The sequence below is a fragment of the Clostridium ragsdalei P11 genome (genome assembly GCF_001675165.1).
Classification (GTDB): domain Bacteria; phylum Bacillota; class Clostridia; order Clostridiales; family Clostridiaceae; genus Clostridium_B; species Clostridium_B ragsdalei.
Window position 1 is genome coordinate 1 of record NZ_LROS01000016.1, and the last position, 57,671, is coordinate 57,671.

Consider the following 57,671-nt stretch of genomic DNA (forward strand, 5'->3'; position numbering starts at 1 on the left):
TTGCACAATCAATTCATAATTACAGCAGCAGAGTAGATGGGCCATTTGTAGCTTTAAATTGTGGGGCTATTCCTAAACAACTTATAGAGTCAGAGCTTTTTGGATATGAAGAAGGAGCTTTTACAGGAGCTAAAAAGGGTGGCAATCTTGGAAAATTTGAGTTAGCAGATGGCGGAACTATAATGCTGGATGAAATTGGAGAAATGCCTCTTGATATGCAGACAAAGCTTCTAAGAGTTGTACAGGAAGGCGTAATAACGAGAATTGGAAGCTCAAAGTCTATACCTGTAGATGTAAGAATTATAGCTGTCACAAACAGAGATTTAAAAAAAGAAGTAGAAGCTGGAAGATTTAGAAAGGATCTATATTATAGGCTAAATGTGCTGCCTTTATTCTTACCTCCACTTAGAGAAAGAAAAAAGGATATACCTCTTCTTATTCAATATTTTGTTAAGAATATAGCACAAAAGTTAAATAAAAAAGAGCCGGTTATATCAGAAGAATACTTGAAGAAAATGATTAACTATAATTGGCCTGGAAATATAAGAGAATTAGAAAATTTGGTTGAGCTAATTGTAAATACAGGATCTATACCAGCAGGCTACTTTACAGAAGAAAACTGTGATAATGAGGTACTTGTGGACATTAGTGATGATTGTTTAAAGCTAGATTATATGGAAAAGGAACATGTAACTAAAGTATTGAAGAAGTTTAAGGGGAATATAACTCATTCGGCAGAAGCACTTGGTATAAGGAGAAATACTTTATACAGCAAGATAAAAAAGTATAATATACAAATGTAATATTTTTCATTAAAAAAAGAAAAAGAGAGGGTTACCTACAAATATATTGTTGGTAACCCTCTAATTATATTTTAAAAAGAAAGTTTAAAGAAAACGTAGGTGAGTTCAACATTTTGAATATTGATATTAATTATTGCTCATAATAATATTGAAATTAATGTTTCTTCTAATAATATAAAATTAAGGAGGTACAATATGTTAAAAAAGAGTTTAATTATTAATGGAGTTAAAAGGACTGTTATAGCAGATCCTGAGGCATTTTTAGCAGATGTTTTGAGAAAACAATTACATCTGGTTGGAACAAAAGTTGGATGTAGAAAAGGAGAATGTGGTGCCTGCTCTATAATTTTGGATGGAAAGGTTGTAAGAGCTTGTATAACCAAAATTAAAAGAGTTCCTGATGAAGCAAATATTATAACTATAGAAGGAGTTGGCACTAATGAGCATCTTCATCCACTGCAGTTAGCATGGATGGTTCATGGTGCTGCACAGTGTGGATTCTGTACTCCTGGATTTATAGTTTCTGCAAAGGCACTTTTAGATGAAAATATAAATCCGACTAGGGAAGAAGTAAGAGATTGGTTCCAAAAACATAGAAATGTATGTAGATGTACGGGATACAAACCAATAGTTGATTCTGTAATGGAAGCAGCAAAACTTATGCGTGGAGAAATAAGAAAAGAAGATATATGGGCTAAACTTCCTAAAGATGGAACTTTACTTGGTTCAAGTGTAGTACGTCCATCTGCCCTTGCAAAAGTAACAGGATCATGGGAATTTGGAGCAGATCTTGGACTAGAACTTCCACCAGGAACATTGCACATTAAATTAGTTCAGGCAACGGTATCCCATGCGAATATAAAATCTATAGATACTTCAGAAGCAGAAAAAATGCCTGGAGTATATAGAGTATTAACATATAAAGATGTACCAGGCACTAATAGAATAAATGGTTTGGCTTTCCCATCTAATAAAGGTGATGGACTTGAAAGACCTATATTAAATGATAAAAAGGTTTTTCAATTTGGAGATGCTATAGCTATGGTTTTGGCAGAAAATCCAGCAGTAGCTGAAGCAGCAGTGGAAAAAGTTAAAGTAGAGTTAGAAGAGTTACCAGCTTATATGAGTGCACCAGCTGCTATGGCAGAGGATGCTATAGAAATTCATCCAGGAACTCCTAATATTTATTTTGAGTGTGGTACTAAGAAAGGTGGAGATACGGCACCTTTAATGGATTCTCTTCCTTACGTTGTTGAAGATGATTTTTATGTTGGAAGACAACCACATTTACCACTTGAACCAGACGTTGGATTTGCATATTTTGATGATGATGGGGACTTGATGGTACATTCAAAGAGTGTTGGTATACACATACATGCAGCAATGGTTGCAGATGGGATAGGAATACCACTGGAAAAACTTAAAATAGTTCAAAATCCTACAGGAGGTACATTTGGTTACAAATTTAGTCCAACAATGGAAGGTCTTCTTGGAGTAGCTGCTATGGTAACTAAAAGACCTGTATACCTTGAATTCAATATGTATCAGCAAATAACTTATACAGGAAAGAGATCTCCATTCTTCATGCATGTTAAATATGGTGCAGATAAAGATGGAAAGATAAAGGCAATGGAATCAGACTGGAGTGTAGATCACGGCCCATATTCTGAATTTGGAGACCTTTTGACAATGAGAGGAACTCAATTTATAGGTGCTGGATATAATGTCCCAAATATAAGAGGTGCAGGTCGTACCGTAGCTACAAACCATGCTTGGGGTTCTGCATTTAGAGGATATGGATCTCCTCAAGCCCTATTTGCATCAGAAGTAGCAGTTGATGAGTTAGCTGAGAAGGTTGGAATGGATCCTCTAGAATTTAGATATAAGAATGTTTATAGAGAAGGAGATACGACCCCAAATGGATGTCCTCCAGATGTAATTTGTCTGCCTCAGGCAATAGATAAATTAAGACCATTTTATAATGAAGCAAAAAAGAGAGTTAAGGATAAAAATAATGCTAGTTCTGGAGATAAAAAATATGGTGTGGGAGTTTCACTTCTCATATATGGATGCGGCCTAGACGGTCCAGATACATCAAGAGCTTGGGCTGAAATTACTCCAGAAGGTGTTACTGTAGCAAACTCCTGGGAAGATCACGGCCAAGGTGCTGATATGGGAACACTCACAATTGCTCATGAAACTTTAAAACCTTTAGGAATAAAACCTGAACAAATTAAGCTTGTTATGAATGATATGAAATTTACACCAGATAGTGGTCCTGCAGGTGGAAGCCGTTCTAACGTTTTAACTGGTAATGCTACAAGAGTTGCCTGTGAAAACTTAGTAAACGCTTTGAAAAAAGAAGATGGGACTTATAGAACTTATGATGAGATGGTAGCTCAAGGTCTTCCAGTAAAATATGATGGAGAGTGGACTGCACCATGTACCGCTTGTGATGTAGAAACAGGCCAAGGAAATCCATTCCCTGTATATATGTATGGTGTACTTATGGCAGAAGTAGAAGTCGATGTTAATACAGGAAAGACTAAAGTTGAAAATCTTACTATGGTTTCAGATTGCGGTACTATAGTAAATAAAATAGTAATTGAAGGACAGCTTTATGGTGGATTAGTTCAAGGTATAGGACTCGCTTTAAGTGAAGATTTTGAAGATTTAAAGAAACATGTTACACTTACAGCTTGTGGAATACCTCAAATAAAAGATGTTCCAGACAATATAACACTTATTCATCAGGAAACACCAAGACCAAATGGCCCTTACGGAGCAGCAGGAGCTGGAGAAATGCCGCTTTCAGCACCACATGCAGCAATAATTAATGCAATATATAATGCTTGTGGAGCTCGTATTACTAAATTACCAGCTTTGCCTGAAAAAGTTTTAGCAGCACTTAAGAAATAAGAGATAACGTATATTAGGTATATCTCTATAAAGGAATCAGAAGCAGACAATTTCTACATTTTATTTTTATATTAAAGTGTTTTTTTAAAGTTTCTGATTCCCTTTTGTTATAGATAATTAACTCAACTTTTGCAGTTTAAAAACTTTGCGAAGCAAAGCTTTTTGAGTTGAGAGTTGACAGAGGACAATGAAGGTAAGTTTTCCTCCTTACGTCAGAAAACTAATTTATTTTTAAGTGATGTTTTGCTTTAGCAAAACATCACTTAAGTAGGTATCTAAAATCTATGATTTTTAGATAATTGCTTACTAAAAGAGTACCCATGAAAAACAAAAGAACATAAATTTCTTTTAAATTGAAGATTTTTCGTAGTGCAGCGGAGAAAAGTCCTTCTTCACTGTCCACTGTCAATTGTCCTCTGTCCTCTCAAAAATATTGCGATGCAATATTTTTATATTAGGTCACAATTTTATTTGTGCAAAAGTTGAGTTAATAATCGATAAAGGAAGGTGAGAAGTTCTATGGATTTAAATAAACTACTGAATAGAAGAGAGTCATGTATTGGAGACAAACCTTCAGCCTGTATAGCAGGGTGTCCTTTACACATGGATGTGAAAGCTTTTATTGAAGAAATACAAAAGGGAGACTTTAAAAAAGCTTATAAAATTATGTCTAAGAAAGTTCCTTTTGCAAGAATAGTAGGAAGCATATGTGATGAGCCTTGCAAGGGCGTATGTCCTAGAAATAAATTAGGTGGAGGCATAAATATACATGAGCTTGAAAGGGCAGCAATAGAGTTAGGTTTTTCTTCCCCCAAAAGGTCTATTCCTATACCTAAAAATGGGAAAAAGGTTGCAGTAATAGGTGCAGGTATAAGTGGTATTGTTGCTGCTTTCGACTTGGATAGAAAAGGATACCAAATTACTGTCTACGAAAAAAGTGATAAAATAGGTGGCAGATTATGGGACTTTGAGGGGGAACAACTTTCAAAGCAAATAATAGAAGAAGAACTAGAAATAATGAATAAAGACGATATAACAATTAAGTTCAATGAATTTGTAGATGAAAAAAAATTGGAGGATATACTCAATACCTATGATGCAGTTTATATGGGGACAGGAACTTGGAAAAAAGATTTAAAAGTAAATCCACAAACTTTCCAGGTGAAGGATAGTTCTTTGTTTGCAGGGGGAAGAGTTGTAAACAAAAACGATTCAGTTATACTTTCCACAAGCTCTGGAAGAAGGGCAGCTACATCCATTGACAGATACCTTCAAAAAACTTCTCTTACAGCAGCTAGAGAAAATGAAGGTGCTTATGATACTCCTTTAAAACTTGAATTAGATGATATAGAAACTGTAGAACCTATTAAAAGGACTTCTTCTGTATATAATGAAAAGGAGGCAATAGAAGAAGCACAAAGATGTTTGAAATGTGAATGTTCACAATGTGCTAGAAATTGTCCACATTTAAGAAGGTATAATACTGAACCTAGAAAATATATAAGGCAGATAAATCACAATGAAAACATAGTACTAGGAGATCATTATGCAAATGAAATGATTAATTCATGTACTCTTTGCGGACTTTGTGGTGAAGTTTGTCCTTCCAATTTGGATATGAAAGATGTAATACAAGAGACCCGTGAAAGTATGGTAGAAAGAGGGAAAATGCCTGTGTCAGCTCATGATTTTGGACTTAGAGATATGGAATTTAGCAATAGTAAGCATTTTTCTATGGTAAAAAATCAGCCGGGATATGAAAAGGTGAAGTATATGTTTTACCCGGGATGTCAGCTGCCTGCTTCTTCTCCTGAATATATACCTGAGGTATATAAATATCTCATGGACAATATTAAAGATGGAGTTGGTATAATGCTAGGCTGCTGCGGTGCACCAGCAGATTGGGCTGGAAGGCAGGATTTAGTGAAGAAGAATATGGAGGATATGAAAGACAAGTGGGAGAAAGCAGGAAAGCCAACTTTTATTTTAGCCTGCTCAAGTTGTTATAGAACCTTTAAAAAGTATATACCGGATATTAAACTTATTTCTCTGTGGGAAGTTATGGATAAATATGGTGTTCCAGCAAACAATAGAACAGATGAAAAAAAAGTGTTAGCTGTACAAGATGCATGTTCAACTAGGCATAATAAAGAGATTCATGAAAGTATAAGAAATATAGCAGATAAATTGGGATATAAAATAAAAGAACTCAAGTTTTCAAAAGAAAAAACTAAGTGTTGTGGTTATGGTGGGTTAGTATACTTCGCAAATAGAGAGCAGTCCAGGCAATTTGCAAAAGATAGGATAGGTGAAAGTAATCTGGATTATTTAGTTTACTGTGCAATGTGCAAGGATCTATTTATAGATGAAGGTAAAAAAACTTTTCATATCTTAGATTTAATTTATAGCAGTAATTTAGAAGAAGCTGGACTGAGAAAAGTTCCGAGTCTTTCAAAGCGGCATGAAAATAGGGCACTTGTTAAAAAGAAACTTTTAAAAGAAATATGGAATGAGGAAATAAATGATTTTAAGAAGGATTATGGATTTAAATTAAATATACCAGACAATGTCCAAAATCAAATGGAAGAAAGACTGATTTTGGTTGAAGATATAGAAAAAGCAGTAGATAATGCACAAAAAAATAAAGAGAGATTTTTTAATCCTAAAAATTCTCATTATTTATGCAGACTTAGGATTGGAAGTGTTACCTATTGGGTAGAATATGAAAAAAGTGAAAATGAAATTTTTGTTAAAGATGTTTACAGCCATAGGATGGAAGTGGTGGAGGAATAGCTATGAATATTGATAAGGAAGAGAAAACTCCATGGATTTGTGACAAATGTAATAAAGAATTAGAACTTAGACAGGTAAAGGTACTATATCTTGGAGGAAATTTTGAAGTTGAACTCATGCAGTGTCCTAAGTGTAAAATGGTAATTATAGATGAGAAACTTGCATTAGGAAAAATGAAGGAAGTAGAAAAGGGACTGGAAGATAAATGATGAAGTGCTGTAATGGTTATGAATTTGGAAATAGGGATGATTAGTAAAATTAACAGTTGGGATAAAATATTGTACAATATAAATAGCTATTCTTTTAGTATATCTACCATGGCTTTTCAAGATATTTGAAATGCGGATTTACAGAAATTGTAAAATTAAAGGGGAGAGGGCAAAATGAAGCTGACACCACTTGAATCATGGATAGTGGATAAAACGGAGATAAAGGAAAAAAGTAGGGAATCTTTAGAAAATTATCAGTTAAATAAAATAAGAAAAATTATAGACTATGGGAAAAAATATAGTAAATTTTATAAGGAATATTTGAAAAATGTTGAGGAAAATGATATAAAGTCCCTTGAAGATTTTGAAAAAATTCCTTTTACGCTGCCAGAACATATAAAAGAAAACTCAAATAATTTTTTATGTGTACCTCAAAGAGATATTGTGAGGATAGTAACGTTAAGAACTTCGGGAACAAGTGGAGAAGAAAAAAGAATATATTTTACGGAAAAGGACTTAGATCTTACTGTAGAATTTTTTAAATATGGTATGCAGTGTATTGTAAATAAAAATGACAGGGTATTGGTGCTTTTACCAGGAAATAGTCATGGCAGTATAGGAGATTTGCTAAAAAAAGCGTTAAAGGATATAGACATAACATGTTATGTTCAAGGTGTACTTGTAAATCCTAAGGATACTGCAGAATTTATAAAGGAAAAAGGTATAGATTGTATAGTAGGGATTCCACTGCAGGTACTGTATTTTTCCAGAGTGGAATCTGAAACATTTAAAGCCAACATAAAAAAAATTCTTCTGAGTGCTGATTATGTGCCAGAAACATTAATAAGAGAAATCACACATAAATTTAGCTGTAAAGTTTTTACACACTATGGTATGACGGAAATGGGGTATGGAGGAGGAGTAGAATGTGAGGCTTTAAGTGGTTACCATATGAGAGAAAATGATCTGTATTTTGAAGTAATAAATCCACGTACAGGCAAGGTAGTAAAAGATGGAGAGTATGGTGAGATAGTATTTACAACTCTTACAAGAGAAGGAATGCCTTTAATAAGATATAAAACAGGTGATATAGGGTGTTTTAAAGCAGGTTTGTGCGCCTGTGGTACTTTTTTAAAGACTATGGAAAGAGTTCATGGAAGGATGGAAAATAAAATTGTAATAGGTAAAAATAAATTCCTATCTATGAGAGATTTGGATGAAATAATCTTGTCTTTTGAAGAGGTAATAAATTATAATGTTTATATTGAAAAGAAAAATATTCTCTATATAGATATTGCTGTAAAAAAGGAGGAGGATTTTTGTAAAATAAGAGGCCATATTAAAAATAGCATAGAAAAAATTCCATCAGTAAGGGAAGCATTAATTGATGGAACTTTAGAAATTGTATTAAAGTATATGAAAAAAAGTATAGAAGTAAAAAATAGTATGGTAAAGCGAAAAATATATGATTATAGATGGAGGGGATAAATGTGGAAGATATATATGAGGTGATAAATAATCTTCTAGATAAAAAAGAAGATTTTGTTTTGGCCACTATTCTAGAAAAGTCTGGATCTGCACCTAGAGAAGAGGGGACCAAGATGATTATAAAAAGGGATTTTTCTATTATAGGAACTATAGGTGGAGGTATATTTGAGGCATTGGCCATAAAATTATCTTCAAGGATATTTGAAAATGGGGCTTATATAATTAAAAATTGTTCACTTACAAATGAAGGTGCAGAGGCTTTAGGTGCTGCCTGCGGTGGAGATCTTAAATTGCTTCTGGAATATGTAGATTATAAAGACAGTGACATGGTGGAAATGTATAAAAATGTGCAGAAGCTGAAGAGAAAAGGTGATAATTTTGCTATTATAACTAGAATACCTGAAGAAGGAAAAAGCATAAAAGGCACAGATAAATGGATTTGTAGTGAAGCATCATTTTATGGAAAAGAAGATGAAAAGATTCAGTACATAATTAGAAAGATAAAAGAAAATTTTAAAAATGTTACTATGCAGTATACTGATCTGAAAGAGGAACATTATTTAATAGAGCCTGTTTTAAATACTCAAACCATATATGTAATAGGTGCAGGACATGTAGCACAAAAAATTGCAGAAGTGGCTAAAAGTCTGGATTTTAACATTGTTGTTATAGATGATAGACAGGAATTTGCAAATAAAGAAAGGTTTAAAGATGTAGAAGAAGTAAAAGCAATTCCTTCTTTTGAAAATATTCTTAAATATATAAAAGTAGATAGTAATAGTTATATAGTAATAGTTACAAGAGGCCATGCTTATGACAAGGAAGTATTAGGACAGATGCTTAAGACTAATGCAAAGTATATAGGGATGATAGGAAGCAAGGTCAAAAGGAAGTTGGTTTATGAGAGTCTTTTGGATGAAGGATATACAGAGGAAGATTTAAAAAGGGTACATAGTCCTATAGGTGTTTCTATATATGCACAAACTCCTGAAGAAATAGCAATAAGTATTGTGGCAGAACTAATAAAAGTAAAAAGGGAGACTTTTAATGGAAAAAGATAAATTAGGGGCCATTATTATTTCAGCAGGATATTCCTCGAGGATGGGAGACTTTAAACCACTTTTGAAATTTGGAGAATGTACTGCAGTGGAAATGATAATAAATACTTTTAAGGCTTCAAAAATTGATGATATTGTAGTAATAGTAGGCCACAGACAAAATGAAGTAATAGATGTAATTAAAAATTTAGGAGTTAAGTGGATAAAAAATGAAGATTATTCAAAGGGCATGTTTTCTTCTATAGTAAAGGGCATGGAAGTATTGCAAGAGGATGTAAAGGGCTTTTTTATGAATCCTGTAGATATACCTCTCATAAAAACACATACTGTAAATATGTTAAAAGATAAATATATGGAGTGTGGTAAGGGTATTATATATCCCAAGTTTAATGGAAAATCAGGGCATCCTCCCTTTATAGATTGTAAGTATAGATCAGAAATAATGAAAAGTGATGGTGAAGGGGGACTAAAGAGAATACTTCAAAAGTTTGACAATGATGCTATAAGAATTTCGGTTCCAGACCAAGGCATATTGATGGATATGGATATTAAAGAAGACTATAAAAAATTACTTGAATATTTTTATTTAGGAGCACCTAATGTGGAAGAATGTTATTGCATTTTAAACTTATATGGTGTACCTTGTAATATAAGGAGACATAGTGATAAAGTATCAGAAATAGCTCTAAATATTTTAAATAAATTAAATAGTAAAGAATATAATTTCAATAAAGATATAATGTTAGCTGCAGGACTTTTGCATGATTTGGCTAGAAAAGAAAAAAATCATGCTAAAGAAGGGGAGAAAATATTAAGTGGCTTGGGTTACCCAAATGTAGGAAAAATAATAGCAACTCATATGGATATAGAGGTAAATGAAGAAGATAATATTACAGAAGGAGAACTACTGTATTTGGCAGATAAAGTTGTTCAGGAAGATGAATTAGTAGGATTAGAAAAAAGATTTTCTGAATATTCTTCAAAATTTTCAAATAATCCTGAAGCATTAAACAAAGTGAGGAAGAGGTTTGGGGAAGCCAGAAAAATTGAAAAAAAGATAAAAAGTGTATTGGGGAAAGATTTTAGTTATGAGTAGAAAAATATATTTAATAAGACATGGTAAAATAAATGTAGGCAGTGAGAAACGTTACATAGGAATTACAGATATATCTTTAAATGAAGAAGGTACTGTACAAGTACTAAAGCTAAAAAAGTTTTTTGAAAAAATAGACATAGAGAAAGTATATTTAAGTCCCCTAAAAAGATGTGTTGAGACAGCACATATAATTTTAGAAGGTAGAAATATAGAAAAGATTATAGTAAATGAATTAATGGAAATAAATATGGGGGAATGGGAAGGAAAAACTTTTAGTTTTATTAAGAGTTCTTTACCGGAGCAGTTTAAAAGTAGAGGAGAAGATATAGGAGGTTTTGTACCAACAGGGGGAGAAAGCTTTAAAAATCTTGAGAAAAGAGTTATCCCTGTTTTTAAATCTATTATAAACAGTAGTAGTGGTAATATAATTATAATTGCCCATGCAGGAGTTAATAGAGTCATACTAAAGAATATTTTATCAATATCTATGCAGGACATATTTAAAATAAATCAACCCTATGGGTGTATAAACGAGCTTTCCTTTAATAATGGGAAGTGGAATTGGAAATTGTTATTATAATGGGGGGGATTGTAGTGAACACAGTTACTTCTAAATTAGATAATGAAGCTGTATATAAAACGGATGTAGAACTTTCGCATGAAAGATGTAAAAAGTTTGGTATTGATTCACACCAGGTTTTTAGTAAAAAAATATTATATGATAATGAATTACAGAAAAAATTTGCAGCTAACAGAAATTTAATATTGACCGCGGCACCTTATATGGAGCAGCTAATTAATTTTGTAAAGGGTTTCGATTTCTTTGTATTACTTACTGATGGAGAAGGATGTATATTAAATGCATTGGGAGACGAAAAAATACTTTCGAAAGCTTTTTCTTTAAAAATGGTACCAGGGGCTTTTATGAATGAAGAAAACATTGGAACTAACTCTATGAGTATGGTTATAAGCACTAAAATGCCAGTTCAAATTTCTGGAGATGATCATTTCATTAGAGCATACCACAAATGGACGTGTTCTGCAGCACCTATAAAAGATAGTAAAGGAAGACTTATAGGTGTATTGAATCTTACTGGGTATGCTGAATTTGTACATTCTCATACCCTTGGGATGGTTATAGCAGCGTCAAATGCCATAGAAGAAATGCTTAAAGTAAAAGAATGCAATAAGATTCAAAATATGAATTACAAGCATATAAAAAATATATTTAATTCTAGCCCTGTTGCTATAATAACTTCTGATATAAATGGTAAAATAAAAATTTGCAACAAAAAAGCACAAGATATGTTTGGGATAAGAAGTAACAAGTTAGAAGCAGATAAGATGGAAGATATTATAGAAAACTGGAATGATATAAAGACATCTATATATTTAGGCCAAAGTACGTCAAAAGAAACAAACATAGTGGCTGTGAGAAACAAAACTCAATATCAACTAACTACCAGTTCTATATATAACTGTGAAGATGATAACATTGAGATAGTATATGTTTTTGAAAAAATCAAAATGGCAAAGAAAAGAAATGACGGACAGGCTTACTATACTTTTGATAAAATAATTGGTCAAGATGAAAGCTTTATGAGAATAATAGAATATGCAAAAAAGATTTCAGATAGTAAATCAACTATACTTATAATGGGAGAAAGCGGTACAGGAAAAGAGGTATTTGCACAATCCATTCATAATTACAGTAGTAGAGTAGATGGGCCTTTCATAGCTTTAAATTGCGGTGCTATTCCTAAACAACTTATAGAGTCAGAGCTTTTTGGATACGAAGAAGGAGCTTTTACAGGAGCTAAAAAAGGTGGGAACATTGGAAAATTTGAATTGGCAGATGGTGGAACTATAATGCTGGATGAAATTGGAGAAATGCCTCTTGATATGCAGACAAAGCTTCTAAGAGTTGTACAGGAAGGCGTAATAACGAGAATTGGAAGTTCAAAATGTATACCTGTAGATGTAAGAATTATAGCTGTCACGAACAGAGATTTAAAAAAAGAAGTGGAGCGTGGAAGGTTTAGAAAGGATTTATATTACAGGCTAAATGTACTGCCTTTATATTTGCCTCCACTTAAAGAAAGAAAAAAGGATATACCTCTTCTTATTCAATATTTTATTGAAACTATATCAAAAAAGTTAAATAAAAAAGAACCAGTTATACCAGAAGAATATTTACAAAAAATGATTAACTACAGCTGGCATGGAAACATAAGGGAGTTAGAAAATGTAGTGGAGTTAATTATAAATACTGAATCTGTACCTGCAGGTTATTTTTCAGAAGAAAGTTGTAATAATGAAGTACTTGTGAATATTAACGAAGACTGCTTAAAGTTGGATTATGTGGAAAGGGAACATTTAGTAAAGGTGTTGAAAAAATTTAAAGGAAATATAACCCATTCAGCAGAAGCACTTGGAATAAGGAGAAATACTTTATACAGCAAAATTAGAAAATATAAAATAGAAATGTAAAAGAAATATAAGGCTATCAAGTGATTCTTAGGTTTAGGTGTAGTTTGCTTATAAGGAATACATTTTCTACATCTGAACCTTAGAAGAACTTATCCAGGTGCGTAGCAGTGCTTATCCCCCCACTTTGAAGAAAAGCAGATATCCCAAATCTTTGATTTGGTGATAGTCGCTTTCACAGAGTGCGATGGGGGTGTTAGCAATGGTAAGCAATCGGATAAAGCAAAAAATAAACTTATACTCCGAATATTTTTACAACCTTCAGCCCGGTTAAATATTTTGATAAGTTCAAAATATTTAAATGGGCTTCATCATTGTAAAAAATTTCTGCGTATAAGTTTATTTTTGATATAGAAGACCATATAACTTTTACTTAATCTTATAATATATTATTACAAAATTAATATATATTGACAGAAGTATAATTCAGAATTATAATAAAAGTGGACTAACTAGTTAGTATAAACAAAAACAATACTATACAATCACATATTATAGTGCATGCTATATCAAATTAACTTATTTGAGCATAGATTATATCATATTTAACTCTTCAGTATTCTAATTTACAATCATTTTTAATAATAATGTATTAACACATTAGTTAAATTTCTATTTCTAATCTTTAAATGCAAAAATTACAATAACTTAAAAGGGGGCAGCTTAATGGAAGGCATATATATTGTTAAGGGTAATATTATCTTTACTAAAACTTTTGGAAAATTTGAAGTATTTGAAAATGGGTATATTGTAGTTGAAGGTAAGTGCGTTAAAGGTGTATATAAAAATCTTCCTGAAAAGTTTAGTAAGATAAGAGTTATAGACTATGGAGATGCAATTATAATACCAGGATTTGTTGATTTGCATTTACATGCATCACAATATGGAAACTTGGGATTAGGACTTGACAAAGAACTTATGCCATGGCTTCAAGAGTATACTTTTCCTGAGGAAGCAAAATATGCAGACACTAACTATGCAAAAAAGGTGTACTCAGCTTTAATAAGAGATTTGTGGAGATTTGGTACCACAAGGTCATGTGTTTTTGCAACCATTCATAAAGATTCAACAAAACTTTTAATGGATTTATTTGCGAAGTCAGGACTATCAGCATATGTGGGAAAAGTAAATATGAACAGAAATTCACCAGAATATTTGGTAGAAAATACAGAAGATTCAATTTATGATACGGAAGAAATATTGAAGGAATATTGTACAAAATATGAACTTGTAAAGCCTATAATTACACCTAGATTTGTTCCAAGCTGTAGTATGAAGTTATTGAAAAGCTTAGGAAACTTAGCTAAAAAGTACAATGTCCCAGTACAATCACATTTATGTGAAAATAATGATGAAGTCAAATTTGTTAAGGAGTTACATCCAGATTGTAAAAATTACGCTAGAGTATATGACAGAGCAGGACTATTGGGTGATGTACCTACTATTATGGCTCATTGTATTTTAGTAGATGAAGATGAAATTGAATTAATGAATGGAAAGAATGTATTTATTGCTCACAATCCTAGCTCAAATTGTAATTTATCAAGTGGAATTGCACCTATTAGAAGGTTTGTAACAAGAGGTATTCCTGTAGGGCTTGGAAGTGATATATCTGCAGGACATAGTTTGTCAATGACAAATGTAATTGTAAATAGTGGTCAGGCATCAAATTTAAAATGGCTTCAAAGCAGTAAAGTAGATAAGCCTTTTAGTACTGCGGAATTATTTTATCTGGCAACAAAAGGTGGAGGAAAGTTTTTTGGTAAAGTAGGAAGCTTTGAAAATGGATATGACTTTGATGCTCTTGTTATTGATGATAGCAGTTTATCTATATTTAAACAATTGTCAATAGAAGAAAGGCTGCAAAAGTTTATTTATACTGGAGATGACAGAAATATTAAGGAGAGATATGTAGCGGGCAAAAAAATAGAGGAGCCTAAGTGTTATTAAAAATAAAGTTCTTTAACTTAACAGGTTTTGGAACTTTAAATAATTTTATAATGGGGGTTAATTTATGGAAAGTGGAGTTAATGGACAGAAAAATTCGTTTCTAGAATCATACTTTAAGTTGAAAGACAATAACACAAATGTAAAGACAGAAATTCTCGCTGGATTCACTACTTTTATTACTATGGCCTATATAATATTTGTTAATCCAAGTGTCCTTAGGATAGCAGGTATGAATTCAGCAGGTGTAGTTGGAGATGCGGCTTCAAAGTTTAATGTAGGCTCTGATCCTATTGTGTCAGCGGTATTTGTTGCTACTTGTCTAGCTGCTGCTGTTGGAACATTTATAATGGGGTTCTATGCAAATTTGCCTTTTGCTCAAGCTCCAGGTATGGGTCTTAACGCATTCTTTACTTACACAGTATGTTTGACATTAGGTTTTAATTGGCACCAAGCTCTTACTGCAGTACTGACTTCAGGTATTTTGTTTATAATTATTACAGTTACATCCATACGAGAAAAAATTGTTGATGCTATACCTCAAAATTTAAAATATGCTATGTCTGGTGGTATAGGACTTTTTATTGCACTTATTGGTTTGAAAAGTGGTGGAATAATAGTTTCAAATAAATCAACACTTGTTGGGTTTGGAAATTTTGCACAACCAGGAACATTGCTTACCATAATAGGAGTTTTAATAATTGGTGTACTTATGGCAAGAAATGTTACAGGATCCATTCTTATAGGTATTGTTTTAACTACACTTATAGGTATACCACTTAAAGTTACTTCTCTTGCAAATTTACACATCTTTAGTGCACCACCTTCTCTTGCACCTACTTTTGCAGCTTTTGATTTTTCTGGCCTTTTTTCAAAAGGAGGTACTTCTATAGCAGGAGCAATTTTGAGTTTTGTTATGGTTGTTATAACAATTTGTTTGGTTGATCTTTTTGATACTATTGGAACACTTGTTGGAACTGCTACAAAGGCAGGGATGGTAGATGAAAACGGTAAAGTTTTAAGACTTAAGAAAGCTCTTATCTGTGATGCAGTAGCAACAACTGCAGGATCATTTTTCGGAACAAGTACTATTAATACCTATGTTGAATCAACATCTGGTGTTACAGCAGGAGGAAGAACCGGTCTCACAGCAGTAACCGTAGGTATATTATTTATTCTTTCATTATTCTTCTCAGGACTTGTTGGAGTAGTTCCTTCACAGGCTACAGCACCAGCACTTATTATAGTAGGTGCTTTAATGATGGGAGTAATCAAAAATATAGATTTTGGTGATTTTACAGAAGCATTACCATGTTTCTTCGCTATTTCATTAATGGCTTTTAGTTATAGTATAGCAAATGGTATTGCAGTTGCAATGATCATTTATCCTATAGTAAAAATAGCTACTGGTAGAGGTAAAGAACTTAGCCCAATAGTGTATGTTCTTGCCGTATTATTTGTGTTAAGGTATTTACTACTTCCGTTTGAGTAGAGTAATATATATTATATATTCAACTTTTACACATATGAGATTTTGACTTAATATAAAAACATTGTGAAGCAACTTTTTTAGTTAATAGTTAAGAGTGAAGAATTAATAGTTAATGTGGATTTTTTGCAATAGCTAAAAATCATCCTTCACTATTAATTTTTCATTATTAATTCTTAACTTGCGAAGCTTTGCTTCGCAATATTTTTAAACTGCGGAAGTAAGATCATAATAGGGCATTTTAATAGATTGGAGAAGTGAGTAGATGAATGAATTGACAAATAAAATCGATGCTGCTATGGGCAGGATAAAAGCAGAACTTGTACTGAAAGATGCTTTTATAATAAATGTATTTACTCAGACTGTTGAAAAAAAGGATATTGCAATAAATGATGGGATAATTGTAGGAATGGGTAAATATGAGGGAAACCATGAAATTGATTGTAATGGTTTTTTTGTAGCACCAGGGTTTATAGATTCTCACGTTCATATAGAATCTTCCATGGTAACTCCGGAAATATTTTCTGATTTAGTTATTAAAAAAGGTGTTACTACAATTATTGCAGATCCTCACGAGATAGCAAACGTTTTAGGAGAAAAAGGTATAGAATTTATGCTGGAAAACAGCAAAAAAGGGGATGGAGATATATTTTTTATGCTTCCGTCTTGTGTTCCGGCAGTAGATTTTGAAGATAATGGTGCAGTGCTTGAAGCAGATAATTTAGAAAAGTTTATTGAAGATCCTCAAGTTTTAGGACTTGGAGAAGTAATGGATGTTAATGCAGTTACTTCAGGAAATAAAGGGATGCTGAAAAAAATTTTAATGGTAAACAAGTATGGAAAAAGTTTAGATGGACACTGTCCTAAAATTAATGATAAAGAACTTAATGCTTATTTATGTGCCAACATTAGAACAGATCATGAATGTACCAATTATGAAGAAGCTTTAGAAAAAGTGAGAAATGGGATGTATGTAATGCTTAGGGAAGGATCTGCAGCTAGAGATCTGAAAAAAATATTACCTGCAGTAAATGACAAAAATTATAGCAGATTTTTGTTTTGTACTGATGACAGACATATTGAGGATTTAGTAGATGAGGGAAGTATAGATAATTGTATACGAACTGCTATAGCTGAAGGATTAGATGCTATAAAAGCATATACGATAGCATCATTTAATGCAGCTAATTGTTATAACTTAAGGGATAGAGGTGCTATTTCACCTGGTATGAAGGCTGATCTGGTAATATTTGAAGATATGAAAAAATTGAAGATTAAAAATGTAATTAAGGATGGTAAAATATATAAAGATAATCATATGTTTAAAGATATTTTTGCTAAGCCTTCAGTAAATGTAGATTATATAAAAGAAGAATTATTTAAGATTAAGGCTAAAGGCAAATTTGTAAATGTAATAAATGTGCAGCCAGGAGGACTAGTTACTAAAAAAGAAAAGAGAGAAGTTAAAATAAATGAAGGATTAGTTGAATGTGTTGAAAGTAAGGGAGAAGTTGTAAATAAGATAGCTGTGATAGAGAGGCACAAAAACAGTGGAAAACATTCTGTTGGGTTCATAGAAGGTCTAGGACTCAAAAAAGCGGCTATAGCTCAGACAATTGCCCATGATTCTCATAATATAATTGTATTAGGTGACAATGATAAAGATATGGAGATAGCAGTAAATAGCATTATATGCAATAATGGAGGTATAGTATTTGTATCTGAAGGTAAATTGTTAGAGTATTTAAAATTACCAATAGGTGGACTTATGACATCTGAGAATCCATCTTTGGTAGTAGATAAAATTATAAAATTAAATTCATTAGCAGTAAAGTTTGGAATTAAAAAAGAAGTTGATCCATTTATAACACTTGGGTTTATGGCACTTCCCGTAATTCCAGAGATAAAAATAACTTCAAGGGGATTATTTGATTATTCTAAATTTAGTTTTATAGATTTATTTACAGATATTTAAGTATAACATATGGAGTTTCTATACAAATTTTGCGTAAAATTTAAACTTAGAGTATAATTTTATAGTAGATTATAATTGTTACGAGAAAGAGGTTATACTATGCCAAAAGATGCAAAAAAAGAGATATTAAATGCTGCTATGAAAGTAATTGCAAGGGAAAAAATAAGCGGTACCCGTATGCATATGATTGCAAAAGAAACTGAGAGAAGTCAGGCTAATTTGCATTATTACTTTCCAACTAAAAATGATATAATGATAGCCCTTTTAGATGATATACAAAAGCAATTTTCAGAGAACCGTAAGAAATATATAGATTTAGAAAATAAAAGTGTTTTAGAAAATATAAGAGGATTTTTTGAACAAAAGGAAGATGACATTTTAAATAATAAAGAATTAGATTATGTACAACTTGATTATTGGGTTCAAGGTACAGTAAATGAGGAAATAAGGAAAAAGTTTCAAAAAACTTTTAATATATGGCGCAGCGGCATTAGTAAAGTTTTAAATAAAGGGAAATTTAAAGACAGTGTAGATAATGAATATAAAGATATGCTAACATATATAATGCTATCATTAATGTTAGGAGCATCACTACAGTATCTTATTGATGAAGGCAAGTTTGATTTGAAAAAGTATTTTGATGTAGCCGAAGGGCTTATTGAACAGTGTTTAAAAGAAGAAAATTAGTTATTTTTACACTTGGGCTAGAATCATATAGTCTTAAATTGTACATATATGCAAGTTACAGCTAGATAAGGAGTATGGATATGGAGAAAGAGAAAAAAACAACAGGAGGTATAATTGTTGCTGCAGGAAAAACGTCAGAGAAAGATGAAACATATCCACTGCGAAAAATTGGTTCTATTACTATAGTAAAAAGAATTGTCTTAACTTTTCAAAAGGCTGGGGTTTCACCAATTGTGGTAATTACAGGGTATAAATCTGAGGAAATTGAACATAATTTAGCTTATTATGGAGTTATATTTTTGTATAATGGAGAGTACGAAAATTCACAAATGCTTGATTCTGCAAAAATAGGATTGGATTTTTTAAAGAATAAATGTGATCAAGTAATATTTAATCCAGTAAGTGCCCCATTATTTACACCAGAAACTATTCAAAAGATGATAGAATGTAATAAGCAGTTACTATCACCATCTTATCATGGAAAAACTGGACACCCCCTTTTGATATCTTCTAAGTTAATCCCTCAAGTTTTAAAATATAATGGTAATGAAGGGATGGAGGGAGCTATCCAAAACATTGGCATTGAAAGACAGCTGATGGATGTGGAAGATGAAGGAATTTTAAGTGATACAGGAGACCCTTGGCAATTGGAAAAACTCCTAAAAAAACATAATCAGCGTATTTTACATCCTTTTGTTAAAATAAGTATTGAAAAGGAGTCTATGTTTTTTAATTCAAGAACAAAGTTGCTTTTGATTTTAATTCAGAATACACATTCTGTACGAAATGCATGTAAACACATGGCACTTTCCTATAGCAAAGCGTGGAACATGCTGAATCAGTTGGAAGAGGAATTGGGATATGCAGTGGTTAAAAGGAAACATGGTGGACGAAATGGTGGAAAAACTTATTTAACCGAAGAAGGTATGGAATTTTTAAAAAAATATGAGCAATTTGAACACAATGTTCGTCAGTATGCAAAAGATGAATTTGATAGACTATTTTAATGCAAAAAGCAAGTTCTTTTCACAAAGAATTTGATAAAGGTTAGCCTCCGTTTTATAATAATTATAACAATAAATTGTTAAATTTTTATAAAATAGGAGGTTATTTATGTTTACATTAAATATTAATGGTAAGGATGTAGCTTCGAATACTGATAAACCCCTATTGCGTTTTTTAAGAGATGATTTGAAAATCACTTCTGCAAAGGACGGTTGCAGCGAAGGTGCATGTGGAACGTGCACTATTTTAGTAGATGGAAAAGCAGTAAAAGCTTGCGTACAAAAAGTATCAAAATTTGAAGGAAAGAAAATCTTAACTGTTGAGGGATTAAGTCACAGGGAAAAAGAAGTTTACGAATATTGTTTTGGAGAAGCAGGTGCAGTACAGTGTGGCTTTTGTATTCCTGGGATGGTAATTTGTGCAAAAGCTTTATTAGATGTCAATTCTAATCCAACAAAGTTAGATGTAAAAAAGGCGATTAGAGGTAATATCTGTCGCTGTACTGGATATAAAAAAATTGAAGAAGCTATTTTAATGGCAGCAAAATATTTTAGGGACAATCTTCAGATACCAGCTCCTGTAGGTAAATTGAAGATGAATCAGAAATTTAAGCGTGTGGATGTAGACGAAAAGGTAAATGGAACAGGTATTTTTGTAGATGATATGGAGCTGCCTGGAATGATTTATGCCAAAACAGTTCGATCTAAATACCCAAGGGCTATTGTAAATAAAATTGATATAAGCAAGGCAGAAGCTCACCCGGATTGTGTGAAAATTTTACTGGCCAAGGATGTTCCAAATAATATTATTGGACACATAAAACAGGATTGGGATGTAATGATTCCAGAAGGTGCGACAACCAGATATATAGGAGATTCACTGGCACTTGTGGCAACTTATCATAAGGATAAGCTGGATGAAGTGTGCAAATTAGTTGATGTAGAATACACGGAATTGGAACCGATTACTTCTCCTGAAGATGCACTAAGAGCAGATGCACCTTTAATTCATTCAGATGGGAATATTATGAGTCGTTCTATTCTTCAACGTGGAAATGCAGATGAAGCAATTAAAAATTCTAAATATGTAGTGACGAGAAAATATAAAACTCCATTTCAGGAACACGGATTTATGGAACCAGAGTGTGCAATTGCAGCACCTGAAGGAGAAGATGGTATTTTACTCTATTCTGGCTCACAATCTGTTTACGACGAGCAGCGTGAAATTTCAAATATGCTTAAAATTCCAAAGGAAAAAATACACTGTCATTCCCAGCTTGTTGGAGGAGGATTTGGCGGCAAGGAGGACATGAGTGTTCAGCATCTTGCAGCATTAATGGCATGGTACACAAAAAAACCGGTAAAGGTAAAGTTTTCAAGGCAGGAAAGCTTAGATTATCATGTTAAACGTCATGCAATGGAAATGGAATTTACAACAGCTTGTGATGAAAATGGATATTTAACAGCTATGAAAGGTGTAATTATTGCAGATACAGGTGCCTATGCGTCCCTTGGTGGACCTGTATTACAAAGAGCATGTACTCATGCGGCAGGACCATATAATTATCAGAATATTGACATTTTAGGTATGTCAGTTTATACAAATAATGTGGTTGCTGGAGCATTTCGTGGTTTTGGTGTAACACAAAGCTGTTTTGCTACTGAAAACAATATTAATTTATTGGCAGAGATGGTGGGTATTTCACCTTGGGAAATACGTTACCGTAATGCAATTCGTCCAGGACAGGTACTTCCAAATGGTCAAATAGCAGATAAAAGTGTTGCTATGGCAGAATGCTTGGAAGCTGTTAAAGATGTATATGAATCAAATCCTTATGCAGGAATTGCCATAGCTTTTAAAAACAGTGGAACTGGAGTGGGAAATAAGGATATTGGCCGATGCATTTTATCTGTAGAAAATGGAAAAGTTCATATAAAAACTTCTGCAGCTTGTATGGGACAGGGAATTGCAACAATGTGTACTACCATATTATGTGAAACAACAGGCTTAAATCCAGCACTTACTGTTCATGAAAGAGCAGATACCTTTCATACACCTGATTCAGGAACTAGTACTGCATCTAGACAGACTGTGGTAACTGGGGAAGCTGTAAGGCGTGTATCTGAAAAATTAAAAGCAGAATTGCACAAAGGATTGACTCTTTTTGATTTAGAAGGAAGAGAATTTTATGGTGAATATTCTGCGAAGACAGACCCAATGGGATCTCCAAAGAAAAATCCAGTAAGCCATGTAAGTTACAGTTATGGAGCTCAGGTTGTTATCTTGAATGAAGAAGGAAAAGTGGAAAAAGTAGTTGCAGCTTATGATGTTGGAACACCTGTCAATATTCAGGCTGTTGAAGGACAAATTGAAGGTGGCATTGTTATGGGGCTTGGATATGCTTTAACAGAAGAATTTAAAGTTGAAGGTGGCTATCCTAAGACAAAGCTAGGTACACTAGGACTTATGAGATCAACAGATGCTCCAGAACTTGAAGTTATTCTTGTACAAAGTAAAGGAAAGATTCCTGAAGCCTATGGGGCAAAAGGTTGTGGAGAATTATGTTTGATTCCGACAGCGCCAGCTTGTTCTCATGCATATTATAGATTAGATGGTAAATTCCGCAGTCAATTGCCATTAAAAGGGACATTCTATAAAAAACTAAAAAAATAGTATATTACTTTTTTATGAATCGAATATAGGGAGGTATTGTATGAAAAATATTAGTAAGTCTGTAAAGAAAAAAGATCATGAATTAAAAATAAGTGGCCATGCCCTTTATGTAGATGATCATGTGATGGATGATATGCTTTACGGCAGACTATTGCATTCCACAAAGGCAAGGGCAAAAATCACTAATATAAGTATTCCTAAATTACCTGATGGTTACTTTGTTGCTGACAAAAATGATGTAACAGGTGTAAATCGTGTTGCAATTGTGGAAAATGATACACCCGTTTATGCTGAAGATACTGTGGAATATGTAGGTGAACCTATTTTAATGGTTGTGGGACCTAGCCTTAAAGAAGTCAATAGGATTTTAAGTGAAATTATTGTAGTATATGAGGAACAGGTTCCTGTTCTGGATATGCAAAAATCTAATACAGTTTTTTTCCATTACAAGTGTGAAAAAGGAGATATTTGTAAGACTCTAAAAGAAGCTGATCAGGTTTTTGTTGAAACATTTCAAACTGGTTATCAAGAACAGGCATATCTTGAAACTCAGGGGATAATTGCTTATCCACATGATGGGCGAATGACAATACGTGGTTCTATGCAGTGTCCTTACTATGTGTATGGTGCAGTTTCCAAAGCTTTAGGATATGATGAAAAAAATATTCAGATTATTCAGGATGTTACTGGCGGAGGCTTTGGCGGTAAGGAAGACTTTCCGTCTATACTTGCATGTCAAACTGCAGTGGCAGCTAAAAAGGCAAATAAACCAGTGAAAGTAATATTTGATAGACGTGAAGACATGGAGTTTACTTCAAAACGTCACCCATCTATCTGTACCTATAAAGTAGCAGTTAAAGATGGCGAAATTGCAGGTATGGATATTGATGTACTGTTTAATAGTGGTGCATATACAACTCTTTCTCCTGTTGTTTTACAGCGTGGAGTAATTTGTGCAAACGGCGTATATAGGGTAGAAAACTTGCGTGTTGTAGGACGTGCAGTTAAGACAAATACAGTACCTTGCGGTGCATATCGTGGCTTTGGTGCTCCACAGACTTTCTTTGCAGTAGAGATGATGATGGATCATATTGCAAAGAAAATGGGCGTTGACTCCCTTGAACTGAAGGAAAAATATATGGTTAAACAAGGCGATTCTACTTCTACAAGTGGAAAGTATCATTTCCATGTATCTCTGCCTGAAATGATCAAGCGAGCTGATGAACTTGCTGACTATCGTAAAAAACGTCAGATGTATAAAAATCAAAAGGGACGATACCGAAAGGGTATTGGCATGTCATTATTTTTCCATGGATGTGGTTTTACAGGAAGTGGAGAACGTGATCTCATAAAAGCTGTTGTAAAAATTAGAAAAAATGCAGATGATACAGTGGAACTTTTAGTGAGCAATTCGGATATAGGTCAGGGTATTAAAACTACTTTTTCTAAAATTGTTGCAGATACCCTTGGCATTTCTTATGATAAGGTGCTTATAAATAATCCGGATACAGACCATGTACCTGACTCAGGGCCTACTGTAGCAAGCCGTTCTTTAATGGTAGTTGGAGAATTGCTTAGGCGTGCAGCAGAGAAACTGAAAGGAGAATGGAAAACTGGAGAAGAACAGATTGTGGAAGAACATTTTGTGGAGCCCGACTTTATAATTCCATTTAGTCTTGAAAAGTTCAAAGGAGACGCATATCCGACTTTTTCCTGGTCTGTTAATGTCATTGAAGTTGAGGTGGACACACTTACTGCTATTACAAAGGTAACTGGAGCATGGGGTATTTTTGATGTTGGTGTTCCTATTGATATGAACATTATACAAGGACAGATGCAGGGAGGTTTTCTTCAGGGCATTGGATATGCTTCCATGGAGCAGATGGAATGCAATGATAAAGGCGTAATCCGTAATAATAGCTATAGTGATTATATTATTCCTACAGCAGTAGATGTTCCGAATCTTGTAACTGAAATAGTAGATAATCCATATAGCTGTGGCCCATATGGAGCTAAAGGTGCTGGTGAGCTTCCTCTTGTTGGTGCAGCTCCAGCTTATGTGGAAGCTATGGAGAATGCACTTGACGTAGATTTAAATAAAGCTCCATTTACTCAAGAGGATACTATGAAGGTTTTGCAGGAGGTGCTTAAGTAATGATAAAATTTATTCTTAATGGAAAAGAAGTTACATCTACTGCCAGGGGAAGTGAGCGTTTGCTTGATATACTTAGAAATGAGTTACACATTACTGGTGTAAAGTGCGGCTGTAAGGAAGGTGAATGTGGTGCCTGTTCTGTTATACTCGATGGCAAACTAGTTAATTCCTGTATGGTAGCAGTAGGTAGTATAGAAGGTAGTAGGGTTATGACTATTGAAGGATATCGTGAAACCAAACGTTTTGAAGTCCTTGATAAGGCATATGCTTCTGTTAGTGCTGTACAATGTGGCTTTTGTATTCCAGGTATGATACTTGCATCTGAATGTATACTTTCAAAAAATCCAGATCCTACAGAAGCGGAGATTAGAGAAGGTATTTCTGGAAATCTATGTAGGTGCACTGGCTATAATGCCATTGTTAAAGCTATTGGTATTGCAGCAAAGGAGGGGAAAGGTTTATGGTAAATAGTTATAGACCATCATCTTTAAAGGAAGCATTAGATATTCTTGCAAAAGAGGAGGTTACTCCTTATGCAGGAGGTACGGATTTAATGATTAAGGCAGATGAAAATGCTAGATATTTGTTCTTAAATAAAATATCTGAGATGAAAAATATAGTAGAAGATGAAAAGTATATTCACATCGGTGCTGGGTGTACTTTTACGGATATTATTGAAAATGAATTGACTCCTGCTATTTTAAAAGAAGCAGTATCACAAATTGCAGCACCTGCAATTCGAAATTTAGGTACTGTTGGCGGTAATATATGTAATGGCTCACCTAAAGCAGATAGTGCACTTATCTTTTTTGTTACGGATTCTAAACTGCGTATTGTAAGTAGCAAAGAGGAGAGGATTATTCCTATTAATGAATTTTATCTTGGTAGAAAAAAGACTTCCCTCAAAAAAGATGAACTGCTTGTTGAAGTTCTCATGAACAAAGAAGGATTTGACAATTATTATTATAAGAAGGTAGGGGCAAGAAATGCCTTAGCAATTTCCAGGGTATCTTTTGCTGGTATTCTTAATGTAGAAAATAATAAAATTTGTAATTGCAGTACAGCCTTTGGCGCAGTTAAAGATGTTGTTATAAGGCTGCCAGTTATTGATAGAATGCTCATTGGTAAGACTATTGAAGAAGCAAAAGCTGTTAAGAAGGAGTACCTTGCAGCATATGATAAGGTTATTATCCCTATAAAAGGAAGGGTTTCAGCAGAATATAGAAAGACTGTATGTATGAATTTACTTCGTGATTTCCTTGAAAGTAATGGGATTTAACTTATAAGTAAAAATCACTTTATACTCCGGATATTTTTACAACCTTCAGTTCGGTTAAATATTTTGATAAGCCTAAGCAAAAAATTCTAAAAAATCTAAGAACTTTTGAAAACTCATACCTCAAACAATTCAAAAATTTTAAGATTTTTTACGAATTTTTCACTAAGGCTTATGTACAAAATATTTAAAAGAACTTCATTATTGTAAAAATATCCTATGTATAAAGTGATTTTTTATTTAGAAACCTTATATAGAAATTTTCAATTATAGAAAAAGTTTTTAAATATGATTTGAAATTTGACAGCATATTTCTTGGTATAAATTAAACGTTTATCTAGACTCATATATATAATTTTGAATTTTCCCTTAGGATTATCAAACTCAATTTGAATTATTTTATACAGACAAAGAAATGATAAAGGCTAAAAATTTTATTGCCTAAAGTAATGTAATGCATTCCTATGATGTGTAAAAGACCTGAAAAATAGAGAATTATTACATGTATTTACGTAATTCTTTCATAAACTTATTTATGATATAATATTCCTTCTTGTATGCTATTTGAATTCGTAAATCGGTATATTTATTATTTTGTAATCTCTCTTGTATTCCTTCTGATAATGTATTGAATAAGTCTACATATCCATTGATATCATCACTGTAGTTATTAATATTAATGTTATTAGATTTAATTTGACCAGATTTAATTTGATTAAGTTCAAGCAGAATTATTGCGGCATAAAGCTTATCTTCTTTTGGTAAACTGTTAAATACATTCATCCAAGATTTTCTAACGTTATAAGGAGCATTAGCAAATACACCATTTTTTAATTCATCTGGAGAATTTATACATGGATTCATTTGATGAATACATGACTTAAAATCATTGCAAACTTTATTATTATAAGAATTGATAACTATTTTGTTACTTGTATTTTTATAATCTAATTTTATTTCCACAATACTCCTCCCATTAAGTTTCTATAAGCATAATTGTAGTCATTAACTGCATGTTATATATATTATATCGTGTGGTAATAAAATAAATTTATGGAAAATATAATATTAAATTTAAATATTGGTAACTATTAATTTTTAATGCTTAATTCTTAACTTAATATAATTATGTGTGTCTTATAACTCTACCATAATTTCCTTTACATACAACTCCATTTTTTACAGCAAGTTTTCCGTTTAACAACACATATTTTACACCAACAGGTGGTTTAGTTGGATTCTTGTAATCTTCATAACCTATGATTTTGTCAAAATCAAATATAGTGATGTCTGCTATATTGTTAGGAACTAATTTACCTATATTTTTTAAACCCAGAGTAACTGCGGGAAATAGCGTTGATTTGTATATGGCATTTTCAAGGCTAATAGCCTTTTTTTGTCGTACAAATTTACCTATAAAAAGAGGATAATTACCATAGAAACGTGGATGTGGAACACCTGCAGGTATACTATCTGAACATATCATCTGTAGGGGATGGTGTATGAGTTTTATAGTGTCTTCTTCTGAAAATATATTTAAGGTAACTATTCCAATTCCTGCATTTTCTTCAATAAGTAGTTTAGATATAAAGTCTACTGGATGTATTCCCAAGTCCTTTGAAATATCTCCAACGGTTTTTCCAATGTACTTTAGATTTTTATCTTTTTTAAGTGAAGTGATGAGGATCCCATTCCAACCAGCTATTGCACTGTAATTATCCCATGCAGGGTAATGGATTTTTGTATTAGAAAGTTCATTTTTAACTCTATTTAATACTTGAACATCCTTTAGCTTTTCTAATAAGGTACCTTCTCCTTCTTTTGTAAGCCAGGGGGGTAAAAGTTGAGTCATTAAGGTACTGCCGGAGAGGTAGGGATGCTCATCAAAAGTGATGTCTATGCCATCGTCAATTGCTTTTTCTATGATTTCAATAAGTGAGTCAGCATTCAAACCTAATTCACTTGAATTATAAGATCTCATATGGGAAATTTGAAGCTTTACCTTAGATTCTCTGGCAATTGATATAATTTCTTCTAAAGCATTATTTATAGTGTTATCGTGATTTCTAACATGAACCATAACAATTCCATTATAACTTTTTACAACCTTACACATAGCAATTAATTCATCTCTACAGCTAAAAATACCTGGCATATATTGAAGACCTAGAGACATTCCAAAAGCACCTTTTCTCATAGCATCATCTACTAATCTGCACATGTGGTTAATTTCATATTGTGTAGGTATTCTAGGGTTAAATCCCATTACATTTGTCCTGACAGCACCCTGAGAAATTAATGAAGCATAATTGTTTTTTAATCCCATTGAATTAATTTTAGTCATATATTCATTCAGGTCAGAAAAGTGCCATTTTAGATCAGCACCTCCAACTATTCCAACAACATAATTTTTCCATGTGTTATTCTGACTTTCTATATAAGGGAAAATTCCCAGGCCACATTGACCCACGAGTTCAGTAGTGACCCCTTGAATTAATTTTGAATTTCTAAGGCTTTCACAAGTAAAAGGCACTAGATCATTATGGCTGTGTACATCAATAAACCCTGGAGAAACTATTAATCCAGAGGCATCAATAACTTCATTTGCTTCACTTGGTATATTTTTCTCTATACTTATTATTTTGCCATCCTTAATTCCCATATCTGCATTATAGGGAGTAGTATTTGTACCATCTACAATTAAACCATTTTTTATTAAAATGTCTAACATTTAAATTACCTCTTTTTCAAAATTTCAATTAGAATGAACTCAACTTTTGCAGCTTAAAAACTTTGCGAAGCAATAGTTTTAATTAATAGTTAAGAATGAAGAATTAATAGTTAATGTGGATTTTTTTCCATTACACTACAAAAAATTTTTGATTAAGCTTTTTATCACTTGTTTTGCTAAAGCGAAACACTGCTGATTTATATAAACTTAAAGATTTTTTGCGACAGCTAAAAATCATCCTTTATTTTTAAATTTTCATTATTAATTCTTAACTTGCGAAGTTTTGCTTCGTAATTCTTTTATATTAAGTCAAAACTCTATATGTGCGAAAGTTGAGTAATCACTATATAAAAATAAACTTACACGTAGAAATGATTTTACAATAAACAAGCACATTTAAACATTTTGTATATAAGTCTTAGTGGAAAATTTATATACAAAACTTAGGACTTTTGAATTGTTTAAGGTACGAGTTTCCAAAAGTCCTTAGATTTGTATAAATTTTCTGCTTAGACTTATCAAAATGTTTAACCGGGCTTGTGGTTGTAAAAACATGCGGAGTATAAGTTTATTTTCTATTTAGGGTATTTATATTAAACTTTGATAGTCACCATCCCAAGTAATGTTTCTATATACTTTCGGATCAGTATTTCCTTCTGTACTAATGAGTAAAACGTTAGAATTTTTATCAAGTTTCAATGTTTCACGTAAGTCCTTATATTTATCCTTTGAAGAAATGGATAAGAGTCCTGCTGTTACAGCTCCTGATTCTCCTGATATTATTCTATTATCACCTTTAAGAGGATTTCCTAAGACACGCATTCCTCTTGCTGTTACCCAATCAGGGACTGATACAAATACATCAGCACAGTATTTCAAGATATCCCAGCCCATAGGGTTAGGTTCACCGCAGGCAAGTCCAGCCATTATCGTATTCATTTCTCCTGTGACGGCCTCAATTTTACCTGCTTTGCAGGATCTATAAAAACAATCAGCTTTTTCAGGTTCTACGATAATAATTTTTGGTGGATTTTTTTCAAATGTAGAAACAAATACACTTGCTATAACAGAAGCAAAGGCTCCTACACCTGCTTGTAAAAATACATGAGTTGGAACAGTTCCATGTAACTGTTCAATAGCTTCTTGTGCTAAAGTAGAATATCCTTTCATGATCCATTTAGGAATTTCAGTATATCCTTCCCAAGCTGTATCTTGAATGACTTCCCATCCATTTTTAGAAGCTTGCTTAGCTGTAAAACGTACTGCATCATCATAATTCCAATCAGTTATACTGACATCTGCACCAAATTCAGCTATGTTATTTAATCTGTTTTGAGTGCTTCCTTTAGGCATGTACACAATACACTTGTATCCCAGTTGTTTTGCCATCCAAGCGACCCCACGTCCATGATTGCCATCTGTAGTGGCAACAAAAGTAAGGTCCCCTAAATCACTTTTTACTTTCTCAGATTTTAGTAATGAAAATGGAAGTTCTGATATATCCTTGTCTAATTTTTGTGCAAGATGTTTTCCGATGGCATAAGAAGCTCCCAGCACTTTAAATGAATTTAATCCAAAACGAAAAGATTCATCTTTTACAAAAATATTAGATAGTCCTAAAAAGTTTGCCAATCCATCCAACTTAACAAGAGGAGTTTTTTTATATTGTTCAAAACTTTCATGGAAAGTCTTAACTTCACATAAATTTTTTTTACTTAATAAAGGTGTATGTGCTTTAACATCTTTTTTATTATTAACAATCCATTTCAACAACAAGTCGCCTCCAAATTATAAATTTTTAATAATAAATTAATTTCAAATAAATATTACTAACTAGTTAATCCACTTTTATTATAATTCTGAATTATATTCATGTCAATATATTGACATGAATGGTTTTAAATAGTATATTGTGTGCTTTTAACAAGCACTACTAATATTTTTGTGGAGTATTTTCAGAGGAGGCTTCAATATTAGTAACGTTTTTTTCACCGTGATTTAAAAATGCATTGAGAATTATTGCAACTACAGACGCAGAAACTATACCACTACTGAAGATTGATTTGAAAAATTGAGGAGTATGATCAAGTATAGTAGGAACAATAGTAACTCCAAGGCCTATGCCAATAGAGCAGGCAACAACTAGCATATTTGAATTCTTGTCAAAGTCTACACTTGAGAGCATTTGTATACCAGCTACGGCTACCATTGCAAACATTATGGTTGTAGCTCCACCTATAACAGGTTGGGGAATGATTGTAGCTAAAGCTGCAAATTTAGGGATCAATCCAAGACATATGAGAATAAAACCGGAAACGATTACGACAAAACGACTTTTTACTTTACTTAAAGCTAGGAGTCCTAAATTTTGATTGAATGTTGTGTAAGGGAAAGAATTGAAGATACCACCTAGGATTGTTGCAAGTCCTTCAGCTCTAAGCCCTCGCACAATGTCATTTTCTGTAATTTTTCTTTCGCATATTCTACCTATACCAAGATATGTGCCTGTTGATTCGATCATTACTGTAAGCATGACAAAGGTCATCATAATAATAGAGGCAAGATTAAATTTTGGTATACCAAAATTTAATGGACGAACAAAGCTTATCCATTTTGCACTCGCAACTACTGAAAAATCTACTTTCCCCATAAATGCAGCCACTATTGTGCCTAAAATAATGCCATTTAAAACAGAAATTGCTTGAAAAAATCCTTTAAAGAATTTATTGGAGAATATAACAACTAGCATTACAAATGCGCCGAGTAAAAGATTGGAGATGCTTCCAAAATCTTTAGCTCCTGAACCACCACCAATGCTACTAATGCCCACGTTAATTAGAGAGAGACCTATCATAGTAACGACTGTACCTGTTACAACTGTTGGAAAAAATCTTAACACTTTTCCGTATATTGGTGCAATTAATACCACAACAAGTGCTGCTACTATTATGGAACCATAGGCTGTCGGCATCCCATAACTTTTGCCGATAATAATAAGTGGACCAACAGCGGCGAAAGTACAGCCTAAAATTGCAGGTAGCTTAATGCCTACATAAGGCCCTATACCAATTGCTTGAATTAAAGTTGCAATACCACAAGTAAATAAATCTGCAGCTACTAAAAGTTCTAATTGTCTAGGTGTCAAACCTACAGAAGCACCAATAAGTAAAGGTACGGCTACAGCACCTGCATACATTGCAAGTACGTGCTGAAGTCCTAAAGTAAAAAGTTTTGGAAGAGGAAGCATTTCGTTTACTTTGTCTACATTTTTTACAGATTGTTCTGACATTTGTAAAACCCCCTATTAAATTTATTTAATATTTCAACTTTTGCACATATGAAAGTTTGACTTGATATAAAAAATTACGACGTAATTTTTTTAGTTAATAGTTAAGAATTAAAAATTAATAGTTAATGTGGATTTTTTTCCGTTACACTACAAAAAATCTTTGATTAAATTTTTGATAGCTCATTTTGCTAAAGCGAAACATGGCTGGTTCATATAAATTTAAAGATTTTTTGCAACAGCTAAAAATCATCCTTCACTATTAATTTTTCATTATTAATTCTTAACTTACAAAGCTTTGCTTTGCAAGTTTTTTAAACTGCAAAAGTTGAATTAATGACTATCTACTCTAATACTCTACCTTATACTGTGAAAGAAATTAATAAAAATGATGAATTTTGATTTTTTGTTTTCTAGATGAGTAAAGAGCTGAAATTGATATCTAAGATTCCTGTGCCTGACAAGTAATAGGTAAACACATTATAGCAAAGCATTGTAGTGTATTGTAAATATAAGATGGATTTACCAGTTAGTATAATTTATTCTAATAATATTAATGGTATTTTGTCAACATTACAATTAAGAAGAAATTGTACAATATAGAAACTGTAAGTAATATTAGACATTATTTTACTTTAAAAGAAAAATATTTTAATGTTGACAAAGATATTTTATTATTATAAAATCAAATTATACTAACTAGTTAGTCCAATTTTAAAATATACCATATCTAAGACAAAATATATTGATATTAAAATGTTAAAATATACTAATTCAATCATTGCAATTAGGAGGCATATCTTATGGAAAAATTAAAAGAACTTATTCAAAATTTAAAGAAACTAGATTATAAAAATATGTATAGTAATGATTTCTTTTTAACCTGGGAAAAAACAGACGAAGAGCTTAAGGCAGTTTTTACAGTAGCTGATATTTTACGTCAGATGAGGGAAAATAATATATCACCGCGTATATTTGATAGTGGACTAGCAATTTCATTATTCCGTGATAATTCTACAAGAACAAGATTTAGTTTTGCAAGTGCATGTAATTTACTTGGACTGGAGGTTCAAGATCTTGATGAAGGAAAGTCACAGATTGCTCACGGAGAAACTGTTCGTGAAACAGCAAATATGATTTCTTTTATGGCAGATGTTATAGGTATTAGGGATGATATGTTTATAGGCAAAGGAAACAAGTATATGCATAAAGTATCAGAATCAGTTCAAGAGGGATATAAAGCTGGAATCCTTGGACAGCGTCCTACCCTTGTAAGCCTTCAGTGTGATATAGACCATCCAACTCAATGTATGGCTGATTTACTTCATTTAATTCATTATTTTGGTGGAGCTCAAAATCTTAAAGGCAAAAAACTAGCTATGACCTGGGCCTATTCTCCTTCCTATGGTAAACCATTATCCGTACCTCAAGGAATTATTGGTTTAATGACGAGAATGGGTATGGAAGTTACACTTGCACATCCTGAAGGATACGACGTATTGCCGGAAGTAGAGAATGTTGCAAGAAAAAATGCTGAGATAAGTGGAGGTAAATTTATTAAAACTAATTCCATGAAAGAAGCTTTTGAGAATGCAGATATAGTTTATCCAAAGAGTTGGGCTCCATTTGCAGCCATGGAAAAGCGTACTAACTTATATGGAGAAGGTAAATTTGAGGAAATAGAGGTACTTGAAAAAGAACTGTTAAATCAAAATGCAAATTATAAGGACTGGGAATGCACAGAAGAAATGATGAAGCTCACTAAAGATTCTAAAGCATTATATATGCATTGTTTACCTGCAGATATTACGGGAGTAAGTTGCAAGCAGGGTGAAGTAGCTGCTTCGGTATTTGATCGTTATCGTGAAGAACTTTATAAACAGGCAGGATATAAACCTTACATTGTTGCTTCAATGATTTTCTTAAGTAAGGTGAAAGATCCTGTAAAAACACTTACAGAGATTATTGATTCAAAGCCACCGAGATTTTTAGCAAAATAAAATGTAAAAGTATATCTTAGGGGGAATATAAATGAGTGATAGAATGCGCCCTATTTCTTTTGAAAAAATGATTATTTGGGTTATAAAAGAATTAAAAGAAAAGGGATCTATTTTTGGAATTCATAAAGATAAATTTTATAAAAATAAAAGTGGAAAATCAATTGAAGTGTTTGGTGAAAAGCTATCTTCACCCCTTGGACCTGCTGCTGGGCCAAACACTCAATTAACTCAGAACATTGTCTCTGCCTATTTAACTGGAAGCCGATTTATTGAATTAAAAACAGTACAAGTTATTGATGGAGAAGATATAACAGTAGCTAAACCTTGTATTTGTGCACAAGATGAATGCTACAATGTGGAATGGTCTACAGAACTAAAAGTATCTGATGCTTTCTGTGAGTATATAAAAGCTTGGTTCTTGCTTCATATTTTAATGAAGGAACTTGATCTAAGTAAGCAAAGAGATTTCATGTTTAACATGAGTGTAGGCTATGATTTAGATGGTATTAAATCTCCTAAAATGGATAACTATATTGAAGGTATGAGAAATGCCTCTAATACAAAAGTATGGAATGAATGTAAAAAAGTAATTATTTCTCATATGAATTTGTTCTCCAATTTTAATGAAAAAGATTTAGAAGAAATATCCCCAATTGTCTGTTCATCTATTACAGTATCTACACTGCATGGATGCCCTCCAGAGGAAATAGAAAAAATATCAAATTACTTACTGAAAGAAAAAAAGTTAAATGTTTTTATAAAGATGAATCCAACTCTTTTAGGAGAAAAATTTGTTAGAAATACGCTTAACACAATGGAATATGGTTATATAACCTTAAATGGAGATCATTTTAAAAATGACTTACAGTATGGGGATGCTGTGGCAATGCTCCAGCGTTTGAAAGATACTGCAAAGACGTTGAATTTAGAAATAGGAGTGAAACTCACTAATACCTTACCAGTTAAAATTGAAAACAAGGAATTGCCTGGAGAAGAAATGTATATGTCAGGACGTTCTCTTTTCCCTCTTACAATTGCCTTAGCAGGTAAATTAGCAAAAGAATTTCAAGGGGATTTACAGGTATCCTATTCAGGAGGAGCAGATTTCTTTAATGTGGATAAAATTTTAACTACAGGAATTCAGCCGGTGACATTTGCAACCACTATTTTAAAGCCAGGTGGATATGAGAGAATAACTCAAATGGCTCAGAAGGTAGAGAGAAAGCTTAAAGGTAAATTCTCAGGAATAGATACAGATATGTTATCAAAATTGGCAGAAGAAGCTTTAAAAGATGATCATCATCTTAAAAACTCAAGAACTGTAGGAAGTAGAAAACTTTCTGTAGAACTTCCTACTTATGATTGCATGACAGCACCTTGCAGCATAGGATGTCCTATAAATCAGCAAATTCCTGAATATGTGGCCTTAGTAGGTAAAAAGAAATATGATGAAGCCTTTTCTATAATTGCTAAGGATAATGCATCACCAGCAATTACAGCAACTATTTGCAATCACAATTGCCAGTTTAAGTGTACTAGATTGGACTACGATTCATCTGTCTTAATTAGAGACATGAAAAAAATTGCTGTCTTAAATGCTGAGAAAAAGTATATTGAAAATATCAAACCTCAAGATATAAGAAGTAATAAAAAAGTAGCAGTTATAGGTGCAGGTCCTGCAGGACTTTCAACAGCTCTTTTCTTGAGAAGAAATGGTATAGATGTAACTGTAATGGATAAAAAAGAAAAACCTTATGGTGTAGTAAGGTATGTTATCCCGGATTTTAGAATTCCATCTGAGATGATTGACCAGGATTTTGAGCTTGTAAAGAAACAAGGAGTGAAATTTAAATTTGGAATTAATGAGAATTTTAATATAGATGAATTGAAGGAAAAATATGATTATATTATCTTAGCAATAGGTGCCTGGAAGCCAGGAAAATTATCTTTAAAAGAAGGTAAGGAAAAAGCAGTGAATGCCATTGCGTTTCTTGAAAGATATAAAGCAGAAAAAGAAAACATTGATTTAGGAAAGCATGTTTGTATTATTGGAGGCGGAAATGTAGCAATGGATGCAGCAAGGGCAGCTAAGAGAATAGCTAGAGTAGAGACTGTTTCAATTGTATATAGAAGAACCAAGGAATATATGCCTGCGGATTCTGAAGAATTAAAGTTAGCTATTTGTGATGGCATTGTATTTAAAGAACTTCTTGCACCGATAGCTATTAAAGATAATAAATTGCTTTGTGAAGAGATGATATTAGGAGAAAAAGATACTTCAGGTAGAAGAAGTCCTGTTTCAACTGGCAAAGAGGTTGTGCTAGATGCAGATACGGTTATTGCTGCCGTAGGAGAAAAAGTGGATAGTGATTTGTTAAAAATAAATGGAATAGAATTAAATTCTAAGGATTTCCCAAAACTGAATGAAGCTTGTGAAACTAATATTTCTAATATATATATTCCAGGTGATGCTAAATGTGGACCGGCTACTATTGTTAAGGCAATAGCAGATGGAAAAACAGTTGCCAAAAATATATTGTCAAAAGAAGGATTGAATAATGATTTTGAGAAAAAAGTTATCCCTATAGATGAAAAACAAATATATAGCAGGAAGGGTGTATTAAGAGATTCCACAAATTACGAAGAAGAACCTGAAAGATGTCTTTCCTGCAGTAACATTTGCGAATTGTGCGTTGATGTTTGTCCAAATAGAGCAAATGTAGCTATTAATGTAGGAGGATTTGCTTCTTCTCATCAGATTATACATTTGGATGGTATGTGCAACGAATGTGGAAATTGTGGAGTTTTCTGTCCATATGAGGGAAACCCATATAAAGATAAAGTGACAGTCTTTTGGAATGAAAATGATTTTGAAAATAGTAAGAATAAGGGATTTTGTGTTATTGATATTAAAAAAGGCATTTGTAAAGTTAGAGAGGAAGGTGGCAAAGTTGCCAGGTACACTATTGGTGAGGATAATATTATCTCAAAAGAAATGGAATGTATAATTAAAAGTTGCATAGATAAGTACAGTTATATGCTGTAACCTAATATTTAAAATTTAGGAGGGAAAATGTATGCTATTAATTGGGAATGGTAAGCTTATTACTAGGGATGATGCTAGGCCAATTATTGATAATGGATGTATTGCTGTTTCCGGAAATAAAATTATTGAAATTGGCTTGACAGAAGAATTGAAGAAAAAATATAAAGATGGAAGGTTTATTGATGCAAAGGGTAGGCTTGTTATGCCAGGATTTATTAATACCCATATGCATTATTATAGTACTTTTGCCAGAGGAATGGCTAATGACAGTCCTCCAGCAAAAAATCTTATGGACATACTTACAGGATTGTGGTGGAGACTCGATAAGGTATTAACTCCAGAGGATATTTATTATAGTGCTATTGTACCGATGATTGATGAAGTTAGAAATGGTGTTACAACTGCTTTTGATCACCATGCAAGTGCTTATTCAGTTAAAGGTAGTTTATTTAAAATAGCTGAGGCTGCAGAAAAGGTAGGTATCCGAAGCAGCTTATGTTATGAAACTTCAGATAGAGATGGAGAAAAAATTACTGATGAAGGTATTGCTGAAAATGTGGACTTCATTAAGTATTGTAATGATAAAAAAGATGACATGATTAAAGGTATGTTTGGACTTCATGCTTCTATGACAATTTCAGATAAAACTTTGGAAAAATGTATGGATGCCATAGAAAATTTAAATACAGGTTTTCATGTTCATACAGGAGAGGGAATACAGGACCTGGAAATAACTAAACAAAAATATGGCAAGGGCATTGTACAGAGATGGTATGATGCAGGAGCACTTTCTGATAAGACAATTTTAGTCCACTGTATTCATGTTTCTGATGAAGAACTAGACTTGATCAAAGAAAAAAATGCAATAGTTGTTCATAATCCTGAATCTAATATGGGTAATGCTGTAGGCGTATCTCCTGTACTTAAAATGTATAAAAAAGGAATTCTATTAGGCCTTGGTACAGATGGCTATACAGCAGATATGATGGAATCTTATAAGGTTGGAAATATTATTCATAAACATGCTACTGGAGATTCTACTGTAGCTTGGACTGAAATTCCAGAAATGCTTTTCTATAATAATAGAAAAATTGTTGAAAGATTTATTGATGGAAAAATTGGCATTTTAAAAGAAGGAGCACTAGCAGATATAATTATTGTAGATTATAATGCACCTACACCAATAAATGAAAACAATATTAATTCACACTTATTATTTGGCATTAATGGACGCTGTGTAGATACAACAATTATAAATGGTAAAGTTATTATGGAAAATAGAAAACTTGTAGGTGTTGACGAGGAAAGAATTATGGCAAGAAGCAGGGAACTAGCACAAGAGCTCTGGAAGCGTTTCTAAAGATAGATAAAATAGGGGGAAATTTAGATGGCATTAGATTTGAATAAAGAAAAAATATTGGATATGGCAGAAAAGTATAAACCTGAAATATGTAGATTTTTAAGGGATATGGCTCGAATTCCAAGTGAAAGCTGCGGCGAAGAAAAAGTTATACTAAGAATAAAAGAGGAAATGGAAAAGGTAGGTTTTGACAAAGTAGAAATAGATCCTATGGGAAATGTACTTGGATATATAGGACACGGAAAACACCTTATTGCCATGGATGCCCATATAGATACAGTAGGGATAGGTGATAGAAATCTATGGAAATATGATCCTTATGAAGGCTATGAAGATGATGAGGTTATTTTAGGAAGAGGTGTCACAGACCAGGAGGGAGGAATGGCCTCCATGGTTTATGCAGGCAAGATAATTAAAGAGCTTGGACTTGAGGGAGATTATACATTAGTAGTAACAGGTACTGTTCAAGAAGAAGATTGTGATGGCTTATGCTGGCAGTATATAGTCAATGAAGATAAAGTAAAGCCGGAATTTGTAGTTATAACAGAACCAACTTCAGTAAATATATATAGAGGACATAGGGGAAGAATGGAGATAAAAGTTACAACCCATGGAATTAGCTGCCACGGCTCTGCACCGGAGAGAGGAGATAATGCAATTTTTAAAATGGCTCCTATATTAAATGAGCTGAAGGATTTAAATGAAAAATTAATTAATGATGAATTTTTAGGAAAGGGTACATTAACCGTATCTGAAATATTCTTTTCATCACCTTCAAGATGTGCCGTAGCAGATGGATGCAGTATTTCTGTTGACAGAAGGCTTACTGCTGGTGAAACCTGGGAGTATGCAATTGATCAGATTAAGAATTTACCTTCAGTTAAGGCTGCAAAGGCTGAAGTTGAAATGTACACTTATGAAAGACCTTCTTATACAGGATTGAAGTATCCAACGGAATGTTTCTTCCCAACCTGGGTACTGCCTGAAGATCATAAAGTATGTCAGAATGTTGTAACTTGCTATAAGGATTTATTTAAGAGTGAGCCAAAGGTAGATAAATGGACATTCTCTACAAATGCAGTTTCCATTATGGGAAGATATAAAATACCATGTATAGGTTTTGGACCAGGCCATGAAGATCAAGCACATGCACCTAATGAAAAGACCTGGAAAGATGAATTAGTAAAATGTGCAGCAATGTATGCACTTATTCCAATATCCTATGTAAATAATTATACAGACAAATAAGACTTATGGAGGAATGTTATAATGGGATTTTGTAAATTGGTTATAGCATTAGGTGGAAATGCACTTCAAGAACCTGGTACGAAAGCTACAGCTGAGGCACAACTAGAAGTAATAAAAAAAACTTGTGAATATATTGCAGATATAAGCTGCAAGGGATATGAACTTGTAATAGTTCATGGAAATGGTCCTCAAGTAGGAAGAATTTTACTTGCATCGGAAGCAGCTAATAGTGTTACACCATCCATGCCTTTTGATGTATGCAGTGCCATGAGCCAGGGATATATAGGATATCACATTCAGCAGTCACTGAGAATGGCTTTAGACAAGAGAAACAAGAAAGTGCCAGTGGTAACTCTTATAACTCAGGCAGTAGTTGATAAAAATGATCCTGCATTTAAAAACCCAACTAAACCCATAGGTACTTTTTATAGTAAGGAAGAGGCAGAAAAACTTAAGAAAGAAAAAGGTTACGTGATGAAAGAAGACTCTGGAAGAGGGTGGAGAAGAGTAGTGGCTTCACCAGTTCCAAAGAGAATAGTTGAACTTCCGGCAATTAAAGTGTTGTGGGATTCTACTATCTGCGTAGCAGCTGGAGGTGGAAGCATTCCTGTTGCCCAAAAGGAAGATGGATCATTAGAGGGTGTTGCGGCAGTCATAGATAAAGATCTTGCAGCTGAAAGGCTTGCAGAAGATGTAAATGCAGATATTCTTATGATACTTACAGAAGTTGAAAAAGTATCCCTTAATTTTAAAAAAGCTAATCAAATTGACCTTAATCACATTACTGTGGCAGAAGCAGAAAAGTATATTGAAGAAGGTCATTTTGCCCCAGGGTCAATGCTTCCAAAAGTAAAAGCAGCAGTGATGTTTGCAAAGTCGAATTCCCGCCACAAGTCAATAATTACTTCACTTTACAAAGGTGAAGATGCCCTTGAAGGTAAGACGGGAACAGTTATTACTTTAGATAGATAATGAATACTCAACTTTTTTAATTAATAGTTAAGAATGAAGAATTAATAGTTAATGTGGATTTTTTTTCGTTACACTACAAAAAATCTTTGATTAAACTTTTCACCATTCGTTTCGCTAAAGCGAAACGTCGTTGACTTATATAAATTGAAAGATTTTTTGCGATAGCTAAAAATCATCCTTCACTATTAATTTTTCATTATTAATTCTTAACTTGCGAAGCTTTGCTTCGCATTATTTTTAAATTGTGAAAGTTAAGTTAATTATACTTTATATTTTTTATGTTAGAATATATAAAAAGGGAGGATTTGCTTATGGGTGTAGTACTTGAAGGTGGGAAAATTGTAACTGCTGTGGATTCTTATTGCTCGGATATAAGAATAGAAGATGAAAGAATTGTTTCAATAGGAAATGATATAAAAAAAAGTGGAGATGAAGTCATATCTGTAAAAGGATGCTATATTTTACCGGGTGGTATAGATACTCATACTCACTTTGATTTGGAAAGTGGTTCTATAGCAACTGCAGATAATTTTGAAACTGGAACAAAAGCGGCTTTAGTTGGAGGTACCACTACAATATTAGATTATGCTACACAAAACAGGGGAGAGACATTAAAAGAAGCCTTAAGAAAGCAGCATAAAAAATCAGATGGAATTTGCTATTGTGATTATGGATTCCACATGGGTATTACGGATTGGAATGATAAGACATCTTGTGAAATGGAAGATATGGTTAGAGAAGGGGTAACTTCATTTAAATTATATATGGCCTATAAAAAAACGCTTCAGGTAGATGATGGTGTAATATTTGAAGCTTTAAAAAGAAGTAAAGAGTTAAAGAGCTTGATAACTTTTCACTGCGAAAATGGCGATATTATAGAATCACTTATAAGTGAAGCTAAATCAAAGGGAAATAGTTCCCCTTATTATCATCCATTGACAAGACCTGCTTTAGTTGAAAAAGAAGCAATTGTAAGGCTTCTTAATATTGCAGAAATTGCAGATGCACCAGTGTATATTGTACATTTAAGTACTAGAGAAGGTTTATTAAGTATTTTAGATGCCAAAAAGAGAGGAATAAAAGTTTATGCTGAGACTTGTCCTCAATATCTACTGTTGGACGATTCCTGCTATGGAGATAAGAACAGCCATAATTTTGAAGGAGCAAAGTATGTAATGTCACCTCCTCTTAGAAAAACATATGATAATGATGCATTGTGGAAGGGGATAAGCTCCAGAGAGATAATGACCATTGGAACAGATCATTGTTCCTTTAATTATAAAGGTCAAAAAGAAGTTGGCATTGATGACTTTAGCAAAATTCCAAATGGGGCTCCGGGTGTAGAACATAGAATTGGTCTTATGTATACTTATGGAGTACTAAAAAACAGGATAAGTATGAATGAAATGGTTGCACTTACTTCAACTAATGCTGCTAAATTATTTGGACTTTTTCCACAGAAAGGAACTATTGCAGTGGGCAGTGATGCTGATATTGTAGTGTGGGACCCTGCGTTTCCTAAAGTTATTAGTGTTAAAAATCAAATACAAAATGTAGATTATACTCCTTATGAAGGTTTTGAACAGAAGGGAAGAGTGCTGCATGCTTTTTTAAGGGGAAATAAGGTTATATCTAATGGAAAATTCATTGAAGATAAACCTCTTGGAAAGTATTTGTATAGAAAAACGCAGCCAGAGGATATAAGTTATGGCAAAAGTTTCTAATGATGATTTTAGCGGGATTCCATTATTTGAAAAAGTAAATAAATCTACGTTGAAATTGGTGCAGACAAAGGCTTTTAAGATAAAACTTACTAAAGGTGAAGAATTATTTTGCGAAAAAGACAAAGTGGATAAAATTTATATTGTTTTAAGTGGAAAAGTAACCATGTATAAGATATCGGAGGACGGACAAAAAAGGGTTGTATATATTTTAGGCAGAGGAGAATTTATAAATGAAGTCATTTTTGACAATTTACCTGCATCTATAAGTTGTGAAGCTTTTGAAGATAGTTATATATTGTATTTTTTTAGAAATGATTTGCTAGAAATAATGGCAGGGGATTTTGAATTTACTCATATTATAATTAATTCTATGGCTAAAAAAATAAGAAGACTTTATAGGCAAATGAAAAACACCGTACCTATAAAAATGGATAAAAAGCTTGCAGCAAAACTCTGGAAATTATCCAGGGATTATGGAGTGGAAACAAAAGAAGGTACAGTTATTGACTTGAATATAAGCATAACATATTTAGCTGAGATGCTTGGTAGTACAAGAGAGACTATTTCACGCTGCATGAATAATTTTGAAAAAAAAGATATGATAAAATTTCATCATAAAAAGATAATAGTTATAGATCCCAAGGTGCTGTCGATGTACTTCAGGGGAGTTTAGTGGAAGGCTGTATTTGCAGAAAATAATGCAAATACAGTTTTTTATTTTTTGACCATAACGTGATTTGTATCACGTTAAATTTTCTACATTTATGATATGTTAAATATATAACAACGATGGTTATATGCTGTTAGGCTTATAAAAGTTTTAAGGAGGGAATTGACGAATGGGATTTCAAATTAGTAATGTGGAATTTGATAATTTTTTAAAAAAGCTGCAAAAAGAGTACAAAATCTATGCTCCAGTGAAATTAAAAGGTAAGGGAAGATTTTCGGATACAGATGTAGTTAGGTATGCAGAGATAAATACTATTGAAGAAATAATATTTGATGAAAAATCAAACTTTTCACCAAAAGAAGTGATGCTTCCAATAACTAAAACCTTGTTTTATTTTACAGAAGATTCTGTAATGGAACCAAAAGTGGATGACAAAAAGATATTGATATTTTTAAGAAGCTGTGACATCAATGCTGTAAAGAGAGTTGATGAAATTTATTTGAGAAATGGTGTAGAAGATCCTTACTATAAAAAAGTAAGAGATAAAGTAAAATTTGCACTTATGGAATGTGAACACAGCTTTGAAAACTGTTTCTGTGTAAGTATGGGTAGTAATAAAACAGAAAACTATGACTTATTTGTAAAGTATAAGGATGGAAAAGTTTCAGTAAAGTGTAAAGATGAAAGCTTTAAAAATTATTTTGATGGAATGACAGAATGTGATGTAGAACCTAACTTTGTAACAGAAAACGATGTAAAGGTTAAAGTTCCTGAAAATATGGATGTAAGTGTATTTAATGCTCCACTGTGGGAAGAGTATTCCTCACGATGTATTTCTTGTGGAAGATGTAATTTGGTTTGTGGAACATGTACATGTTTTAATATGCAGGACATTTTCTATAAAGACAATAAAAATGTAGGAGAGAGAAGAAGAGTATTGACTTCATGTCAGATTGATGGGTATACGGATATAGCTGGAGGACATAGTTTTAGACAGGATAAAGGACAGAGAATGAGATTTAAAGTTATGCATAAAGTTTATGACTTTAAGAAGAGATTTGGATATAACATGTGTGTTGGATGTGGAAGATGTGATGATGCATGTCCAGAATATATATCTTTTTCAAATTGTGTTAACAAGTTAAATGATACAGTGGGAGAGGTGAAATAAATGGAAAATGTATATTTGCCAAAGGCTAGTAAAATATTAGATATTACAAAACATACGGATATTGATTATACATTTAAAATGGAGTTTAAAGGAACTGTGAAGCCGGGACAATTTTTTGAGGTTTCCATACCTAAATATGGAGAAGCACCTATATCTGTATGTGAAATAGGAGATGGATATATAGGTTTAACTATAAGACGTGTGGGATTAGTTACAGATGTCATTCATACTTTTTTTGTAGGAGATACTCTATTTATGAGGGGACCTTATGGAAACGGTTTTGACTTAGAGACATACAAGGGAAAAGAACTTATTGTAGCTGCAGGAGGAACTGGATTAGCACCGGTAAAAGGTATTATAGATTACTTTGCTGCTAATAGAAATGAAGTTACAAATTTTAATGTTTTAATGGGATTTAAGTCACCAGAGGATATATTGTTTAAAAAGGATATAGAAGAATGGAGAAAAAATGTTGGTGTTACTTTAACAGTGGACAAGGCTGATGAAAGTTATGGTGGAAATGTAGGTTTAATTACTACTTATATTAAAGATTTAACTATAAATAATGTGGAAGAAGCTCAGGTAGTAGTAGTAGGTCCTCCAATAATGCTTAAATTTACTATAGCAGAATTTTTGAAGAGGGGAATTAAAGAGGAAAATGTTTGGGTTTCTTATGAAAGAAAAATGTGCTGTGGTTTAGGAAAATGCGGTCATTGTAAAATGGACGATACATATATTTGCCTTGACGGTCCGGTATTTAATTATGTTAAAGCTAAACTTTTAATGGATTAAAAAAGGAGGACGATTATGGATATTAATACAAAGGTTCTAAAAAAGAATGCATTTAGAGTAACTAAGGAAAGAGGAAAGACGGCCATAAGGATTAGAGTACCAGGTGGATATATCGAAGCAAAATATTTTGAAATAATTCAAAAGGTTGCTGAAGAATATGGAAATGGAACAATTAATATTACTACAAGACAAGGCTTTGAAATACCTGGAATTGATATGAAAAACATTTCTGAGATAAATGAGATGATACAACCTGTTATTGAAGGACTTGAAATAAATCAAGCTGATTCTAAAAATGGATATTCAGCATCAGGAACAAGAAATGTTACTGCTTGTATAGGAAATAAAGTCTGTCCTTTTGCAAATTATGACACCACTGCTTTTGCAAAGAGAATAGAAAAGGTTATATTCCCAAATGACTACCATGTAAAAGTAGCGTTAACGGGATGTCCAAATGATTGTGCAAAAGTAAGAATGCATGATTTTGGAATTATAGGCATGACAGAACCACAGTACGAAAGTTATAGATGTGTGGGCTGTAAAGCTTGTGTTAAAAATTGTAAACTAAGATCTGCAGATGCACTCAAATTTGAAAATTTTAAGGTCTTAAGAGATGATAAAAAGTGTATAGGTTGTGGTGAATGTGTGGACAAATGCCCAATGGGGGCATGGACAAGAAGCAGTAAGAAGTATTTTAAACTGACTATCATTGGTAGAACGGGAAAGAAAAATCCAAGATTAGGCCAGGATTTCATTAAATGGGTAGATGAAGATAGCATTGTGAAGATAATTTTAAATACCTATGAATATATAGATAAATATATAAACAAAAATGCTCCTGGTGGAAAAGAACATATAGGATATATTGTAGATAGAACAGGGTATCAGGAATTTAAAAAGTGGGCTTTAAAAGATGTACATTTAGACCCTAAAGCTGAAGTTGCTGAAACTATAAATTGGTAAAGCATTTAAATCGCAAATAGGAGGGAAAATAATGGATATTGTAAATGTTAAAGGAAATTCCAAACAAGGATTAACAGGAGCAACCTTAGGTTTTTTTGTAGGATTTGCAGCAGTCGCACTTTATGGTGCTACAGCTGCTGTGTTTAAAAAAAGTTTTATAGATTTGAATCCTATTTTACTAGCACTTCTTATTGCAATACCAAATTTATCAGGATCACTGCTTAGGATTCCATTTGCAGCTTGGGTTGACGTAGATGGAGGAAGAAAACCATTTATTACATTACTTATACTTTCAATAATTGGTATGACGGGACTCTATATAGTTATGGCTTTTTTTAAGCAGGATTTAAGTAACTGCTATTCTTTACTTTTAATATTTGGGGCACTGTCAGGCTGCGGCATAGCTACCTTTTCTGTAGGAGTTAGCCAATCGTCCTATTGGTTTCCACAAAATAAGCAGGGAGTTGCACTTGGCATATATGGTGGAGTGGGAAATCTAGCACCTGGAATATTTACACTTTTGCTTCCAAACGTAGCACTGCCACTTTTAGGATTATCAGGTTCTTATTTAGCCTGGTTGATATTTTTAGTAGCAGGAACTATAGCATATTTTATTATAGGAAAAAATGCTTGGTATTTTCAACTAATTCATGCAGGAGTGGGAAGAGAACAAGCAAAGATGACAGCTTCAAAGAAATATGGTCAGGAACTGTTTCCTAATGACAAAGTGAGTGAAAGTCTTATTATTTCTGCAAAGACATGGAAGACCTGGGCACTTGTTGTAGTGTACTTCACCACATTTGGAGGCTTTTTAGCACTAACTAGCTGGCTTCCAACATATTGGACAACATTTTTTAAGTTGAACTTGAAAACTGCAGGTTTATTAACTGCTATCTATTCAATTACTACATCTATTGTAAGAATTTATGGTGGAAAGATAGCAGATAGAGTTGGAGGAGAATCTACATCCATTACAGCACTTTTTATAATGCTTGCAGGTACAATATGCATGTTTATTGCTTCTTCACTGCCTCTAGCTGTTATAGGAATTTTACTTTTAGCTGTAGGAATGGGTGTGACAAATGCTGCTGTATTTAAAATACTTCCTAAAGAAGTTCCCCATGCTATTGGAGGTGCTTCTGGCTGGGTCGGTGGATTGGGAGCTTTTGGAGGCTTTGTTATACCACCTTTAATGGCATCCTTTATAGATAAGACAGGTAAGAGCTTAAGTGGCTATTCTAGAGGGTTTGTAATATTTATAGCACTTGCTTTGATTTCACTTATTATTATAGGTTTGTTGAAATCTACTTCAAAGGGTAAATGATTTTGAAATTTAAATCATGTATTTTTAGTAAAAAATATTGAGAAGTGGAGATGAATTACGTGGAAGTAAAACAATCAACTTGTAATTATTGTGCACTTGGATGTAATCTGGACTTTTATGTTGAAGATAATAAAATAAAGAAAGTACTTCCCACTAAAGGTTATCCGGTAAATGATGGATTTTGCTGCATAAAGGGATTAAATTTAAATAAGCAGTGCAGAAAATTTAAATCCAGTAAGTTACCTCTTTTGAAAGATGAAAGTGGGAAGATGAAAGTAATTTCTTGGGAGGATGCCTTTGAAACTTTTGCTTTCAAAATGAGATCTATTCAAGAAAAATACGGAACTGAAAGTGCAGCGTATTTGAGTACAGGTCAAATAACAACAGAAGAAATGGCTCTCTTGGGATTTATAGGCAGGTCCTGCATGCAAATAAATGGGGATGGAAACACAAGACTTTGTATGGCTACGGCAGCTGTAGCACATAAACAAAGCTTTGGATTTGATGCACCTCCCTATACACTAAAAGATTTTGAAATTTCTGACACTATTATATTAATTGGGGCAAATCCTGTGGTTGCTCACCCTATAATGTGGAGTCATATAAGAAAAAATGAAAAAGCTAGAGTAATAACTATTGATCCTAGAAAATCTGAAACAGCAATTAACTCAAATTTATGGATAGATATCAAGCCAAAATCTGATATTATACTCTTTTATACCCTTGCAAATGTACTTATAGAAAAGAACTGGATTGATAGAGAATATATAGAGAAATATTCAGAAGGCTTTGAAGGATTTAAAGAACACGTGAAAAAGTATACTTTAGAAAATGTAGAAGAAAAAACTGGAATTTCGAGTAAAAGGGTAATGGAATTTGCGGAAATAATTCACAATGGGAAAAGAGTTTCATTTTGGTGGACTATAGGAATAAACCAAGGATATGAGGCAGTTAGAACTGCACAATCAATAATAGACCTTGCAGTTATTACTGGAAATATAGGAAAAGAAGGTACTGGAGCGAATTCAATAACAGGCCAATGTAATGCTATGGGTTCAAGAATATATAGTAATACTACAGCTTTATATGGAGGCAGAGACTTTGATAATCCAAAGCATAGGGAAGAAATTGCTTCTATTTTAGAGGTTCCTTGTGAGATGATACCCAAAAAGCCAACCATACCTTACAATAAAATTATAGATAAAATAAACAGCGGAGAAATTAAGGCATTGTGGGTAATTGGAACAAATCCTAGACATTCCTGGGCAAATAACGAGGAATTTGAAAAAGCAGTTCAAAAATTAGAATTCTTGGTTGTCCAAGATATATATGATGATACGGATACTTCTAAATTATGTGATTTATTTTTACCTTCCGTTTCAGCTCTCAAAAAAGAAGGATTTTTTATAAACACGGAAAGGCGTTTGTCAGCTGTAACTCCAATATTAAAAAAAGAAAAAGATGAACTTGCAGATTACGACATATTACTTGGAATAGGAAAAGCGCTGAAAGTAGGAAAACCCTTAGAAAAATGGAAAACTCCAAGACATGCTTTTGGGCTTATAAAACAATTTAGTAGTAAAATGCCCTGTGATATAACTGGCATTGATTATGAGATGTTGGTTTCGTCAAAAGGAATACAGTGGCCCTTTAAAAAGGGGGATATATTAACTAGTGATGAGAGAAGACTGTTTCAAGATAATAAATATTTTACAGCAGATAAAAAAGTAAAACTAATTTATGCAGATGCAGCTCAAAAACCCTTTACCCAAACAGAGAAATTCCCATATATATTTAATTCAGGTAGGGGAACTGTAGGACAATGGCATACCCAGACTAGAACTAGGGAAATTGAATTTGTAAAAAATAGCTGCTTTACAGATCCTTATGTTTTCATAAACTATAAATTAGCTGAAAAGCTGCATATAAAGGAAAATGAAAAAGTTGTGATTTTATCGGCAAATGGACATAAAAATGAATTTAGAGTTGTACTGACAAGAAATGTAAAAGAAGATCAATTATATGCTCCAATTCACTATATAGAAACAAATTCATTAACTCCATCTATATTTGATCCTTACTCAAAAGAACCTTCTTATAAATATGTGCCTGTAAATATTGAAAAAGTTTCGGAAGTTAGGAGCTGATAATTTTGAAGAGAATAAAGATAGATAGAAGTAAGTGTATTGGATGTCTTACTTGTACTACAGCCTGTATTGTTTCACATGATTGTGTTGATAACAGAAGTAGGATTACGCTGAGTAGTAAAGGAAAATATGCTCCCATATTTTGCAGGCATTGTGACAAGCCAGAATGTGTATATACGTGTATGACTGGTGCTATGAGAAAAAATCCAGACACCGGCATTGTAGAGTACGATAAAAATCAATGTGCAAGCTGTTTTATGTGTATAATGGCATGTCCTTATGGAGTGCTAAAGGCAGATAGTGAAAACAATAGAGAAATTATGAAATGTGATATGTGCCAGCATACGGAAGGTAAAAGTCCGCAGTGTGTAGCCAGATGTCCTATGCACGCTATTACTTTAGAGGAGGTGTAGTGTATATGACTTACGTTGTAATAGGGGCTTCTGCATCTGGTATAAATGGTGCAAGAACTCTTAGAAAGCTTGAACCTGATGCAGAGATAATATTGATTTCAAAAGATGAATATGTCTATTCCAGATGTATATTACACCATTATATTAGTAATAAAAGAAATATAGATGCACTCAATTTTTCAGAAAAGGATTATTTTAAAAAGTACAATATAAAATGGGTGAGAGGAATTGCAGTAGATAAGCTAAAAGATGAAGAGCATGAAATAGAGCTTTCAGATGGCAGCAGGTTAAATTATGACAAGCTTCTTATAGCAAGTGGAGCAAGTTCTTTCATACCTCCTGTAGAAAATCTTAGAGGAGCAAATAATGTAGTAGGACTTAGAAATTTGGAAGATGCACAAAAAATAAAGGATGCAGCTAAAAAAGTAAAAAATGTAGTTGTACTTGGAGCAGGTCTTATAGGAATTGATGCAATTACAGGGCTTTTAGGTTATGGATTGAATATTTCAGTTGTAGAAATGAACGACAGGATTTTAGCAGTTCAGCTTGATAAATATGCAGCAGGCAGATATGAAGATTTATTTAGAAAAAATGGAGTGAATTTAAAGCTGGGAGTTAAAGCAGAGAAGCTTTTAGTTGATGAAGCTAATAATCCTAAAGAATTGCTTCTAAATACAGGTGAAATAATTCCTTGTGAGTTTGTAGTTGTATCAGCAGGAGTTAGAGCAAATACCGCCTTTTTACAAGGGAGTAATGTGGAATTTGACAAGTTTGGCCTTATCATTGATGAAAGAGGGCAGACAAATATAGAGGATGTGTATGGTGCAGGTGATGTAACTGGAAGAAATCCAATTTGGCCTACAGCTGTTAAGGAAGGAATTGTAGCAGCTAGTAATATGGCAGGAAAAAAACTTTTAATGACAGATTTCTTTGGAAGTAAAAATACCATGAACTTTTTAGGACTAGCAACTATGTCTCTGGGAAATGTATCAGCTCCAGATGAAAGCTATAAAGAAGAAATAGAAACTAAAGATGGTAATTACAAAAAAGTAATACATAAAGATGGCATAATATATGGCGCCATAATCCAAGGGGATTTATCTTATGCAGGTATATTGACTCAACTTATTAGGAGAAAAATAAATATTTCAGCTGTTAAGAAATCTATTTTTGAAATAGATTATTCAGACTTTTTTAATATAAATGAAAATTTAGAGTATACTTTTTAAAAAGTATACTCTAAATTTTTATTATGGATTAGATGTATAAAATAAAGTTTTTTATTAAAAATTTATTTCCTTTGGAGGCTGGCCGGAAAAATCTGATATGGTTGCCTTAGCATGTTCAATATAAAATACTTCAAAAATAGGATTGTCTGCAGTTGTATACATTTTCTTCAATCCTTCATTTTCGTTAAGTATTTTTTCTTTATATCGCATATCTTTTGTGAAAACCACTTTGCCAGATAATCTAACTGTTATCATATCCTTTGAAGTAGTAGTAAATTCAGCAAAAGGAGTTGATTGCAATTGCTTATATACGTCTTTATTATTGGCTGTACAAAAATAAAATTTCTGATTTTCTTCAAATTGAAACATCCAAGGTCTTACACGAGGCTTTCCATCTTCTACAGTTGCGAAAGCACCTGTTTTATTTTCATTTAATAGTTGAACAACAGTTTTCATTATAAACCCTCCTAATATTTAATTATCTAAATAATTTGAGCTAATTACAATAATAGTATAAATAAACAATTTATTCAAGCTATAAATATAATTCATATTATGTATTCTATCGGAATAGTATCAATAAAAAGGCAAAAATGAATGGAATAGTACAATATTATTTGAAGCTGCAAAGGGAGCTTGTTTTCGAATCTGGAGTAAATTAATATTAATCATTTAATGAATATTAGAAAGGAATGTGATGTTATGTACCGCTATGTAGGAATTTCCTTAGAAAAACTATTAGAAATTCATATTCTTAAGGATGCAAGAATTTTAGCGGGAGCAAAGGGAATGACAAATAGGATTACAAAAGTAAATGTAATGGAAGTGCCAGATATTATAGAATGGGTTGGGAAAGGTGAGTTTTTAATCACTGCAGCTTATCCAATAAAAGATAACATTAATGTTCTTCTTGAACTTATTCCTAAGTTAAATGAAAAAGGGGTATCTGGTCTTGGAATTAAGTTAGGTAGATATATAAATATATTACCACAGGATATTATAAAAATAGCAGACGATCTCGGATTCCCCATTATTAAAATACCATTTTCTGTCTCACATACAGATGTAATATCAGCAGTACTAACAGAGGTTGTAAATGATCAGATGAACAGTTTTTTTAAGATAGATCATTTCAACAAAGAAGTTATGAATATGATGGCAAATGGCGGAAACTTAAAGGAAATTACAAAGAAACTTTATGATAATATAGGCAATTCATTGGCTATATATGAAAGCATGAATGACAGATATGAAATTATATGTGATCAGGAGCTAGATAAGAAAATACTTGATAAGCTGATAAATGAAAATACAAATCAAAAATATATAGAAAGGGGAAAGGATACTGATTGTACATATAAATCATGTACAGATAACATTAAGGGAAGGAACGTTAAACGAGTAACCATTCCAATTATTATAGAAAGAGTTGAATACGGACGTATTTTTATATGGCTTGATAAAAAAGAATTAACCCCAGTAGATAATATGCTTATCGATTCATATGTGCATATTATAGCCTTGGATTTTGTTAAAAAAATTTCTTTATATAAAATGGAAAGCCATTACAAGTTGGAGTTCTTTGATGACTTACTTTGCGATGATGCACAGAGACAAGAAAGGGCAATTGAAAGATCAAAAACTTTTAATTTTCATAAGGAACTAAAACATACTGTGATTATTATTCGTGTAAAAGGATTATATACAGAAACAAGCTTAGATAAAGTAAATTATTCACAAGAAATAATAAGAAATTTATTATTTATCACAGCAAGAGTGTCAAAAATTTATAACGAAAAAATAGTATGTGTTGAAAAAAGTGATAGAATAATAATTTTATTTGGTAGTGAAAAAGAGAAAAATATTAAATTGATAAAGAAAGATATAATTGATTTTAGCGAAAAATTATTAAAGGAAGCTTTGAAAAAGTTTAAAGTTAACCAAATAACAATTGGCATAGGTCGTTCGTATGAAGACATTGTGCATCTTTGGAAAAGCTATGAACAAGCTAAACTTATTGTTGAAAACCTAAGTAAAATTAATACTGGAAACATAATTAATTATGATGATTTGGGAATATATAGATTGCTTTCCTTTAATGGACTTAAGGGTGAGCTTAAAAATTTTTGCATGGATACAGTAAAACCTCTTATTGAATATGATAAGTTAAACAACTCTGAATTAGTAAAAACGCTGGAAGTTTATTTCCAGTGTAATGGCAACATGAAAAAAATATCGCAAAAAATGTACATGCATTATAACACTATTATATATAGGCTGCAAAAAATACAAGATATCACAGGTATTGATTTAGGTAATTGTGAAAGCAGATTAAATCTTGAGGTTGGTCTAAAAGCTATGAATTTAATTAAATACAGAGAATAAACTTCAAATACGAAATTTTATTTTAACTAGAGATTGGGATCAATAAAGGGATTAAGAAGTATGTATGTTAAAGGTATACAAATACGTGTTTCAATATTTAGAATATCTACATAAAGACATTATAAAACAAATAAGGTAATATATACGTAAGATGGGAATAAGGGATTGGTTATATTGAAAGCATCGTTTATATGTGAAAATCTACTAAAAGCTATAGCAGCGGAAGAAATAGTAGAAGGTCGAGTCCATTCTGTTTTCAAAAATGCTTGTAATATTGAGGCATCTGGTAAGTTTATTACTTTATTAAGTAATAAGAAAAATATGGCACCCATGAGTATTCTTATAGATAGTAGTAGGAAACTTGACTTCAAGAAACTTAACATAACTCAAAATTTATATTTTAATTTTAATGTAAATGGTATCTATTGTAGTGAAAGAAATTTATTTATAAGATTGGATGAAGCCCAAAAGTGGTCTCCTCGTGTATCCATAAGATCTTCAAATATAACTGAAAAGGAACTAGCTAACAATATAAAAATAATGGAGATTGGACTAAATACACATGGCAAGCTTTATGGTATAGGTCCATTGGTAAACATGATAAATGATGAATTACCAAATCTCAAATTATTTTCTTTTAAAATTCATTCTATTGATGAAAGCTTTAATTTTATTAAAAGCAGGTTTTTGAGATTAATTCGAGCATTAGAAATATTAGACATTGATGAGATAGCTCAAATAGGAGGAAGTATTATTGGTTTTGGATCAGGACTTACTCCTGCAGTGGATGATTTCATAAGTGGTCTTATGATTTGCTTTATTTATCTCGGATACTACTATAAGCTGGATATTTCCCTAATATATAAATTTAATAGCAAAATGATAAGTGAAGGCATAAATAAAACAACAAAGGTAAGCTCTGAAATGTTAAAGCACTCATCTATTGGAGAGACAAATGAGGCTGTAAGAGAACTTATGGAATCAATATTATATTATCATGATGAAGAAAAAATTAATAAAGCTATATTAAATATCATTAGTTATGGTGAAACTTCTGGAACAGATACAGCTTTGGGAATTTATGTAGGTTGCAAATTTCTGACCACTATAAAGTATAGGAGGGTTTACGAAAATGAAGTTCTGTGTAGATATCAGGAAAAACACATATTATGATTCTGTTGCTTTAATGGTAATTACTAAAGAAATTAAGAAGCTGACCTATGTTAAAGAAATAATTGTGGGTATGGGAACAGATCTTAACAAAGAACTATCTGAAAATTTAAATTTAAGTAATGACCAAATAAGAAATCTTACACCAAATGATTTCTTTATTGCAGCTTATGTGTCAGATGAAGAAGAAAATCCAACTGAAAGTATTGTAAGTAAAGTAAATGAGCTCTTAAATTCAAAGGAAGAAGAACGTGAAAGTGAAAACGAATACAAGCCTAATACTTTTAATGCTGCACTTAAGCATATGAAAGATGCAAATATGGCAATTATTTCACTACCGGGAAAGTATGCAGCAGATGAGGCAAGAAAAGCTCTTAAAAATGGACTTAACGTTATGCTGTTTAGTGACAATGTAACTGTTGAAGATGAAATAGAATTAAAGAAGATGGGCAGAAGTAAAGGACTTCTTGTAATGGGACCGGATTGTGGAACCGCTATAATTAATCATGTCCCGCTATGCTTTGCTAATGTTGTTAGAAAAGGTGATATAGGAATTGTTGGAGCATCAGGGACAGGTACTCAGGAAGTTACAGTTCTTATTGACAAATTAGGTGCTGGAATATCTCAGGCAATTGGTACTGGAGGAAGAGATTTAAAAAGCAGCGTTGGTGGAATTATGATGATTGAAGGATTTAAGGCACTAATTGAAGATCCAGATACAAAAGTAATAGTTTTAGTTTCAAAGCCACCAGCTCCTGAGGTAGCTAAAAATATATTAGATATGGTATCAAGTACAAATAAACCAATAGTTGTAGATTTTATAGGCGGAGATAGGAAAGCAATTGAAGACAGTGGAGCTTATGCCTGTGTAAGTTTGGAAGATGCGGCATATAAGGCAGTAGCACTTTCTAAGGGCAATCCTGTTTGTGACTATACCTCCTTTGCACAGCCTATAGAAGAAATAGACAAATTAGTTGAGCAAGAAGCTGCTAAATTTGACAGTAAACAAAAATATATAAGGGCATTATATACAGGTGGGACTTTAGCTGATGAGGCTATGAAGTTACTTGGCAAAGAAGGATTTGATATATATTCAAATATTCCACTTAAGAAAGAACTTAGACTTAAAAATATATTAAAAAGTGAAAAAAATACTTGCATTGATTTAGGAGACGATGATTTTACTGTTGGCAAACCTCATCCAATGATTGATCCAATGGGAAGAGTAGAAAGATTACCTCAGGAAGCAGAAGACGAGGAAGTAGCAATAATTCTGATGGACTTTGTAATAGGTTATGGCTGTCATGCTGATCCAGCAGGAGAGATGTTACCTGGAATTATTGATGCAAAGAAGAATATGGAAAGTAAGGGCAAATACCTTTGTGTAGTTGGTTATATTTGTGGAACAGAGAATGATCCACAAAATTACAAAGCTCAAAAAGAAAAACTAGAACAAGCTGGGGTTATACTTATGCCATCCAATGCACAAGCTGTTAGATATTGTGCAAGATTGATGAAAAAAATAAATAGTAAATGAAGGGAAGTGATTGGTTTGACTGCAGTAAATGAATTATTTAACAAAAACATTAAGGTCATTAACTTAGGATTAGAATCTTTCTCCAAAGATTTGAAAGATCAACATGTACCATGTATTCATGTTAATTGGAGACCACCAAGTGAAGCAAGCAAAGGACTTTCTCTTTTAGAAGACGAAGGCATAGCATCTAAAATTGAAAAAGCTAATAAAGAAGCAATAGATAGACTTCTAGCTGCAAAACCAATACTTATTGGAGTAGGTCAAGCTGGGGAAGTAATACCTGGGATGACGAAAAAAACGATTCTTCATGCAGGACCACCAATAACATGGGATAAAATGAGCGAACCAGTTAAGGGAGCTATAATTGGTGGACTAATTTACGAAAAGTTGGCATCAAATGAAGAAGAGGCAATTAAATTGGCATCTTCCGGAGAGATAACATATGATTGCTGTCATCACCATTCAACAGTTGGTCCAATGGCAGGTGTGGTTACGTATTCGATGCCAGTTTGGATTTTAAAAAATAAAACTTTTGGTAATTATGCATATTCCACATTTAATGAAGGATTAGGCAAAGTATTGAGATTCGGAGCATATAGTAGTGAAGTTATAGATAGATTAAATTGGATGCAAAACTCACTTGCCCCAGTACTAAAAGCAGCTTTAGAAATAAAAGGGAGTATAGATTTAAAAACAATAATAGCACAGTTCCTTCAGATGGGTGATGAAGGACATAATAGAAATAAAGCTGCAACGTCACTTTTGTTTAGAGAACTTGCACCAGCAATTGTAAAAACTAAATTTTCAGATGAACATAAGGCAGCTGTCTTAACATTTATTGATAAAAATGATCATTTCTTTTTAAATATTTCCATGCCGGCTTGTAAATGCAGTTTAGATCCATTAGAAGATATTGAATATTGTACAATACTTACAGCAATGTCCAGAAATGGAACTGATTTTGGAATTAGAGTAGCTGGGACAGGTAAGAAATGGTTTACAGCTCCTTGTGAAATGGTACGAGGGTTATATTTCCCAGGTTTTGATGAAAGCGATGCTAATGCTGATCTTGGTGATAGCTGCATAACTGAAACAGCTGGAATTGGTGGTTTTGCTATGGCAACAGCACCAGCAATTGTTAAATTTGTAGGGGGAACGCCAAAAGATGCAATTAATTATACAACCACTATGTATGAGATAACTTATGCAGAAAATAATGCATACAAGATACCGAATATTAACTTCAGAGGCACACCTACTGGAATAGACATGAGGAAAGTCATAGAAACAAGAATACTGCCTGTAATAAATACTGGAATTGCCTGCAATAGAGCGGGAGTAGGACAGATTGGAGCGGGAGTAGTCAATCCGCCAATGAAGTGCTTTGAAGATGCACTTAAATCGTTTATTAAAAAATATAATTTAAAATAAATGGAGGGTATA

41 protein-coding genes are annotated in these 57,671 nt (G+C 32.7%); 36 read left to right on the forward strand and 5 right to left on the reverse strand.

Annotation, left to right across the window (positions count from 1 at the left end; all coding sequences use genetic code 11):
- The 18 genes from CLRAG_RS08410 to CLRAG_RS08495 form a co-directional block, all read left to right on the forward strand.
- On the forward strand, positions 1-803 hold an 803-nt coding region (locus CLRAG_RS08410), incomplete at its 5' end, for a sigma-54 interaction domain-containing protein (RefSeq protein WP_167351562.1).
- Positions 804-998: 195 nt separating this feature from the next.
- Positions 999-3,722, forward strand: a complete 2,724-nt coding sequence (locus tag CLRAG_RS08415) for a molybdopterin-dependent aldehyde oxidoreductase (protein WP_065078024.1) — start codon at positions 999-1,001, stop codon at positions 3,720-3,722.
- Between the two features lie 519 nt (positions 3,723-4,241).
- Complete coding sequence (locus CLRAG_RS08420; RefSeq protein ID WP_065078025.1) at positions 4,242-6,515, forward strand: pyridine nucleotide-disulfide oxidoreductase/dicluster-binding protein; 2,274 nt, start codon at positions 4,242-4,244, stop codon at positions 6,513-6,515.
- Positions 6,516-6,517: 2 nt separating this feature from the next.
- Positions 6,518-6,724: a DVU_1557 family redox protein gene (locus tag CLRAG_RS08425; RefSeq protein WP_065078026.1), complete on the forward strand. Its 207-nt coding sequence runs from the start codon at positions 6,518-6,520 to the stop codon at positions 6,722-6,724.
- Between the two features lie 174 nt (positions 6,725-6,898).
- Positions 6,899-8,212: a DVU_1553 family AMP-dependent CoA ligase gene (locus CLRAG_RS08430; RefSeq protein WP_065078027.1), complete on the forward strand. Its 1,314-nt coding sequence runs from the start codon at positions 6,899-6,901 to the stop codon at positions 8,210-8,212.
- A 2-nt stretch (positions 8,213-8,214) separates the two neighbouring features.
- The gene (locus tag CLRAG_RS08435) at positions 8,215-9,273 is read left to right on the forward strand and encodes an XdhC family aldehyde oxidoreductase maturation factor (RefSeq protein WP_065078028.1); all 1,059 of its coding nucleotides are present in this window, start codon (positions 8,215-8,217) and stop codon (positions 9,271-9,273) included.
- Entirely contained in the window at positions 9,260-10,366 is a 1,107-nt protein-coding gene (locus CLRAG_RS08440; RefSeq protein WP_065078029.1) for a DVU_1551 family NTP transferase, read from the forward strand. The genes CLRAG_RS08435 and CLRAG_RS08440 overlap by 14 nt, the downstream gene beginning before the upstream one ends.
- Positions 10,359-10,946 (forward strand): alpha-ribazole phosphatase, encoded by a 588-nt coding sequence (gene cobC / locus CLRAG_RS08445; protein WP_065078030.1) that lies wholly within the window; start codon positions 10,359-10,361, stop codon positions 10,944-10,946. The genes CLRAG_RS08440 and cobC overlap by 8 nt, the downstream gene beginning before the upstream one ends.
- Positions 10,946-12,856 carry a sigma-54-dependent Fis family transcriptional regulator gene (locus tag CLRAG_RS08450; RefSeq protein ID WP_065078075.1) on the forward strand — a complete coding sequence of 637 codons (1,911 nt, stop codon included), beginning with the start codon at positions 10,946-10,948 and terminating at the stop codon, positions 12,854-12,856. Before cobC ends, CLRAG_RS08450 begins: the two co-directional genes overlap by 1 nt.
- 663 nt (positions 12,857-13,519) lie before the next feature.
- Positions 13,520-14,803, forward strand: coding sequence for a guanine deaminase (guaD, locus tag CLRAG_RS08455; RefSeq protein WP_065078031.1), 1,284 nt, complete (start codon positions 13,520-13,522; stop codon positions 14,801-14,803).
- Positions 14,804-14,867: 64 nt separating this feature from the next.
- Positions 14,868-16,292, forward strand: a complete 1,425-nt coding sequence (locus CLRAG_RS08460; protein WP_065078032.1) for an NCS2 family permease — start codon at positions 14,868-14,870, stop codon at positions 16,290-16,292.
- A 262-nt stretch (positions 16,293-16,554) separates the two neighbouring features.
- Positions 16,555-18,264, forward strand: coding sequence for an adenine deaminase (gene ade / locus CLRAG_RS08465; protein ID WP_065078033.1), 1,710 nt, complete (start codon positions 16,555-16,557; stop codon positions 18,262-18,264).
- A 99-nt stretch (positions 18,265-18,363) separates the two neighbouring features.
- Complete coding sequence (locus CLRAG_RS08470; RefSeq protein ID WP_065078034.1) at positions 18,364-18,951, forward strand: TetR/AcrR family transcriptional regulator; 588 nt, start codon at positions 18,364-18,366, stop codon at positions 18,949-18,951.
- A gap of 80 nt (positions 18,952-19,031) precedes the next feature.
- Complete coding sequence (locus CLRAG_RS08475) at positions 19,032-19,958, forward strand: NTP transferase domain-containing protein (protein ID WP_065078035.1); 927 nt, start codon at positions 19,032-19,034, stop codon at positions 19,956-19,958.
- A 106-nt stretch (positions 19,959-20,064) separates the two neighbouring features.
- Positions 20,065-22,629: a selenium-dependent xanthine dehydrogenase gene (gene xdh / locus CLRAG_RS08480; protein WP_065078036.1), complete on the forward strand. Its 2,565-nt coding sequence runs from the start codon at positions 20,065-20,067 to the stop codon at positions 22,627-22,629.
- A gap of 40 nt (positions 22,630-22,669) precedes the next feature.
- Positions 22,670-24,784, forward strand: coding sequence for a xanthine dehydrogenase family protein molybdopterin-binding subunit (locus tag CLRAG_RS08485; protein WP_065078037.1), 2,115 nt, complete (start codon positions 22,670-22,672; stop codon positions 24,782-24,784).
- The gene (locus tag CLRAG_RS08490; RefSeq protein ID WP_065078038.1) at positions 24,784-25,251 is read left to right on the forward strand and encodes a (2Fe-2S)-binding protein; all 468 of its coding nucleotides are present in this window, start codon (positions 24,784-24,786) and stop codon (positions 25,249-25,251) included. The genes CLRAG_RS08485 and CLRAG_RS08490 overlap by 1 nt, the downstream gene beginning before the upstream one ends.
- On the forward strand, positions 25,245-26,063 hold the full coding sequence (locus CLRAG_RS08495; protein ID WP_065078039.1) for an FAD binding domain-containing protein: 819 nt from the start codon (positions 25,245-25,247) through the stop codon (positions 26,061-26,063). The genes CLRAG_RS08490 and CLRAG_RS08495 overlap by 7 nt, the downstream gene beginning before the upstream one ends.
- 495 nt (positions 26,064-26,558) lie before the next feature.
- Here CLRAG_RS08495 and CLRAG_RS08500 read toward each other — a convergent pair whose 3' ends face one another.
- The 4 genes from CLRAG_RS08500 to CLRAG_RS08515 form a co-directional block, all read right to left on the reverse strand.
- Positions 26,559-27,023 (reverse strand): hypothetical protein, encoded by a 465-nt coding sequence (locus CLRAG_RS08500; protein ID WP_065078040.1) that lies wholly within the window; start codon positions 27,021-27,023, stop codon positions 26,559-26,561.
- Positions 27,024-27,186: 163 nt separating this feature from the next.
- Positions 27,187-28,791 carry an N-acyl-D-amino-acid deacylase family protein gene (locus CLRAG_RS08505; RefSeq protein ID WP_065078041.1) on the reverse strand — a complete coding sequence of 535 codons (1,605 nt, stop codon included), beginning with the start codon at positions 28,789-28,791 and terminating at the stop codon, positions 27,187-27,189.
- A 588-nt stretch (positions 28,792-29,379) separates the two neighbouring features.
- Positions 29,380-30,561, reverse strand: coding sequence for a diaminopropionate ammonia-lyase (dpaL, locus tag CLRAG_RS08510; protein ID WP_065078076.1), 1,182 nt, complete (start codon positions 30,559-30,561; stop codon positions 29,380-29,382).
- A 163-nt stretch (positions 30,562-30,724) separates the two neighbouring features.
- On the reverse strand, positions 30,725-32,080 hold the full coding sequence (locus CLRAG_RS08515) for a nucleobase:cation symporter-2 family protein (RefSeq protein ID WP_065078042.1): 1,356 nt from the start codon (positions 32,078-32,080) through the stop codon (positions 30,725-30,727).
- 800 nt (positions 32,081-32,880) lie between these two features.
- Between CLRAG_RS08515 and ygeW the strand changes: the two genes are divergently transcribed.
- From ygeW to CLRAG_RS08585, 14 genes are all read left to right on the forward strand, one after another.
- Positions 32,881-34,077, forward strand: a complete 1,197-nt coding sequence (ygeW, locus tag CLRAG_RS08520; protein WP_065078043.1) for a knotted carbamoyltransferase YgeW — start codon at positions 32,881-32,883, stop codon at positions 34,075-34,077.
- A gap of 31 nt (positions 34,078-34,108) precedes the next feature.
- Positions 34,109-37,123 (forward strand): putative selenate reductase subunit YgfK, encoded by a 3,015-nt coding sequence (gene ygfK, locus CLRAG_RS08525; protein ID WP_065078044.1) that lies wholly within the window; start codon positions 34,109-34,111, stop codon positions 37,121-37,123.
- 31 nt (positions 37,124-37,154) lie between these two features.
- On the forward strand, positions 37,155-38,483 hold the full coding sequence (gene ssnA / locus CLRAG_RS08530) for a putative aminohydrolase SsnA (protein ID WP_065078045.1): 1,329 nt from the start codon (positions 37,155-37,157) through the stop codon (positions 38,481-38,483).
- A gap of 27 nt (positions 38,484-38,510) precedes the next feature.
- Complete coding sequence (locus CLRAG_RS08535; RefSeq protein WP_065078046.1) at positions 38,511-39,731, forward strand: YgeY family selenium metabolism-linked hydrolase; 1,221 nt, start codon at positions 38,511-38,513, stop codon at positions 39,729-39,731.
- A gap of 21 nt (positions 39,732-39,752) precedes the next feature.
- Entirely contained in the window at positions 39,753-40,703 is a 951-nt protein-coding gene (gene arcC / locus CLRAG_RS08540) for a carbamate kinase (RefSeq protein ID WP_065078047.1), read from the forward strand.
- A gap of 311 nt (positions 40,704-41,014) precedes the next feature.
- Entirely contained in the window at positions 41,015-42,427 is a 1,413-nt protein-coding gene (gene hydA / locus CLRAG_RS08545; protein ID WP_065078048.1) for a dihydropyrimidinase, read from the forward strand.
- A complete protein-coding gene (locus tag CLRAG_RS08550) occupies positions 42,411-43,100 on the forward strand; it encodes a Crp/Fnr family transcriptional regulator (protein WP_065078049.1) in 690 nt (229 codons plus the stop codon). Before hydA ends, CLRAG_RS08550 begins: the two co-directional genes overlap by 17 nt.
- Positions 43,101-43,266: 166 nt before the next feature.
- Entirely contained in the window at positions 43,267-44,268 is a 1,002-nt protein-coding gene (gene asrA / locus CLRAG_RS08555) for an anaerobic sulfite reductase subunit AsrA (protein WP_065078050.1), read from the forward strand.
- The gene (gene asrB, locus CLRAG_RS08560) at positions 44,269-45,060 is read left to right on the forward strand and encodes an anaerobic sulfite reductase subunit AsrB (protein WP_065078051.1); all 792 of its coding nucleotides are present in this window, start codon (positions 44,269-44,271) and stop codon (positions 45,058-45,060) included. It begins immediately after the preceding gene.
- A 15-nt stretch (positions 45,061-45,075) separates the two neighbouring features.
- A complete protein-coding gene (gene asrC / locus CLRAG_RS08565; protein WP_065078052.1) occupies positions 45,076-46,023 on the forward strand; it encodes a sulfite reductase subunit C in 948 nt (315 codons plus the stop codon).
- Between the two features lie 31 nt (positions 46,024-46,054).
- Positions 46,055-47,347: an MFS transporter gene (locus CLRAG_RS08570; RefSeq protein WP_065078053.1), complete on the forward strand. Its 1,293-nt coding sequence runs from the start codon at positions 46,055-46,057 to the stop codon at positions 47,345-47,347.
- A 50-nt stretch (positions 47,348-47,397) separates the two neighbouring features.
- Complete coding sequence (locus CLRAG_RS08575; RefSeq protein WP_420808093.1) at positions 47,398-49,494, forward strand: molybdopterin oxidoreductase family protein; 2,097 nt, start codon at positions 47,398-47,400, stop codon at positions 49,492-49,494.
- Positions 49,495-49,499: 5 nt separating this feature from the next.
- Complete coding sequence (locus CLRAG_RS08580; RefSeq protein ID WP_065078055.1) at positions 49,500-49,907, forward strand: 4Fe-4S dicluster domain-containing protein; 408 nt, start codon at positions 49,500-49,502, stop codon at positions 49,905-49,907.
- 5 nt (positions 49,908-49,912) lie between these two features.
- The gene (locus CLRAG_RS08585; protein ID WP_065078056.1) at positions 49,913-51,136 is read left to right on the forward strand and encodes an NAD(P)/FAD-dependent oxidoreductase; all 1,224 of its coding nucleotides are present in this window, start codon (positions 49,913-49,915) and stop codon (positions 51,134-51,136) included.
- Between the two features lie 54 nt (positions 51,137-51,190).
- Here the strand turns inward: CLRAG_RS08585 and CLRAG_RS08590 are convergent, their stop codons facing one another.
- Positions 51,191-51,592, reverse strand: coding sequence for a pyridoxamine 5'-phosphate oxidase family protein (locus CLRAG_RS08590; protein ID WP_065078057.1), 402 nt, complete (start codon positions 51,590-51,592; stop codon positions 51,191-51,193).
- A gap of 246 nt (positions 51,593-51,838) precedes the next feature.
- Between CLRAG_RS08590 and CLRAG_RS08595 the strand changes: the two genes are divergently transcribed.
- The 4 genes from CLRAG_RS08595 to CLRAG_RS08610 all read left to right on the forward strand — a co-directional run bounded on the left by CLRAG_RS08595 (position 51,839) and on the right by CLRAG_RS08610 (position 57,659).
- Positions 51,839-53,521: a PucR family transcriptional regulator gene (locus CLRAG_RS08595; RefSeq protein ID WP_167351563.1), complete on the forward strand. Its 1,683-nt coding sequence runs from the start codon at positions 51,839-51,841 to the stop codon at positions 53,519-53,521.
- Between the two features lie 165 nt (positions 53,522-53,686).
- The gene (locus CLRAG_RS08600) at positions 53,687-54,694 is read left to right on the forward strand and encodes an oxamate carbamoyltransferase subunit AllH family protein (protein WP_167351564.1); all 1,008 of its coding nucleotides are present in this window, start codon (positions 53,687-53,689) and stop codon (positions 54,692-54,694) included.
- A complete protein-coding gene (gene fdrA, locus CLRAG_RS08605) occupies positions 54,654-56,228 on the forward strand; it encodes an acyl-CoA synthetase FdrA (protein WP_065078060.1) in 1,575 nt (524 codons plus the stop codon). Before CLRAG_RS08600 ends, fdrA begins: the two co-directional genes overlap by 41 nt.
- A gap of 6 nt (positions 56,229-56,234) precedes the next feature.
- Positions 56,235-57,659, forward strand: a complete 1,425-nt coding sequence (locus tag CLRAG_RS08610) for a YlbE family protein (RefSeq protein ID WP_338030863.1) — start codon at positions 56,235-56,237, stop codon at positions 57,657-57,659.
- Positions 57,660-57,671 lie beyond the last annotated feature (12 nt).

What these genes read in the sequence shown, in the direction of transcription:
- CLRAG_RS08415 (WP_065078024.1), top strand. Translation starts at nt 999, where the DNA reads ATGTTAAAAAAGAGTTTAATTATTAATGGAGTTAAAAGGACTGTTATA.
- CLRAG_RS08420 (WP_065078025.1), top strand. Translation starts at nt 4,242, where the DNA reads ATGGATTTAAATAAACTACTGAATAGAAGAGAGTCATGTATTGGAGAC.
- CLRAG_RS08425 (WP_065078026.1), top strand. Translation starts at nt 6,518, where the DNA reads ATGAATATTGATAAGGAAGAGAAAACTCCATGGATTTGTGACAAATGT.
- CLRAG_RS08430 (WP_065078027.1), top strand. Translation starts at nt 6,899, where the DNA reads ATGAAGCTGACACCACTTGAATCATGGATAGTGGATAAAACGGAGATA.
- CLRAG_RS08440 (WP_065078029.1), top strand. Translation starts at nt 9,260, where the DNA reads ATGGAAAAAGATAAATTAGGGGCCATTATTATTTCAGCAGGATATTCC.
- cobC (WP_065078030.1), top strand. Translation starts at nt 10,359, where the DNA reads ATGAGTAGAAAAATATATTTAATAAGACATGGTAAAATAAATGTAGGC.
- CLRAG_RS08450 (WP_065078075.1), top strand. Translation starts at nt 10,946, where the DNA reads ATGGGGGGGATTGTAGTGAACACAGTTACTTCTAAATTAGATAATGAA.
- guaD (WP_065078031.1), top strand. Translation starts at nt 13,520, where the DNA reads ATGGAAGGCATATATATTGTTAAGGGTAATATTATCTTTACTAAAACT.
- CLRAG_RS08460 (WP_065078032.1), top strand. Translation starts at nt 14,868, where the DNA reads ATGGAAAGTGGAGTTAATGGACAGAAAAATTCGTTTCTAGAATCATAC.
- ade (WP_065078033.1), top strand. Translation starts at nt 16,555, where the DNA reads ATGAATGAATTGACAAATAAAATCGATGCTGCTATGGGCAGGATAAAA.
- CLRAG_RS08470 (WP_065078034.1), top strand. Translation starts at nt 18,364, where the DNA reads ATGCCAAAAGATGCAAAAAAAGAGATATTAAATGCTGCTATGAAAGTA.
- CLRAG_RS08475 (WP_065078035.1), top strand. Translation starts at nt 19,032, where the DNA reads ATGGAGAAAGAGAAAAAAACAACAGGAGGTATAATTGTTGCTGCAGGA.
- xdh (WP_065078036.1), top strand. Translation starts at nt 20,065, where the DNA reads ATGTTTACATTAAATATTAATGGTAAGGATGTAGCTTCGAATACTGAT.
- CLRAG_RS08485 (WP_065078037.1), top strand. Translation starts at nt 22,670, where the DNA reads ATGAAAAATATTAGTAAGTCTGTAAAGAAAAAAGATCATGAATTAAAA.
- CLRAG_RS08490 (WP_065078038.1), top strand. Translation starts at nt 24,784, where the DNA reads ATGATAAAATTTATTCTTAATGGAAAAGAAGTTACATCTACTGCCAGG.
- CLRAG_RS08495 (WP_065078039.1), top strand. Translation starts at nt 25,245, where the DNA reads ATGGTAAATAGTTATAGACCATCATCTTTAAAGGAAGCATTAGATATT.
- CLRAG_RS08505 (WP_065078041.1), bottom strand. Translation starts at nt 28,791, where the DNA reads ATGTTAGACATTTTAATAAAAAATGGTTTAATTGTAGATGGTACAAAT.
- CLRAG_RS08515 (WP_065078042.1), bottom strand. Translation starts at nt 32,080, where the DNA reads ATGTCAGAACAATCTGTAAAAAATGTAGACAAAGTAAACGAAATGCTT.
- ygeW (WP_065078043.1), top strand. Translation starts at nt 32,881, where the DNA reads ATGGAAAAATTAAAAGAACTTATTCAAAATTTAAAGAAACTAGATTAT.
- ygfK (WP_065078044.1), top strand. Translation starts at nt 34,109, where the DNA reads ATGAGTGATAGAATGCGCCCTATTTCTTTTGAAAAAATGATTATTTGG.
- ssnA (WP_065078045.1), top strand. Translation starts at nt 37,155, where the DNA reads ATGCTATTAATTGGGAATGGTAAGCTTATTACTAGGGATGATGCTAGG.
- CLRAG_RS08535 (WP_065078046.1), top strand. Translation starts at nt 38,511, where the DNA reads ATGGCATTAGATTTGAATAAAGAAAAAATATTGGATATGGCAGAAAAG.
- arcC (WP_065078047.1), top strand. Translation starts at nt 39,753, where the DNA reads ATGGGATTTTGTAAATTGGTTATAGCATTAGGTGGAAATGCACTTCAA.
- hydA (WP_065078048.1), top strand. Translation starts at nt 41,015, where the DNA reads ATGGGTGTAGTACTTGAAGGTGGGAAAATTGTAACTGCTGTGGATTCT.
- CLRAG_RS08550 (WP_065078049.1), top strand. Translation starts at nt 42,411, where the DNA reads ATGGCAAAAGTTTCTAATGATGATTTTAGCGGGATTCCATTATTTGAA.
- asrA (WP_065078050.1), top strand. Translation starts at nt 43,267, where the DNA reads ATGGGATTTCAAATTAGTAATGTGGAATTTGATAATTTTTTAAAAAAG.
- asrB (WP_065078051.1), top strand. Translation starts at nt 44,269, where the DNA reads ATGGAAAATGTATATTTGCCAAAGGCTAGTAAAATATTAGATATTACA.
- asrC (WP_065078052.1), top strand. Translation starts at nt 45,076, where the DNA reads ATGGATATTAATACAAAGGTTCTAAAAAAGAATGCATTTAGAGTAACT.
- CLRAG_RS08570 (WP_065078053.1), top strand. Translation starts at nt 46,055, where the DNA reads ATGGATATTGTAAATGTTAAAGGAAATTCCAAACAAGGATTAACAGGA.
- CLRAG_RS08575 (WP_420808093.1), top strand. Translation starts at nt 47,398, where the DNA reads ATGAATTACGTGGAAGTAAAACAATCAACTTGTAATTATTGTGCACTT.
- CLRAG_RS08585 (WP_065078056.1), top strand. Translation starts at nt 49,913, where the DNA reads ATGACTTACGTTGTAATAGGGGCTTCTGCATCTGGTATAAATGGTGCA.
- CLRAG_RS08590 (WP_065078057.1), bottom strand. Translation starts at nt 51,592, where the DNA reads ATGAAAACTGTTGTTCAACTATTAAATGAAAATAAAACAGGTGCTTTC.
- CLRAG_RS08595 (WP_167351563.1), top strand. Translation starts at nt 51,839, where the DNA reads ATGTACCGCTATGTAGGAATTTCCTTAGAAAAACTATTAGAAATTCAT.
- fdrA (WP_065078060.1), top strand. Translation starts at nt 54,654, where the DNA reads ATGAAGTTCTGTGTAGATATCAGGAAAAACACATATTATGATTCTGTT.